The sequence below is a fragment of the Pseudomonas syringae group sp. J309-1 genome (assembly GCF_032582135.1).
Taxonomy (GTDB): domain Bacteria; phylum Pseudomonadota; class Gammaproteobacteria; order Pseudomonadales; family Pseudomonadaceae; genus Aquipseudomonas; species Aquipseudomonas quasicaspiana.
The window spans coordinates 57,672-112,140 of record NZ_JAWHNU010000005.1 but is presented as its reverse complement, the minus strand read 5'-3'; the positions used below and the strand labels follow the sequence as shown (position 1 = coordinate 112,140).

The 54,469-nt window shown below is 55.0% G+C and carries 68 protein-coding genes, 1 tRNA gene and 2 pseudogenes (2 of these 71 only partly in view); 61 read left to right on the top strand and 10 right to left on the bottom strand.

All coding sequences use genetic code 11. From position 1 onward, the window contains the following. The 9 genes in view from RX972_RS04500 to RX972_RS04460 are tightly spaced (at most 3 nt apart) and all read left to right on the top strand, a layout consistent with a single transcriptional unit that may run on beyond the window. On the top strand, positions 1 to 148 hold the 3' portion of the coding sequence (locus RX972_RS04500; protein ID WP_316872777.1) for a replication protein P. It extends 509 nt beyond the left edge of the window; the window shows 148 of its 657 coding nt (coding positions 510–657); its start codon lies beyond the left edge, outside the window; its stop codon occupies positions 146 to 148. After that, positions 141 to 350: a hypothetical protein gene (locus tag RX972_RS04495; protein ID WP_316872776.1), complete on the top strand. Its 210-nt coding sequence runs from the start codon at positions 141 to 143 to the stop codon at positions 348 to 350. Before RX972_RS04500 ends, RX972_RS04495 begins: the two co-directional genes overlap by 8 nt. Beyond that, on the top strand, positions 341 to 643 hold the full coding sequence (locus RX972_RS04490) for a nuclease domain-containing protein (RefSeq protein WP_316872772.1): 303 nt from the start codon (positions 341 to 343) through the stop codon (positions 641 to 643). The genes RX972_RS04495 and RX972_RS04490 overlap by 10 nt, the downstream gene beginning before the upstream one ends. Next, a complete protein-coding gene (locus RX972_RS04485; RefSeq protein ID WP_316872770.1) occupies positions 640 to 1,074 on the top strand; it encodes a VRR-NUC domain-containing protein in 435 nt (144 codons plus the stop codon). The genes RX972_RS04490 and RX972_RS04485 overlap by 4 nt, the downstream gene beginning before the upstream one ends. Continuing rightward, the gene (locus tag RX972_RS04480; RefSeq protein WP_316872768.1) at positions 1,071 to 1,340 is read left to right on the top strand and encodes a hypothetical protein; all 270 of its coding nucleotides are present in this window, start codon (positions 1,071 to 1,073) and stop codon (positions 1,338 to 1,340) included. The genes RX972_RS04485 and RX972_RS04480 overlap by 4 nt, the downstream gene beginning before the upstream one ends. Then, positions 1,337 to 2,614 (top strand): site-specific integrase, encoded by a 1,278-nt coding sequence (locus RX972_RS04475; protein ID WP_316872765.1) that lies wholly within the window; start codon positions 1,337 to 1,339, stop codon positions 2,612 to 2,614. Before RX972_RS04480 ends, RX972_RS04475 begins: the two co-directional genes overlap by 4 nt. 2 nt (positions 2,615 to 2,616) lie before the next feature. After that, positions 2,617 to 2,913 carry a hypothetical protein gene (locus RX972_RS04470; protein ID WP_316872763.1) on the top strand — a complete coding sequence of 99 codons (297 nt, stop codon included), beginning with the start codon at positions 2,617 to 2,619 and terminating at the stop codon, positions 2,911 to 2,913. Further along, on the top strand, positions 2,913 to 3,221 hold the full coding sequence (locus RX972_RS04465) for a hypothetical protein (RefSeq protein WP_316872762.1): 309 nt from the start codon (positions 2,913 to 2,915) through the stop codon (positions 3,219 to 3,221). The genes RX972_RS04470 and RX972_RS04465 overlap by 1 nt, the downstream gene beginning before the upstream one ends. Positions 3,222 to 3,224: 3 nt before the next feature. After that, on the top strand, positions 3,225 to 3,788 hold the full coding sequence (locus tag RX972_RS04460; protein WP_316872760.1) for a hypothetical protein: 564 nt from the start codon (positions 3,225 to 3,227) through the stop codon (positions 3,786 to 3,788). A 268-nt stretch (positions 3,789 to 4,056) separates the two neighbouring features. Here the strand turns inward: RX972_RS04460 and RX972_RS04455 are convergent, their stop codons facing one another. Next, on the bottom strand, positions 4,057 to 4,482 hold the full coding sequence (locus RX972_RS04455; RefSeq protein ID WP_316872758.1) for a type II toxin-antitoxin system HicB family antitoxin: 426 nt from the start codon (positions 4,480 to 4,482) through the stop codon (positions 4,057 to 4,059). A gap of 51 nt (positions 4,483 to 4,533) precedes the next feature. Beyond that, entirely contained in the window at positions 4,534 to 4,713 is a 180-nt protein-coding gene (locus tag RX972_RS04450) for a type II toxin-antitoxin system HicA family toxin (protein WP_038413159.1), read from the bottom strand. A gap of 120 nt (positions 4,714 to 4,833) precedes the next feature. Here RX972_RS04450 and RX972_RS04445 point away from each other — a divergent pair, with 120 nt between their 5' ends. From RX972_RS04445 to RX972_RS04290, 32 genes are all read left to right on the top strand, one after another. Beyond that, a complete protein-coding gene (locus RX972_RS04445; protein ID WP_316872754.1) occupies positions 4,834 to 5,205 on the top strand; it encodes a chemotaxis protein in 372 nt (123 codons plus the stop codon). Beyond that, a complete protein-coding gene (locus RX972_RS04440; RefSeq protein WP_316872752.1) occupies positions 5,205 to 5,543 on the top strand; it encodes a hypothetical protein in 339 nt (112 codons plus the stop codon). Before RX972_RS04445 ends, RX972_RS04440 begins: the two co-directional genes overlap by 1 nt. After that, positions 5,540 to 6,037 carry a DUF2514 family protein gene (locus tag RX972_RS04435; RefSeq protein WP_316872751.1) on the top strand — a complete coding sequence of 166 codons (498 nt, stop codon included), beginning with the start codon at positions 5,540 to 5,542 and terminating at the stop codon, positions 6,035 to 6,037. The genes RX972_RS04440 and RX972_RS04435 overlap by 4 nt, the downstream gene beginning before the upstream one ends. 56 nt (positions 6,038 to 6,093) lie before the next feature. Continuing rightward, positions 6,094 to 6,324: a hypothetical protein gene (locus RX972_RS04430; RefSeq protein ID WP_316872750.1), complete on the top strand. Its 231-nt coding sequence runs from the start codon at positions 6,094 to 6,096 to the stop codon at positions 6,322 to 6,324. Positions 6,325 to 6,353: 29 nt separating this feature from the next. Then, on the top strand, positions 6,354 to 6,488 hold the full coding sequence (locus RX972_RS04425) for a hypothetical protein (protein ID WP_316872748.1): 135 nt from the start codon (positions 6,354 to 6,356) through the stop codon (positions 6,486 to 6,488). A 68-nt stretch (positions 6,489 to 6,556) separates the two neighbouring features. Then, on the top strand, positions 6,557 to 6,877 hold the full coding sequence (locus RX972_RS04420) for an HNH endonuclease (protein WP_316872745.1): 321 nt from the start codon (positions 6,557 to 6,559) through the stop codon (positions 6,875 to 6,877). A gap of 150 nt (positions 6,878 to 7,027) precedes the next feature. Further along, positions 7,028 to 7,588 (top strand): terminase small subunit, encoded by a 561-nt coding sequence (locus RX972_RS04415; protein WP_316872743.1) that lies wholly within the window; start codon positions 7,028 to 7,030, stop codon positions 7,586 to 7,588. Beyond that, positions 7,589 to 7,762, top strand: coding sequence for a hypothetical protein (locus RX972_RS04410; RefSeq protein WP_316872741.1), 174 nt, complete (start codon positions 7,589 to 7,591; stop codon positions 7,760 to 7,762). It begins immediately after the preceding gene. A 25-nt stretch (positions 7,763 to 7,787) separates the two neighbouring features. Next, entirely contained in the window at positions 7,788 to 9,485 is a 1,698-nt protein-coding gene (locus RX972_RS04405; RefSeq protein ID WP_316872740.1) for a terminase large subunit, read from the top strand. Then, a complete protein-coding gene (locus RX972_RS04400; RefSeq protein ID WP_164581524.1) occupies positions 9,482 to 9,643 on the top strand; it encodes a hypothetical protein in 162 nt (53 codons plus the stop codon). Before RX972_RS04405 ends, RX972_RS04400 begins: the two co-directional genes overlap by 4 nt. After that, the gene (locus tag RX972_RS04395) at positions 9,636 to 10,934 is read left to right on the top strand and encodes a phage portal protein (RefSeq protein ID WP_316872737.1); all 1,299 of its coding nucleotides are present in this window, start codon (positions 9,636 to 9,638) and stop codon (positions 10,932 to 10,934) included. Before RX972_RS04400 ends, RX972_RS04395 begins: the two co-directional genes overlap by 8 nt. A gap of 2 nt (positions 10,935 to 10,936) precedes the next feature. Beyond that, complete coding sequence (locus RX972_RS04390) at positions 10,937 to 11,800, top strand: head maturation protease, ClpP-related (protein WP_316872735.1); 864 nt, start codon at positions 10,937 to 10,939, stop codon at positions 11,798 to 11,800. 69 nt (positions 11,801 to 11,869) lie between these two features. Next, the gene (locus tag RX972_RS04385) at positions 11,870 to 13,066 is read left to right on the top strand and encodes a phage major capsid protein (protein ID WP_316872734.1); all 1,197 of its coding nucleotides are present in this window, start codon (positions 11,870 to 11,872) and stop codon (positions 13,064 to 13,066) included. A 52-nt stretch (positions 13,067 to 13,118) separates the two neighbouring features. Further along, complete coding sequence (locus RX972_RS04380) at positions 13,119 to 13,595, top strand: hypothetical protein (protein ID WP_316872732.1); 477 nt, start codon at positions 13,119 to 13,121, stop codon at positions 13,593 to 13,595. 1 nt (position 13,596) lies between these two features. Next, positions 13,597 to 13,938 (top strand): head-tail connector protein, encoded by a 342-nt coding sequence (locus RX972_RS04375; protein ID WP_316872731.1) that lies wholly within the window; start codon positions 13,597 to 13,599, stop codon positions 13,936 to 13,938. After that, complete coding sequence (locus tag RX972_RS04370) at positions 13,938 to 14,345, top strand: head-tail adaptor protein (protein ID WP_316872730.1); 408 nt, start codon at positions 13,938 to 13,940, stop codon at positions 14,343 to 14,345. The genes RX972_RS04375 and RX972_RS04370 overlap by 1 nt, the downstream gene beginning before the upstream one ends. Continuing rightward, a complete protein-coding gene (locus RX972_RS04365) occupies positions 14,338 to 14,859 on the top strand; it encodes a hypothetical protein (protein WP_316872728.1) in 522 nt (173 codons plus the stop codon). The genes RX972_RS04370 and RX972_RS04365 overlap by 8 nt, the downstream gene beginning before the upstream one ends. 23 nt (positions 14,860 to 14,882) lie before the next feature. Next, positions 14,883 to 15,473 carry a hypothetical protein gene (locus RX972_RS04360; RefSeq protein WP_316872726.1) on the top strand — a complete coding sequence of 197 codons (591 nt, stop codon included), beginning with the start codon at positions 14,883 to 14,885 and terminating at the stop codon, positions 15,471 to 15,473. After that, a complete protein-coding gene (locus tag RX972_RS04355; RefSeq protein WP_316872723.1) occupies positions 15,470 to 15,673 on the top strand; it encodes a DUF2635 domain-containing protein in 204 nt (67 codons plus the stop codon). The genes RX972_RS04360 and RX972_RS04355 overlap by 4 nt, the downstream gene beginning before the upstream one ends. Then, positions 15,673 to 17,172 carry a phage tail sheath subtilisin-like domain-containing protein gene (locus RX972_RS04350; protein ID WP_316872721.1) on the top strand — a complete coding sequence of 500 codons (1,500 nt, stop codon included), beginning with the start codon at positions 15,673 to 15,675 and terminating at the stop codon, positions 17,170 to 17,172. The genes RX972_RS04355 and RX972_RS04350 overlap by 1 nt, the downstream gene beginning before the upstream one ends. 57 nt (positions 17,173 to 17,229) lie before the next feature. After that, a complete protein-coding gene (locus RX972_RS04345; RefSeq protein WP_122397255.1) occupies positions 17,230 to 17,577 on the top strand; it encodes a phage tail tube protein in 348 nt (115 codons plus the stop codon). Then, positions 17,574 to 17,870 (top strand): phage tail assembly protein, encoded by a 297-nt coding sequence (locus tag RX972_RS04340; RefSeq protein ID WP_316872717.1) that lies wholly within the window; start codon positions 17,574 to 17,576, stop codon positions 17,868 to 17,870. Before RX972_RS04345 ends, RX972_RS04340 begins: the two co-directional genes overlap by 4 nt. A gap of 130 nt (positions 17,871 to 18,000) precedes the next feature. Beyond that, the gene (locus RX972_RS04335) at positions 18,001 to 19,917 is read left to right on the top strand and encodes a phage tail tape measure protein (RefSeq protein ID WP_316872716.1); all 1,917 of its coding nucleotides are present in this window, start codon (positions 18,001 to 18,003) and stop codon (positions 19,915 to 19,917) included. Between the two features lie 3 nt (positions 19,918 to 19,920). Continuing rightward, on the top strand, positions 19,921 to 21,168 hold the full coding sequence (locus RX972_RS04330) for a DNA circularization N-terminal domain-containing protein (RefSeq protein WP_316872714.1): 1,248 nt from the start codon (positions 19,921 to 19,923) through the stop codon (positions 21,166 to 21,168). A gap of 60 nt (positions 21,169 to 21,228) precedes the next feature. After that, complete coding sequence (locus RX972_RS04325; protein WP_316872712.1) at positions 21,229 to 21,774, top strand: hypothetical protein; 546 nt, start codon at positions 21,229 to 21,231, stop codon at positions 21,772 to 21,774. Positions 21,775 to 21,840: 66 nt separating this feature from the next. Further along, the gene (locus tag RX972_RS04320; RefSeq protein ID WP_316872710.1) at positions 21,841 to 22,950 is read left to right on the top strand and encodes a phage baseplate assembly protein; all 1,110 of its coding nucleotides are present in this window, start codon (positions 21,841 to 21,843) and stop codon (positions 22,948 to 22,950) included. Continuing rightward, positions 22,947 to 23,456: a phage baseplate assembly protein V gene (locus RX972_RS04315; RefSeq protein WP_316872708.1), complete on the top strand. Its 510-nt coding sequence runs from the start codon at positions 22,947 to 22,949 to the stop codon at positions 23,454 to 23,456. The genes RX972_RS04320 and RX972_RS04315 overlap by 4 nt, the downstream gene beginning before the upstream one ends. Further along, on the top strand, positions 23,456 to 23,854 hold the full coding sequence (locus RX972_RS04310; protein ID WP_316872707.1) for a phage GP46 family protein: 399 nt from the start codon (positions 23,456 to 23,458) through the stop codon (positions 23,852 to 23,854). The genes RX972_RS04315 and RX972_RS04310 overlap by 1 nt, the downstream gene beginning before the upstream one ends. Further along, entirely contained in the window at positions 23,844 to 24,884 is a 1,041-nt protein-coding gene (locus tag RX972_RS04305) for a baseplate J/gp47 family protein (RefSeq protein WP_316872705.1), read from the top strand. Before RX972_RS04310 ends, RX972_RS04305 begins: the two co-directional genes overlap by 11 nt. Then, complete coding sequence (locus RX972_RS04300) at positions 24,872 to 25,471, top strand: YmfQ family protein (protein WP_316872703.1); 600 nt, start codon at positions 24,872 to 24,874, stop codon at positions 25,469 to 25,471. The genes RX972_RS04305 and RX972_RS04300 overlap by 13 nt, the downstream gene beginning before the upstream one ends. Positions 25,472 to 25,482: 11 nt before the next feature. Then, positions 25,483 to 26,403, top strand: coding sequence for a hypothetical protein (locus RX972_RS04295; protein WP_316872702.1), 921 nt, complete (start codon positions 25,483 to 25,485; stop codon positions 26,401 to 26,403). Continuing rightward, positions 26,403 to 26,834: a tail fiber assembly protein gene (locus tag RX972_RS04290; RefSeq protein ID WP_316872700.1), complete on the top strand. Its 432-nt coding sequence runs from the start codon at positions 26,403 to 26,405 to the stop codon at positions 26,832 to 26,834. Before RX972_RS04295 ends, RX972_RS04290 begins: the two co-directional genes overlap by 1 nt. On the opposite strand, the gene RX972_RS04285 is transcribed toward RX972_RS04290, so the two are convergent. Next, complete coding sequence (locus RX972_RS04285) at positions 26,835 to 27,038, bottom strand: hypothetical protein (RefSeq protein ID WP_316872698.1); 204 nt, start codon at positions 27,036 to 27,038, stop codon at positions 26,835 to 26,837. Between the two features lie 205 nt (positions 27,039 to 27,243). Between RX972_RS04285 and RX972_RS04280 the strand changes: the two are divergent. From RX972_RS04280 to RX972_RS04260, 5 genes and pseudogenes are all read left to right on the top strand, one after another. Continuing rightward, a pseudogene (locus tag RX972_RS04280) lies at positions 27,244 to 27,701 on the top strand (cell wall hydrolase). A gap of 170 nt (positions 27,702 to 27,871) precedes the next feature. Further along, the gene (locus tag RX972_RS04275; RefSeq protein WP_316873023.1) at positions 27,872 to 29,785 is read left to right on the top strand and encodes an acyltransferase family protein; all 1,914 of its coding nucleotides are present in this window, start codon (positions 27,872 to 27,874) and stop codon (positions 29,783 to 29,785) included. Between the two features lie 212 nt (positions 29,786 to 29,997). Continuing rightward, entirely contained in the window at positions 29,998 to 30,435 is a 438-nt protein-coding gene (locus tag RX972_RS04270) for a cell wall hydrolase (RefSeq protein ID WP_316872697.1), read from the top strand. Between the two features lie 66 nt (positions 30,436 to 30,501). Further along, entirely contained in the window at positions 30,502 to 30,717 is a 216-nt protein-coding gene (locus RX972_RS04265) for a hypothetical protein (RefSeq protein WP_316872696.1), read from the top strand. After that, entirely contained in the window at positions 30,714 to 31,958 is a 1,245-nt protein-coding gene (locus RX972_RS04260) for an SGNH/GDSL hydrolase family protein (protein ID WP_316872694.1), read from the top strand. The genes RX972_RS04265 and RX972_RS04260 overlap by 4 nt, the downstream gene beginning before the upstream one ends. A 203-nt stretch (positions 31,959 to 32,161) precedes the next feature. Here the strand turns inward: RX972_RS04260 and RX972_RS04255 are convergent, their stop codons facing one another. Further along, a complete protein-coding gene (locus tag RX972_RS04255; protein WP_316872691.1) occupies positions 32,162 to 33,787 on the bottom strand; it encodes a methyl-accepting chemotaxis protein in 1,626 nt (541 codons plus the stop codon). Beyond that, complete coding sequence (locus RX972_RS04250) at positions 33,784 to 34,098, bottom strand: hypothetical protein (protein ID WP_316872690.1); 315 nt, start codon at positions 34,096 to 34,098, stop codon at positions 33,784 to 33,786. The genes RX972_RS04255 and RX972_RS04250 overlap by 4 nt, the downstream gene beginning before the upstream one ends. A gap of 107 nt (positions 34,099 to 34,205) precedes the next feature. Between RX972_RS04250 and RX972_RS04245 the strand changes: the two genes are divergently transcribed. The 5 genes from RX972_RS04245 (at position 34,206) to RX972_RS04225 (ending at position 36,567) form a co-directional block, all read left to right on the top strand. Continuing rightward, the gene (locus RX972_RS04245; RefSeq protein WP_316872688.1) at positions 34,206 to 34,442 is read left to right on the top strand and encodes a hypothetical protein; all 237 of its coding nucleotides are present in this window, start codon (positions 34,206 to 34,208) and stop codon (positions 34,440 to 34,442) included. A gap of 255 nt (positions 34,443 to 34,697) precedes the next feature. Then, on the top strand, positions 34,698 to 35,018 hold the full coding sequence (locus tag RX972_RS04240) for a helix-turn-helix transcriptional regulator (protein WP_316872686.1): 321 nt from the start codon (positions 34,698 to 34,700) through the stop codon (positions 35,016 to 35,018). 105 nt (positions 35,019 to 35,123) lie between these two features. After that, entirely contained in the window at positions 35,124 to 35,339 is a 216-nt protein-coding gene (locus RX972_RS04235) for a hypothetical protein (protein ID WP_316872685.1), read from the top strand. 151 nt (positions 35,340 to 35,490) lie between these two features. After that, positions 35,491 to 35,781: a hypothetical protein gene (locus RX972_RS04230; protein ID WP_316872683.1), complete on the top strand. Its 291-nt coding sequence runs from the start codon at positions 35,491 to 35,493 to the stop codon at positions 35,779 to 35,781. Between the two features lie 561 nt (positions 35,782 to 36,342). Then, complete coding sequence (locus tag RX972_RS04225; RefSeq protein ID WP_316872682.1) at positions 36,343 to 36,567, top strand: hypothetical protein; 225 nt, start codon at positions 36,343 to 36,345, stop codon at positions 36,565 to 36,567. 217 nt (positions 36,568 to 36,784) lie between these two features. On the opposite strand, the gene RX972_RS04220 is transcribed toward RX972_RS04225, so the two are convergent. Beyond that, the gene (locus RX972_RS04220) at positions 36,785 to 37,540 is read right to left on the bottom strand and encodes a hypothetical protein (RefSeq protein WP_316872681.1); all 756 of its coding nucleotides are present in this window, start codon (positions 37,538 to 37,540) and stop codon (positions 36,785 to 36,787) included. Positions 37,541 to 37,738: 198 nt separating this feature from the next. On the opposite strand from RX972_RS04220, the gene RX972_RS04215 reads away from it, so the two are divergent. Together RX972_RS04215 and RX972_RS04210 are read left to right on the top strand one after the other, a co-directional pair. Further along, the gene (locus RX972_RS04215; RefSeq protein WP_316872680.1) at positions 37,739 to 37,888 is read left to right on the top strand and encodes a hypothetical protein; all 150 of its coding nucleotides are present in this window, start codon (positions 37,739 to 37,741) and stop codon (positions 37,886 to 37,888) included. Then, positions 37,852 to 37,955, top strand: a tRNA-Pro gene (locus RX972_RS04210). Before RX972_RS04215 ends, RX972_RS04210 begins: the two co-directional genes overlap by 37 nt. A 256-nt stretch (positions 37,956 to 38,211) precedes the next feature. Here RX972_RS04210 and RX972_RS04205 read toward each other — a convergent pair. Then, positions 38,212 to 39,117 carry a hypothetical protein gene (locus tag RX972_RS04205; protein ID WP_316872678.1) on the bottom strand — a complete coding sequence of 302 codons (906 nt, stop codon included), beginning with the start codon at positions 39,115 to 39,117 and terminating at the stop codon, positions 38,212 to 38,214. 215 nt (positions 39,118 to 39,332) lie between these two features. On the opposite strand from RX972_RS04205, the gene RX972_RS04200 reads away from it, so the two are divergent. After that, complete coding sequence (locus RX972_RS04200; RefSeq protein WP_316872676.1) at positions 39,333 to 42,725, top strand: TM0106 family RecB-like putative nuclease; 3,393 nt, start codon at positions 39,333 to 39,335, stop codon at positions 42,723 to 42,725. Between the two features lie 22 nt (positions 42,726 to 42,747). Here the strand turns inward: RX972_RS04200 and RX972_RS04195 are convergent. After that, positions 42,748 to 42,927: pseudogene (locus RX972_RS04195) on the bottom strand (hypothetical protein); the annotation flags it as partial. Between the two features lie 216 nt (positions 42,928 to 43,143). Here RX972_RS04195 and RX972_RS04190 point away from each other — a divergent pair. The 3 genes from RX972_RS04190 to RX972_RS04180 all read left to right on the top strand — a co-directional run bounded on the left by RX972_RS04190 (position 43,144) and on the right by RX972_RS04180 (position 45,693). Further along, positions 43,144 to 44,196 (top strand): hypothetical protein, encoded by a 1,053-nt coding sequence (locus tag RX972_RS04190; protein ID WP_316872674.1) that lies wholly within the window; start codon positions 43,144 to 43,146, stop codon positions 44,194 to 44,196. A gap of 431 nt (positions 44,197 to 44,627) precedes the next feature. Continuing rightward, a complete protein-coding gene (locus RX972_RS04185) occupies positions 44,628 to 45,269 on the top strand; it encodes a DUF6036 family nucleotidyltransferase (RefSeq protein ID WP_316872672.1) in 642 nt (213 codons plus the stop codon). After that, entirely contained in the window at positions 45,250 to 45,693 is a 444-nt protein-coding gene (locus RX972_RS04180) for a hypothetical protein (protein WP_316872671.1), read from the top strand. The genes RX972_RS04185 and RX972_RS04180 overlap by 20 nt, the downstream gene beginning before the upstream one ends. A gap of 350 nt (positions 45,694 to 46,043) precedes the next feature. On the opposite strand, the gene RX972_RS04175 is transcribed toward RX972_RS04180, so the two are convergent. Continuing rightward, positions 46,044 to 50,246, bottom strand: coding sequence for a radical SAM protein (locus RX972_RS04175; RefSeq protein WP_316872670.1), 4,203 nt, complete (start codon positions 50,244 to 50,246; stop codon positions 46,044 to 46,046). Between the two features lie 661 nt (positions 50,247 to 50,907). Here RX972_RS04175 and RX972_RS04170 point away from each other — a divergent pair. Continuing rightward, positions 50,908 to 51,156, top strand: coding sequence for a hypothetical protein (locus tag RX972_RS04170; protein WP_316872668.1), 249 nt, complete (start codon positions 50,908 to 50,910; stop codon positions 51,154 to 51,156). A 120-nt stretch (positions 51,157 to 51,276) separates the two neighbouring features. Here the strand turns inward: RX972_RS04170 and RX972_RS04165 are convergent, their stop codons facing one another. After that, a complete protein-coding gene (locus RX972_RS04165) occupies positions 51,277 to 52,188 on the bottom strand; it encodes a helix-turn-helix transcriptional regulator (RefSeq protein WP_316872667.1) in 912 nt (303 codons plus the stop codon). A gap of 374 nt (positions 52,189 to 52,562) precedes the next feature. Here RX972_RS04165 and RX972_RS04160 point away from each other — a divergent pair, with 374 nt between their 5' ends. The 3 genes from RX972_RS04160 to RX972_RS04150 form a co-directional block, all read left to right on the top strand. Then, a complete protein-coding gene (locus tag RX972_RS04160; protein WP_316872665.1) occupies positions 52,563 to 52,709 on the top strand; it encodes a hypothetical protein in 147 nt (48 codons plus the stop codon). A gap of 75 nt (positions 52,710 to 52,784) precedes the next feature. Beyond that, positions 52,785 to 53,498 (top strand): toll/interleukin-1 receptor domain-containing protein, encoded by a 714-nt coding sequence (locus tag RX972_RS04155; protein WP_316872664.1) that lies wholly within the window; start codon positions 52,785 to 52,787, stop codon positions 53,496 to 53,498. Positions 53,499 to 54,044: 546 nt separating this feature from the next. Beyond that, positions 54,045 to 54,469 carry the start of a hypothetical protein gene (locus RX972_RS04150; RefSeq protein ID WP_316872662.1) on the top strand. It continues 448 nt past the right edge of the window, so the window shows 425 of its 873 coding nt (coding positions 1–425); its start codon is at positions 54,045 to 54,047; its stop codon lies off the right edge, out of view.

Sequence of the window (54,469 nt, the reverse complement as noted above, 5' to 3'; positions counted from 1 at the left end):
CATCACCATTCGCCGCATGATTGCTGGTGAGCCGCTGCAGAAGATGCCGCTTGCCCTGCCTGCTGCGGCACAAGGTCGGATCACCCCGGAAGTAGGCAACAAGGCGCTAGCTGAGTTGCGTGCCCATCGCGGAGGTGCTCGTGGCTGATCGACGCCTTGCTGTTCCAGAGATAGAAACCTACCGGTTCGCAGTGTTCTGCTGCTCTTTCAAGGTAGAGCTGGGTTCCACGCCTGATCACGCTCTAGCGTTGTTCGTTGATGCGGCCATGGCTCAACGTTACGGCGCTTTGATGTGGCCAACCACATACGAAGTGATCGACATTGTCGCGGGAGCCAGGGTATGCGCGTGACCTCAAAGAAACTCCGTGCCTCGGCCAATGGCCAGGACTGCACAGTTCGCGTTCCGGGCGTTTGCAATCACAACCCAGAAACTACCGTCCTCGCGCATTTGCCGTGCGGCCAGAAAGGCATGGGCATGAAGGGCTTCGACACCGTTGCGGTGTACGCCTGCAGCGCGTGTCACGACGTGATCGATGGTCGTGGTGCGGGCGATATCGACTGGCAGGACATGCCTCGCGCAATTGCCGAAACCCACGAAGCCCTGATCAGGGCCGGAATTCTCACCGTGAAGGGTGCCGCATGAAGCCCGCAGTGATGAAACTGTTCAACGTAAAGCCAAAGCGCGCCAAGCCCATCGACCGCGAAGGATTGGAGCAGGCCGCGCTCATGAAGGAAATCAGCCTGCGCTATCCGGCTGCCGCGAAGCTGATCTACCACGTTCCGAATGGTGGTGGGCACCGGCACAAGCTGGTCGCCATCAAGCTGAAAGATCAGGGCGTGAAGGCGGGTGTTCCTGACCTGGTGTTGCCGATGGCGCGCGGCGGTTACTTCGGCTTGTACATCGAGTTCAAGGCCAAGCCGCCTTTTGATGCGGCGGTATCGGCCAGCCAGGACGCATACATCCACGCGCTCACCGAGCAAGGCTATCTGGCCATCGTCTGCCGTGGGCATATCGACGCGTTGGAGGCTATCCGCGCATACCTACTCCAGCCACAGACGAGGGCAGTAGCGTGAACCACCAATTCAACGTCAGCGATCTTGCGCTGACTAGGGTATTTGATACCGAAATTCCAGCTGGTAGTCAGGTAGAGCTTGTTGAGCGCATAGAAAAGGGAGACATGCTTCGCGGTAAGGAGTGGAAAATGAAGGCACCTACGGCGGGGTGGTATGTCGTGCACCCTGGTTCCGGTGGGCGTACCGCTTATGGAGAGCGCGAGCTCATTCCACTGAGCGGTGACTTCGCTCCTACAGAGCAAAAGTCTGAGACGGTGCCAGCATGACTGCCGCCGTGCGCATCACCGACGCCGAAATCAAGCGTCAGTCCTGTGGGAGCGAGCGGGACGTGCGCGACGTGGAGAACCGGGGGCTTTACCTGCGTTTCACGCGGGACCGGGCGCGGGCATCGTGGTACCTGGTCATCAAGGGCGAATGGAATCTCATCGGCTCCTACCCTGATCTGAATTCAAAGCAGGTTATTGCCGCGCTACCCGGTATCCGCCTGCGCCTCGCCGCCGGTGCCGGTACCAACCTGTCGAAGTGGGTGCTGACCGGCGAGCTGCTCGACTGGTACGCCGACCGAATGGCTCGCGACCGAAGCCTGTCCGACAAGCGCAAGAAGACGGGCGCGTCACTGATCAAGTGCCACCTAAAGCCGCGCCTCGGTTCCGTGCCACTGACCGGCATCGACAAGGCCACCCTAGATGATCAGTTCATGTGGCCAGCGCAGGAAACCATTGGCATCGACTACGTGCGTTCGGCATTCCAGTTGCTGGCCTTGGCATTCCGTCAGGCATTCAAGTTGCGTCTGATCGCGGCCAACCCAATGAAGGACATCAAGTTCAGCGACTTCTCGAAAGCCAAGGTCGGCATCAAACCGTCACGGCTGCGCGGTACCCAGTTGCAGGACCTGATCACACGCTTACTCGCCGCCATCGAGGACGCACCGGCTGACGGTCTGCTGGCCCTGATGATGCTCTGCCACGGCACGCGTATCGGCGAAACCCGGCAAGCCCGCTGGTCTCACATCAGCCTGGCTGAGCGCGAGTGGTTCATCCCGGCCGAGAACACGAAGACCGGTGTCGAGCATCACTTGCCGCTCACTGACCAGGTGCGCAGCCTCTTGATGAGCTATCGCGACCTTCAGTGGGCCAGTGGGTACAAGGGCCAGTTCCTGTTCCCATCGCGCAGTGGCAAGGCGCTCAGTGAAGGGCAGGCCAGCGCTGTATTCAAGCGGCTGGGGCAGGGTGAGTGGACCAGTCACGACCTGCGCAAGGTTGCCCGCACCGGCTGGGCAGACATCGGTATCGACCACCTGATCGGTGAGCTGCTGATCAACCACGCCATGGGCCATAACGTGAAGGTGTACATCCAGTCTGACGTGATGAGCCGCAAGCGTGACGCCCTTGAGAAGTGGCACGCGCACCTAGATTCAAAGGGCTTTGACCGCATTCAGACATTGACCGGCTTTAGATCGGGAGATTCTGGTAATGCGCTGCAAGCCACGCAGCACATGGCCTGCGACCCCATCCAAGAATCAACCATAGGCGAGGTTTAAAAGTGAAGAAAATCGACGAAGCCCGCGCCCAGTTCGAGGAGCGCTACCCCGTTCCGAGCGGTGCGCACTGGAATCCTAAGGTTGGCCCTGTAGGCGACTACACCTTTTCTTGCAAATCCTGTTGCTCCGGGGATCGACTGGCCCGGTATATCGCTCGCTGGGAAGCCTGGCAGGCCTCCCGCGAAACTCTGCGCGTCACCAACCCGTTCCCTGCCCAGATGGGTGACCCGGATGCATTGTGGGCTCGGGAAGTGGCGGAGAAGTCGCTGCGCAGCCAAGGCTTGAAGGTGGTCGGATAATGAAAAAGCACGGCCCAGACTTCCGCAAGGCATTAAAGCCGGTCAGGGATTGCCTCGACTGTCGCGGGACCGGCTTGGTCACCGGCGTGTTCCATCAGATGGATTGCGCCACCTGCAATGCGTCGGGCTGGGTTTGTGAGGCGACCGGAGAGGCGCTGCCGCTGGCCGAACTGGTTCTGCAACTGAATATGAAGCTGCGTGCCATGGCTCGCGATCTGGCGTTGGCCGGTCAGCCCTCAGGCGCTCAGCAGCAATACGAACAGAACAACCGCCGTGGGCCAGGTGGCTCGCACTACACAGGGGATTGAGCGATGGGCATGTATAAAGACGTGATGGGCACCCTGGTACGCGTGCTGGCCGCCGACAATATCGACAACAGCACCAAGCAGTCATGGCAAAAGCTGATTGATGCCGATCTGCGCCAAGGCGGGAATGGCAGCACGCTCTCCCCGCGAGATAAGTTCGATTACGACTGCTGCCTCTATGCACTGCTGCATCGCCAGCTTGATCCGGCGCAGTGGGACGTCTTGGTCGCGAAGTACTCCACGCACAAGGCCAATAAGGTGGCAGCTATCGGTCGATTGGTGGCTCGCATGGTCTCGCCTGCGCCTCATCTGTTCATCTATAAGGCGCTGACCGCCTGGGCTATCCCGAAGCTGAAGGGCATGCAGAGCGGGAAGCGTTCGACCGACATGATCGTGCTGCCCGCTGAGTTCTACGACATGAACAGCTGGGATGTTGAGGGTAAGCCTGAATCCACCCGACGCCGCTGGAGGACAGGTATAGCCAAGCGACTGGAGTCGCTGGAAGAGGCGGCAGTTATCCACGCGACGGAGATATTCGACCGCGAGCAGATCTTTATTGATGCCGCTTGACGTAGTGGCGAAATGATCATAAATTAGCCCCATCATGTCTATCTTGCGCGTTATGAGAGACGACACATAAAGCCCAGCCATCCGCTGGGCTTTTTGCTTTCCGCGATTCTTTCGAGCCTCGGCATTTGCCGGGGCTTTTTTCGTTCTCGGCTCCACCACACCCATTGCTCCGAGCTGGGAGGGCTGTCGGAGCTGACTTATACAAATCCCTCCACGCCTCTTGCCTCGGCAATGCACAAATTTGTGAGGGCCTCTTTCGCCCCTGTGTTCAAGCGGCCTCGACTGAAACGGTCAGGCGTTTGCCCAGGGCTGCAAGAGCAGTTTCCACCTGTTCCATCTTGGATGTGTGCAAGAAATCGACAAGCCGGTCGCCTTGCACCTGGTGAACACCGAGAAGGCGGCGCAGATCGGCTTTGCGCATATCGCGCTCCATCATTGTGTTCCAGAGAACGATTTTTGCCACGGTCACGGCTGGCAGGTACACAACGTGTTCGCCTTCCTGTGGTGGTGTCGCCTCTGGAATCGCCTTGCGGTCATCAACGTAGAGAGACAACGTCGATTCGATAGCGTCGAGCGCCTCTCGCTTCGCATGCTTGATGTCATCGCCATAGCTGTTTAGCTCTGGGAGATCACGACAGAACACGGCCATACCCGGCGCTGTATCGGTCTCAACACGAATTGCATAGTTGTACATGGTCACTCCTTGGAGGTGATCGCTCAGCATTCAGATGTGGTGAAGGGGCTCTCAGAGCCCCAGTTGTTTAATGATCGCCTTGCGGGTCGGTTCTGGCATTTCCTTACTGCCGTGATCCGCGAAGGTTGTCCTGTTGCCGTTTGGGGCGGTGACTTTGAAGTGGCTTCCTTTGCCTGCTTCGAAGGTCACCCCTTGGGCCTTCAACCATCGTCTGAACTCGCTGAACTTCATCACCTCGCCTCGTTGTTTGGATGGGTCCATTCTACAACATATCTGTTTTAATACAACAGATATGTTTTATTTATTTGCTCCTTTGACCGTTTCCCACGGTCCTTTTATTCAGAGGTAATGATGGACCCAACCGACCTCGGCTCAGGCACAGTCACCTGGCTGGGCGGTACTGGCACCGTATTGCTGGCTGGCTTCCTGTGGCTGCGAAAATTCCTCTCTCGGGACGCAGCTGATCGGGCAATGGACAACGCCGATATCGGCACCGTCCGCCGCCTGAATGAGTTGCTCGACTCCGAGCGTGTTGCCCGCAAAGAAGCTGAGGCCCGCGCTGACCAATTCGCCAAAGAGCGTAACGAGCTAGCCGCAGCAGTCGGCCGAATGGAAGGGAAGATTGAAGCCCTCACCAGCCAGGTCGCTCAGCTCACTGACAAGGTAACGACGCAGAGCGAAGAAATCGCGCGGTTGCGAACCAAGTTGGGAGGAATCAACTGATGGACAGATGCTCAATGGAATTCATCGCCCGCCGCTGGTGGCGTCGGATCGAGATGTGGGTCATTGCGATCCTGCTCGCTGCTGGCTCGTTCTCGCTTGGCTTTGGCGCTTCGCAATGGTCGCTTGCAAGTTGGTACAGCGGCCAAGTCGCTGAAGTGCGTCGAGGTTATGACGAGGCCACTTATCAGCGTGATATGAGGCTCAACAAGCTGGCTAAGTCAGCGACAGAGGCCGCTGCAAAGGTTGAAGGCGCTGCAGGTAAGGCAACTGAAGCTGCCGATACCGCGAGCAAGGCCGCCGACAAGGTCAACGAAGTATTGGAGCGGCAGACCCCGTGAGCGCGTTCATTAAGCTGGTCCCGATCTGGGTGTGGCTCGTCCTGTCCCTCGTTGTGTCTACCGGCTATCTGGGTTGGCGACTGGATGGCCTGAAGTCAGACAACGCTTTGCTGAACAGCGAACGTGACAAAGCTCAAGCCAAGGCCGCGTCGCTGACCGAAACACTCAGGTTGCAGCGCCAACTAACGAAAGACGTTGATCAGGTTGCCGATGATGCGAAGGCCAAGACAGACAAGGTTGCTGCTGCCGTTGTTGTTGCTGATGACCGTGCTGACAGCCTGCAGCAACAAGTCACTCGACTGCTCTCCACCCGAAAGTCCTGTGAAGCCACGGTTGCCGCTGGAAGCAAGGCAAGAGCCGATCTCACCATTGTGCTTGCCGACCTGCGTAGAAGCGCTGACGAAACGGCGGGAAGCTTGGCAGCAGCGCTTGACCGAAGTCGAATAGCTGGGCTGGCCTGTGAGGCTGCGTACACAGCGGCGCTCAAGAACTAACCGTCCCGACGTCTCAGATCTCGCCTTTCCGTGGCGCGACAATCGAGGAAATACCCATGGACAATCAGCACAAGAAAATCACCGGCTATCGCGACCTTTCGCAGTCCGAGATTGACGGCATGAACTCCATCAAGGCGCTCGAACTAGATACCGGCGAGCTTTTCAAGCAGATCAGCCAGATTGAAGGCGTCGATCCTCGCCTGCTCGCCCTGGCGAAGACAAACCTGCAGCAGGGCTTCATGTGGTTTGTACGCTCCATTGCGAAACCCGCTGATCCTTTCAGCTAGTTACCACAAACTGAATCGAGGTAGTCACTGTGACCAAACGCAACTGGTATGTGACAACTCCAGGGCACGAAACCTTCCCCCTGATTCAGCTCAGCCAAGCCATGGATCATGCATCGGCATTGGCCTTTGCCCGTTCCATCTGGCCGCAGTGCACGGTGGAATGAGTGCGACATGAATCGTGCTGATCCGGGCGGTTTGGATTACTTGCAGTTTTACTAGGCTGGGCCGCGCTATGGGTAGATTGACGACACTGAAGCCAAGAATCTCGGAACCAGAGGGCAGGAAGTTCGCAGCGCCCGTCGCTGAGAACGGTAATGAAGGTTGGGGTTCGGGCCGCGGTGGTCGGCCATGGCGTCGCAAGCGTGCCGCCATTCTGATCCGCGATGAGTACACCTGCCAGAAATGTCAGCTCGTTACCCTGGACCTCGAAGTCGACCACATCGTTAACGTCGCGCAGGGCGGGACGGACGACGAGGACAACCTGCAGGCGCTGTGTGTGCCCTGTCACAAGGCCAAGACGGCGGTTGAGGCGGCACAGGGTGGCGGTTGGTAGTTCGGCCAGCGCCCACAGAAAGCGCACTGTTATGGTGCGGAACGTCAGTGCCCCAGGGTGGGGCGGGTCGAAACCGCTGGGCTTTTAGCGCCGGACACCACTCGCCCCCGCACGCAGAGATTTTTTCACCCTATCAGGATTTTGTTAAAGATGGCTCTCACCTCGAAAAAGCGCGCTTTCATCGTCGCTGTGAGGGAAGGTGCGTCCAATAAAGAAGCGGCGATCGCCGCAGGTTGTTCAGCGAAAACCGCGTCGGCCGCAGGTTCCAGGTTGGCCAAGGACGCGGATGTGGTGCGGGAGCTCCACAAACTGAATGCGCTTTTCCCGCTCTCAGGCCATGTTAAAGCTGATGTTAATCCGGCTGTTAAACAGCCCCGTACGAAGTCTGGACCGAGCGAGCCGAAACCTGCTGGGGAGTACGTTCCACAAGCGCTACGTCGCCCCCCGGAAACGCCTGATCAGCATGAGCCCGAAGAAGGCATCGCCCGGGTGTACACCGATCCAAAAGACTACCTCCTCGACGATATGAACGATACGACTCTGGATCGCAAAGATCGCCGCGATGCTGCGAAAGCGCTGATGCCGTTCTTGCATGCTCGCAAAGGAGAGGGCGGCAAAAAGGAAGAGCGTCAGGATGCTGCGAAAAAGGCGGGCGCGGGCAAGTTCGGGGCAGCGCCACCGCCGCCTACTCATCTGCGATCGGTGAACTGAATGAGCGAGCACAGTACTGATCAGATCTCAACTTCCGGGCCATTTGCGGACCCGAAAGACTTCCTGCTCGCGGTGATGAATGACCGGCGATCGCCAACGGATATTCGAATAGAGGCCGCACAGGCCTTGATGCCCTACTACCACGCGGAGTTAGGGCAGGAAAAAGACGATTAGCTGAATCCACTATTGATCATATGCGGTGAACACATTGAGCGAACCAGTCTGGGACACATCGTGCCGGGACTGGGAGTCGCGCATCGTCAACCGCCAGTCATTGGTGCCGTTCCCGCCGCTGTTTCCGGACGAAGCCGAAGCCTGCCTGCAGGTTCTGAACGACCTGCGAATCGTAGATGCACCAGGCAGTCCACTAATTGGTGACTCGTGCGCTCCGTGGATTAACGACCTGGCTGGCGCCATCTTCGGCGCTTACAACGCTGGCACAGGCGAGCGACTGATTCAGGAATTTTTCCTGCTCATCAGTAAGAAGAATGCAAAGAGCACCATTGCTGCGGCGATCATGCTCACGGTGCTCATCCGGAACTGGCGACAGTCTGCTGAGTTCATCATCCTGGCTCCGACGATTGAGGTCGCAAATAACGCATATGCTCCGGCCCGCGACATGGTTAAGCATGACGAAGAACTGTCCGCGCTGCTTCATGTACAGGACCACCTCCGCACAATTACGCATCGCGGATCAGGTGCAACGCTCAAGGTCGTGGCGGCCGATCAGAACACGGTTGGCGGCAAGAAGGCGGCGGTGGTTCTGGTCGATGAGCTCCACTTGTTCGGTAAAAACCCACATGCCGCCAACATGCTGCGGGAAGCCACGGGAGGCTTGGCATCTCGACCTGAAGGGTTTGTCATCTACCTGACCACTCAATCGGACCAGCCGCCCGCAGGCGTCTTTCGAGAGAAGTTGCTGTACGCCCGGGGCGTGCGCGACGGCAAGATCATCGATCCGAACTTTCTACCGGTTATCTACGAATTTCCTGAGCGGATACTCAAGGCGGATGAGCACCGAAACCCGCAAAACTTCTACATCACTAACCCGAACATGGGGTATTCGGTCAGCGAAAAGTTTCTGATCCGGGAAATGAAGAAGGCAGAGGAAGCCGGCGAGGCAGAAGTGCTCGGCTTCATGTCGAAGCACCTGAACGTTGAGATTGGCCTTGCGCTTCGCTCCGACAGATGGGCAGGAGCAGACTTCTGGTCCGCAGCGGCAGTGCCAGTACTCACTCTGGAAATGCTCATCGCTATGTCAGAGGTGATCGACGTAGGGATCGACGGCGGTGGCCTCGACGACCTTTTAGGTTTTGCGGCAGTCGGCCGGGACAAACGCACCCGTGACTGGCTCGTCTGGACGCATGCCTGGGCTCACCCTTCGGTGCTGGAAAGACGAAAGACTGAGGCGCCCCGATTTCATGACTTTCAGAAGCAGGGCAATTTGACGTTGTCGGTGCGCATCGGTGATGACGTCAGTGATGTCGCCGACCTTGTAGAGCAGATTGAGGATTCCGGCCTACTCGACAAGGTTGGCGTCGACCCGGTTGGGATCGGTGCGATTTACGACGCGATGATCGAGCGCGAGATACCGCCTGAAAAGATCGTTGCGATCAGCCAGGGCTGGAAGCTCGGAGGCGCGATCAAGACAGCAGAACGAAAACTGGCTGAGGGCGGCATGAAGCACGGCGGGCAGCCGATGATGTCCTGGTGCGTCGGTAACGCCAAAGTTGAGCCGCGGGCCAATTCGATCCTCATTACCAAACAGGCCAGTGGGTCGGCAAAGATTGACCCCCTGATGGCTCTATTTAACGCGGTGACTTTGATTTCCTTGAACCCTGAAGGCCGGGGGAATGACGACTTCATGGCCGCCATTCGGAACCCAATCATCACATGAACCCATTGCTCGTATTCATTTTCACCGCCCTGACCGGTTTCGCTTTGGGTGTCGCTGGCGTTTTCGTTCTTCATGGCCTGGGCTGGGCGCTTATCGCTGGCGCGGTGTCGCTTCTTCTAATCGCTGGTTTTGTGCGCAAGGGGCTGACGAGTGACTAAATCCTTATCAGCCGTGCTGGGGCGCGCGGCCAGCAAGCCCAGCGCTTCGGTGGGAGAGTGGTTCGGAAAAACCATCAAATTAAGTGATGGAGGTTTTTGGGGGCAGTTTTTCGGGGGGCAGTCGAGCTCTGGCAAGACAGTCAATGTCGACAACGCGATGCAGCTGTCGGCAGTCTGGGCTTGCGTCAGGATCATTTCAACATCCGTGGCAGGACTGCCGCTCGGCGTCTATCGACGTGAGGCTGACGGCGGGCGAAAAGACGCTCGTGATTTCGGTCTATATGACGTTATTCATAACAGCCCCAACGAGGACATGACCGCCTTTCAGTTCTGGCAAGCCATGGTGGCTGCCATGCTGCTGAGGGGTAACGCTTTCGCGGAGATCCTGCGGATTGGCCCGCGCATTGTGGCTCTGGACTTCCTTCTGCCATCGCGCGTGGACATCGATGTCGACGACGATGGCCGCATTATTTATTGGTACAGGCCCAAGAAGGGCCCACGTAGAAAAATTGAGCGGCAGGACATGCTGCACATCCCTGCATTCAGTCTTGATGGGCGCGTTGGCCTTTCCGCCATTCGGTACGGTGCAGATGTCTTCGGCGCTGCCATGTCGGCCGATGATGCCGCCAACGGGACATTCAAAAACGGCCTCTTGCCAGCGGTGGCCTTTAAAGTTGACCGGATACTGAAGCCAGAGCAACGTGAAGAATTTCGCGATTATGTGAAGCAGGTTTCAGGCGCACTGAACGCTGGCCGCTCGCCGGTTCTGGAGCAGGGCATAACGCCAGAGTCGATCGGGATTAACCCGGTGGACGCCCAATTGCTGGAGTCCAGAGCTTATAGCATCGAAGAGGTGTGTCGGTGGTTCGGCGTGCCGCCTTGGATGGTAGGCAAAACGGACTCCGGCAGTAACTGGGGTACCGGGCTCGAGCAGCAAATGATCGCATTCCTGACCTTTAGCATCAGCTCGATCACCAACCAGATTCAGCAGTGCGTCAACAAGCGGCTACTGACTCCGGTTGAGCGCCAAACTTACTACGCCGAGTACGCTCTTGAGGCCTTCCTAAAGGCAGACAGCGCGGGTCGATCAGCCTGGTACAGCCAGATGACCCAAAACGGGATCATGACTCGGGATGAATGCCGGGTTAAAGAAAATCTACCGCGTCACGGCGGAAACGCTGACGTGCTCACTGTTCAAACAAACTTGACCCCTATCGACAAACTGGGCGAGTCCACCGATGGCCAGGCTGCACAGGCCGCCTTGAAAAGCTGGCTCGGCCAGCAGGAGTAACCATGCAATTGAACGTCAAGGCGCGCAGCTTCAACTGCGAGTTGAGTCCGCGTGCGCTCGATCTCTGGAATCCAGACCTGCGGGCGGCACTGGAAGCCGGAACCGATACGATCACAATGTACGGGATCATTGGTGAGGACTGGTACAGCGAAGGGGTTACGCTCAAGCATGTGGATGCTGCCTTGCGGGCTATCGGTGATAAGCCGGTAACCGTTTACATCAACTCGCCTGGCGGGGATATGTTCGAGGGGATCGCGATCTACAACCGATTGCTCGAGCACTCTCAGGAAATCACCATCAAGGTTCTTGGCCTGGCAGCTTCAGCAGCTTCGGTGATTGCCATGGCTGGCACCAAGCGCGAAGTAGCCAAAACGGCGTTCTTGATGATCCACAACTGCTGGACTTACTTTGCAGGGAATCGTCACGCCATTCGCGAACTGGCAGACACCATGGAAGAGTTCGACCGAGCGATGATCAGCTTGTACGCCGACACCAGCGGCCAGGATGAAAAATCCGTCGAAAAAATGCTCGATGCCGAGACGTACATGAACGGCGTGAATGCGGTGGAAAAAGGCTTTGCTACGGGGCTTATTTCTGCCGCCGAGGTTACATCGGCCCCGGACAATGATCAGGCTCAAGCCCATGCCGCACGCAAGCTCGACGCAGCACTGGCTAAGTCCGGCATGCCCCGCAGCGAGCGGCGCAAACTCATTTCAGAAATCAAGACCGGCACGCCTAGCGCTGCTGGCGGCGACAAGCCTCGCGCTGTCGTGCCGGGTATGCCTAGCGCTGCCCTTGATGCATCCGCGTTTGAAGAAACCGCAAACCAGTCGTCAGCGCTTTTGGGACTGATTCCTTCCCGCTGATTGGCTGACATCTCCATTGAATACCAACCGCCCAAGAGGCGGTTTTTTCATTTCTGAAAGGGCCAAAAAATGCCAGCTGATCTGTCCCAAATCGAAGCTTCCCAGAAGCAAACTCAAGCCGACCTTAAAGCCGTCGGTGATCAAATCAGGACTTACGCCGAGCGAACCGAAAAGGAAATCAAAGCCTCCGGTGAAATGCAGGCCGAAACTCGTACCAAGGTTGACGAACTGCTGATGAAGCAGGGCGAACTCCAGGCGCGAATGCAGGATGCCGAGCAGAAGCTCGTCAACGCGAGCAAGCCGCGTGATCAGCAGATCCAGCAATCGGCCGGCGACCTGGTAGCGATCAAGATGGCCGAAGAGGGAGTTACCAGCTCGTTTCGGGGCTCTCGTCGCGTTGAGGTGCCGCGTGCAGCGATCACCTCTGTTCCAACTTCCGGCGGTGCCCTGGTCCAGGCTGACCGAGTTGGCGTCATCCTGGCTCCGCAGAGCCGATTGACCATTCGTGATCTGGTTGCACCGGGAACTACTGACAGCAACGCCGTCGAGTACGTTCGTGAAACCGGTTTCACCAACAACGCCGCAATCGTGGGTGAAGGGCTGGCCAAGCCTTACAGCGAACTGAAGTTTGCCTTGGAAAATGCAAACGTGCGCACCATTGCACACCTGTTCAAAGGTAGTCGCCAGATTCTGGACGATGCTTCGGCGCTGCAGAGCTATATCGACGCCCGGGCGCGCTACGGTCTGTTGTTGGCAGAAGAAGCTCAACTGCTGTACGGCAACGGGACAGGTAATAACCTGAAGGGCATCATCCCTCAAGCGCAAATCTATGCGCCGCCAGCGGGCGTTGAGGTGCAGGCTATTCAGCGGATCGACCGTATTCGCTTGGCATTGCTGCAAGCCATGCTGGCCGAGTTCCCATCCACTGGCATCGTGCTGAACCCGATCGACTGGGCTGCGATCGAGCTGCTCAAGGATGGCGAAGGGCGTTACATCATCGGCAAGCCGCAGGAGGGCACCGCCCCCCGCCTGTGGAACCTGCCAGTAGTGGAAACCCAGGCGATTGTGCAAAACCAGTTCCTGACTGGCGCATTCAGCCTGGCCGCCCAAATCTATGACCGCATGGGTATCGAGGTTCTGGTCTCTACCGAGAACGACAAAGACTTCGAAAACAACATGGTCAGCATCCGTGCTGAAGAGCGACTGGCGTTTGCTGTGTACCGCCCCGAAGCCTTCGTAACTGGCGAGCTGACTCCGGCTAACTGATCGCCATAAGAGTGCCGCCTGCGGGCGGCCTCCCTCATTCTGGAGATAAGAAATGGCACGTTCAAATTCTAATCAAGGCGCCAACAAAACAGCAGATGCTCAGCAAAGCGACGGTTTGCAAGCCAACGAGGCGGGCGCTGTGGCTTCGGGCGCGGTCGGTCAAGTTGATACGCTGCAGACAGGTGCTCAGCCGGGGCCAGATTCGCCCACAACCTCGGGCACGTCGACCGATGCCGCCTCTGATGTAGAAAGCCAGGCTAGTGCCACCGCAGGCGATCAGCAGGGCGTCACCGTTCTAGGCTCAGAAAGCCAAACGGATGGTTCATCTGATTCTGGCGAATCCGACGTCGCTGCAGTTGTTGCGGTCGGTGATGATGAAGGCAACCTGATCACCATCTACCCGTTGCGCAGCTATCTGGACGGCAAGGAAATTCGCCGCGCAGGCGGTGAAGGTTACAAATCTGCGAAGCATGATGCTGTGTCGCTGATTGCTGCAGGCCTTGCCACTGACCAAAAACCAAAGTCCTGATATGGGCGCCATCCCCATTGATGTAGCCATGCAGCATTTGCGCGCGGAGGACGATGATCGTTCGCACGTGGAGCTGTTGCTTGAGGCTGCCGAGGACAGCGCCTCACACTTTATGAATCGGCGTTTCTTCGCTGATGCGGAATCGTTGGCTACTGCGGTCTTGGATGGAAGTTCGGGAGAGTCCCCGGTTGTGATTACACCATCCATCAGGGCGGCGTGTTTGCTGATATTGGGTTCTCTTTACAGCAATCGTGAGGACGTCGTCACCGGCACTTCGTTCAGCGAACTCCCGATGGGTTCGAAATCGCTATTGACGCCATTCCGCGTTGGTAGGGGGGTGTGATGGCTTACAAAGAACCTGGTGCTGGCGACCTGAATCGGAGGCTGGCCATTCGTGAGCGGACAGACATACCAGCGGCCGATATGGGCCTTGATTCCACGTTCTCGGAACTCAAGGCTCGCTGGGCGAAGATCGAACCTGTTGGTACGGCGATCTATTCGGCTGGCGTGCAAACCGACAACAAAATCACTCATCGAATCACCCTGCGACTGATCGCCGGTGTTACTGACAGGCACGAGCTGGTTCACGTAACACAGGCATCAGGTGAGCTACCCGGCTTCGTAGTCGTGCCCAACACCCCGCTTTACCGGGTAAAACGTAACGCTGATATGAATGGGCGTCGCCGCTTCACTTTGATCGAGGTGGAGGAGGTCACACCCTCCCAGTCCGGAGGCGGCATTTATGGCTAACTCCGCATCCCTTGATGGTTACCTGCACGTCGAAGGCTTTGACCAATTCCAGCGTGACGCCTTCGACAAGCGCGAAATTCGTAAGGGGATGCGCAAAGCAGGGAAGCTGGTGACTCAGCGCGCCCAAATGAATTTGGCGTTGGGCAAGGGGCAGGATGGCTATCCCGTCAACCGCACTGGTGCCACGTTGGAATCGATTCGCTTCAAAGTGTCGCGCTCGGGCTTTCTGGTAAAGATCGCTCCCCACAAATCCGGGGCGATGAAGGATTTCTACCCAGCTTATCTGCACTACGGCGTGAAGAAGGGCCGCCGTGTTGGCAAGCTTGCGCCCGGTAAGGGTAAAGGCAAGTCCAACCGCCGTGCCGCTGGAACCCGCGCTGCTGCAATTGCTGAGCGTGCCGCCGGGGAATGGCGTATCACGCCGCGTGACAACTACGTGGCTGACGGCCTGCAAGATTCATCATCCGATGTTCAGTCGATACTTTCGGCCGCGTTCGCTGCCGCGCTGGGCTGATTCGCACTACACCAGGTAAACCCATGCTGATTAATCCTATCGTTGCTCATCTGCGAGCGACTTGCCCCGTCTTTGCCGATCGCGTGGCGGGAGGCATTGATTGGGACGCTGTGGCTGAAAGCGCAAAGCTTTCGCACCCATCGGCCTATGTCATAACCACTGCTGACGCCGCCACAGATAACGATCTTCAGAACGGCGTGCGTCAGGTGATCACCGACAAGATCGACGTAGTCATTGTGATAGACGCCGCTGATGAGCGCGGTCAGCAGGCCAATGATGCATTGCACCTCATCCGCGCGGAGTTATGGCGGGCGTTGGTGGGTTGGAGGCCCGGCGCAGAATACGACCCGATGGTGTACGCCGGTGGCGCGCTTCTGCATATCAGCCGCGCACGGGTTATCTACCGCTTCAGCTTCATGGCGGAGTTCCAGCTGGGCCGCAACGCCTCAAGTGATCCTGCCGAGACGTGGCACGAGTGGGAGCTGGATGGCCTGCCGGGATTCACCGGCGTCACCATCAACATGGACTGCATCGATCCCGCAGACCGCAATCTCAAATCACCCGGCCCGGATGGGCGTATCGAAGTCAAATTTTCAGGAGACGTTAACCCATGACCCAGCGCATCACAGTGGTGCCCGTCGCGGGCCGATCCGTGCCCGATCCAGAAGCTTACGACTTGCTGCCCAAGGAGGGCCGGGAAGTGACCGATAGCGTCTGGTGGCGTCGTCGTCAGGCTGATGGCGATGTCACCATCAAGGCTGACAAGTCCAAATCCACCAAGGCCGAAGTGGCGACACCCGAGGTATCCAAGTAATGAGCATCGGATTTAACAACATCCCGGCCGATATCCGCGTGCCGCTGTTCTACGCGGAAATGGATAACTCGGCGGCCAACAGTGCGTCATCGACGCTTCGTCGTTTGATTGTCGGCCAGGTCAATGATGATTCGGTCGCGCCTGAAATCGGCTCGCTCGTTCTGGTCTCCAGCCTTGCAGTGGCAAAAACCATTGGCGGTCAGGGTTCGATGCTGGCGGCAATGTATGACACCTGGCGCAAATCCGATTCCATTGGCGAAATCTGGTGCCTGCCTTTGAAGGGCACCGAAGGAACGGCGGCCACAGGCACTGTCACGCTGACCGGCGCTGCGACTGAGGTCGGTCTGCTCAGCCTGTATGTAGGCGGCGTCCGCGTGCAATCCACCGTAGTAAGCGGTTCGACGGCTGATCAGGTGGCTGCAGCACTGGCGGTCAAGATCAATGCAACTTCAGACCTGCCTGTGAAGGCGACAGCCGTTGCTGGTGTCTTGACGCTGACGTGCAAGTGGTCTGGCGAAAGCGGCAACGATATCAAGCTCGAAATGAACCGGCTCGGCAAGTCGAGCGGCGAGATGACCCCGACCGGGCTGACGGCCGTTGCGGTCGCGATGTCCGGCGGCGTAGGCACGCCGGATCAATTGGCGGCTCTGGCCGCGCTGGGCGACGAACCCTTCGAATTCATCTGTCAGCCGTGGACTGATACGACCTCCCTTGATGCCTGGAAGGCAGCGATGGATGACAATGTCGGCCGCTGGAGCTGGGCGAAACAGTTGTTCGGGCACGTCTACAGCGCCAAGCGTGGCACCATCGGCACGCTTGTGGCTGCCGGGCAGGCGCGTAACGACCAGCACATGACTATTCAAGGCGTCGAGGTTGGTGTTCCTCAGCCGGTGTGGGTTCAGGCCGCTGCGTTGGCTTCACGTACCGCTGTGTTCATATCAACTGATGCCAGCCGTATCACTCAAAGCGGCGCGATGCCCGGTGTTGATCCGGCATCGGCCAGCGAGCGCTTCACCCTGACAGAGCGTCAGTCTCTGCTCAGCTATGGCATTGCTACTGCTTACTTCGAAGGCGGCTACGTGCGTATCCAGCGTTCGGTCACCACTTACCAGAAGAACGCTTACGGCCAGCCTGACAACTCGTACCTTGACAGCGAGACCATGCACCAGTCGGCTTTCATCGTTCGCCGACTGAAGGGCATCATCACGAGCAAGTACGGTCGCCACAAGCTCGCCAACGACGGCACACGTTTTGGCGCGGGCGCTGCGATCATTACGCCCAATGTCATTCGCAGCGAGCTGGTTGCTCAGTACTCGAAGCTCGAGGAAGAGGGTCACGTGGAGAACGCTGAGTTGTTCCAGGCGCATCTGATCGTCGAGCGTGATGCGAACGACCCAAGCCGCCTGAACGTGCTGTTCCCGCCTGACTACATCAACGGGTTGCGCATCTTCGCGATGCTTAACCAGTTCCGCCTGCAGTACGACGCCACCGCCGAGTAAAGCTGGCCCAACCCTTCAAGCCCGCCGCGTGCGGGCTTTTTTCTGGAGTCAAAGACCATGGGTCAAAAAGTTGCGGGCACCTGCTACATCAAGGTGGACGGTGTGCAATTGGTGCTTACAGGCGGTGGCGAGGCACCGCTTTCGGATAAGAAGCGGGAAACGGTTGTGACCGGCTACTTCAAAGAAGAGGACCTGCCGCCGTATTTGAAGTTTACGGCGGTCTTAACGCCTGACTTCCCGCGTAAGCAGTTGGTCGATGGCACCGACATGACGGTGACATGCGAATTCAAAAACGGCACGGTCTACGTGCTTTCGGGTGGTTACCTGGTGGATGAGCCAAGTGCCAATGGCGATGACGGCACCATCGAGCTGCAATTCGACGGCAACAAAGGAGTTTGGCAATGACAAAGCCCACTACGTTGGCAGTGCCCATCACGGCCCACGATCAGGAAGTAACAGAAATCACTCTCCGTCGGCCGACCACCAAAGAGGTGCGGGCTATCAAGGCGCTGCCCTACAAGATCGACAAGGACGAGGCTGTCACCCTCGATATGGACGTCGCCGCCAAATACATCGCTGTCTGCGCGTCTATTCCTGCATCCAGTGTTGATCAGCTCGACATTTCTGACTTCAACACCCTGTGCTGGGAGATCGCTGGTTTTTTCATGAGCGCGGAGTCGAGCAAGTCGACCGCCTGATTACGGTGGTCTACGACCTCGCCTATTTCTGGAAAGCCGACCCCGCCGGGATGATGGACATGCCTTTGGACGTCATCTTCGAATCGCTCGAACAGGCTCAACGGATTAACCAAACCCTGAAGGGGGCGTGATGGCAGACAAGTTTCAGCTCAAGGCGTTGATCACCGGCGTCGACAAGCTGTCGCCAAAACTCGCCGGGATCCGCAAAAACGTTGCGGGCTTCAAGAAAGGTCTCGATAAAACCGGATTGGGCAAGATCGGTTTCAGTGATCTGGTCACAGGCGGTGCGTTGGCCGCGCCATTTGTGGCCGGTGCCCGCGCTGCCATCGACTTTGAGTCGCAGATGGCGGACGTCAAGAAGGTTGTGGACTTCAAGACGCCCGATCAATTTAAGCAGATGGGTGACGACATCGGGCGCATGTCTGAGCGTCTGCCCATGGCCGCTGGGGATATCGCCAAGATCGTTGCTGCGGGCGGTCAGTCCGGCATAGCTCGTGAAGAGCTGCTGGGCTTTGCCGAAGCCGCGGTAAAAATGGGCATCGCCTTTGACCAGACCGCCGAGGAAAGCGGCGACATGATGGCCAAGTGGCGGACGTCGTTCAAAATGACCCAGGTCGATGTAGAGGGCCTGGCCGACAAGATCAACTACCTGGGCAACACCGGCCCGGCGAACACCAAACAGATTTCCGATATCGTCACGCGCATTGGCCCGCTGGGTGCGATCGCGGGCTTGGCGTCCGGCCAGATCGCCGCCTTGGGCGCTACGATGGCAGGTGTCGGCATTGAGCAGGAAGTCGCCGCTACTGGCATCAAAAACTTCATGCTGGCCATGACGAAAGGTTCTGCCGCTACCAAAGGGCAGCAGCAGGCGTTCAAAGCGCTACGGCTGAATTCTAAGGCTGTAGCGAAGGGCATGCAGAATGATGCTCAAGGCACCTTGCTTGATGTCCTCAAGCGCGTGAAAGACATCGCGCCCGAAAAACAGGCTGGGCTGCTGACTACCTTGTTTGGCAGCGAATCGGTTGGCGCGATAGCTCCACTGCTGACCAATTTGGATCTTCTGGAAAGCAACCTGAAAAAGGTGACCGATCAAAAACAATACAGTGGATCGATGGACAAGGAATACGCAGCCAGAGCGGCAACCACTGCGAACAATCTGCAGTTAATGCGTAACGCGGCTGCAGGCGTGGCACGCGCTATCGGTAATGCAATGCTGCCGGGAATCAACGCCGTAACTAATGGATTGCGTCCGCTCATCTCGACTGTTGGCGAGATGATCGCGGCCAACCCGAATCTGGTGCGGGGTCTTGGGATTGCTGGCGCTGCCTTCATGGCGATCCGTGCGGCGGCTTTCGCTGCAACTATCGCAGTTCGAATCATGGGGGTTGCCTTCACTGCTACTCCGATCGGGATAATCGCTGTAGCGATCGCTGCGGCAGCAGGGCTAATCGTGGCGAACTGGGAGACAGTGGGGCCGTTCTTCACGGCTCTGTGGGAACTGATCAAGGCCATGGCCACGCCGTTCATGGACTTTATGAAACAGATTTTTGAGTGGTCGCCATTGGGCGTGATCATCAGAAACTGGAACCCCATTGTTGTCTGGTTCAAAGGGATGTTCGACAAGATCAAGCCATACATTGAACCGATCATGAAACTAATGGGGCTTGAAGATGGTGGGCCGGGGCTGACCGCCAAAGTTCAGCAGGCCGCTGACGCGCAGCGTCTCCGCAATGCTGGACCAGGCGGTGGCGACGGAAAGTATTTGGCACCCAACGCATCGCAGAACGCGCTCGCTAATCAGGCTGCGAATAACAATGCCATGGGCATCCCAAGCACCAGTGCCTTGCTCAGCAAGCCATCTTTACCCGCACCTGGCAGCCTGCTTATGCAGTCGGCGGCCAACAACGGCACAAAGCTACAAGGTGAGCTCAACATCAACCTGACCGGCGCGCCGCCTGGCACCCGGGTTGATCAACCCAAAACCAATCAGCCCGGCCTGACCGTGACTCCCAAGGTCGGTTACCGGACAGTCAGCGCGGGAGGCTAGTCAATGGCACCAACTTGGCGGGACAGTCTCTTGCCTGCGTCTTTTCGTGGGATTCGTTTCGTCGTCGACTCGTCCGCTGTGCCTGTGGGCCGTAAAGGCCAACTGCACGAATACCCCCAGAGAGACGAACCGTTTTTTGAAACGCTGGGCAAACAGGCTCAGGTCCATAAGCTGGCAGCCTTTGTCATCGGTGAAGATTGTTTCGAACGTCGAGACAAGTTGCTCGAGGCATTGGAGAAGGAAGGGCCGGGCGAGCTGGTTCACCCTTGGCTGGGGCGTATACAGGTCGAGGTCGGCGAGTGCGAGCTGCAGCACGACCGCCGCGAAGGGGGGATGGCGCGGTTTGATCTGACGTTCTATCCGGAGAAGCCTCGCAAGTACCCGACGGCCACGGCCAACACCAAGCGACAGGTTACCCAGGCTTCCGAAGTCGTTTTGGATTCATCACTAGGCCGATACAAGGCGGCGATGGCCAAGGTTGATTCGGCGCGCATCAACGTGATGGCCTTGCGGAACAACCTGTCAGGCGTCTACGGCGTTATCCAATCGCAGTTCTCGCCGTTTCTCGGGGTGTATTCAAACGCGACCGCTTTTGCAAATTCCCTGGTTAATTCGCCGTCAGGACTGAGCTCAATGTTCAGCAGCTTCTTTGCTGGGTTTGGTGGCGATGGCGGCAGCGGTAGTACCGGATATCGAGCGCAGGTGGCTGATGCGACACGGCAGGCAGAAGCGGTATCGAGCATCAATCTCGTCAGCCAGAACAGCGGAGCAGATACAGGTGGCGCGGCTCAGGCCACTGCGAACCTGGTGCAGGATGCGACGCTCGTTAAGGTCGCTCAAGTTGTGGCTGACATGCCTGCTGCAAACGCGGGCGTACCCGTCAATTCAACCCCGTCCGTTGGTCAGCAGTTGATTCAGCCGGTTGAAAGGGCCGAAGTGCCGGTGGCTGATGACGTGATTGATCTGCGTGACACGCTGAACGCGGCCATCTGGGAGGCATCGCTTAAGGCGGATCCTGATCACTACCAAAAACTGAACGCGCTGCGCGGAGCACTGGTGAGCCACCTCACCGCGGTAGCGGCTTCGGGTGTGCGTTTGGTCGATATCAAACCCGCTGAATCTCTGCCTGCGCTGGTTCTGGCTTACCGCCGATTCGGCGATGCCACACGCTCGGCTGAAGTCGTACAGCGCAATCGCATCACACACCCAGGCTTTGTGCCCCCAGTGAGTTTAAAGATCGCTGAGCTGTGATGTGTTGCCTTTAGGTTTATTGTAGTCTCGATGGACAGGAAACTTTGGAGGGGTTATGTAGTGATTCTTATGATACTTACTGTGGTTGTCTGGGTTTTAGTCTGGGTCTTTATCGTTAAAGTTCAAGGGAAGCGCGGCTTGCACGTTGGTAATGTTTTAGGGTGTGCGCTTGGTGGATTCGCAACGTTTTTCTTCGTCTCCTTGATAGTTCCAGAACCTACGCAAGATCAGAACTTTGTAGCTGAGAGCGATACGTATGATCTAGAAACTTCTTATGCCATCATGAATCCAGACAGTCAGACGGTTCCATCTCGCGACCTAAATAAGCTATTAAGACTATATATTGATCAAAAGATATTTGCAGGCGGTGGAGTAAGCTGCGTCCCTAAGCGTTACGGCAAGCGCGTCATGGTTGGATGCTCTGTGCCAGGTGGGAGTGTGCAAATCTGGAAATATGAAGAAGGAAGCTTTTACTCGATCAACGAAACAGCGAGAGTTATTGCTGAGGCTAAGTTCTCAAATGAACCGATTATAAAAGTTTCTCCTCTACCTCTTCCTGACGACATTGATGTCGATGAGGTTCTAGGTCTCTACAAGAATACCTAACAGATTTACGGAAAAATAAAACCTCGCTTCGGCGAGGTTTTTTTGTACACATTTTTGGGGTATCGCATGCTCGATCTAGCTAACGCTGTCACCTTAACTGTGGATGGTCTGGATTATGGCGGCTGGAAAACGGTGGAGGTATCGGCCGGCATCGAGCGACAGGCCCGTGATTTCAGGCTGGGCATCACATGGAAGTGGCCGGGGCAGAAAGTGTCGGTGCCTATCAGAAATGGTGCGAAGTGCGAAGTCAGCATTGGCCGCGACCTAGTACTGACCGGTTACGTGTTTTCCACACCGATCAGCTTCGACGACAAGCAGGTCACCACTTCGGTGGCAGGGCGGTCTCTGACGGCTGATCTGGTTGATTGTGCTGCCATCAACAAGCCGGGCCAATGGAAAAAACAAGGTGTGCTCAGCATCGTCCGGGCGCTGGCTTCGCCATACGGAGTCACTGTTCGAAGTGAAATACCAGAGACCGGACAGGTTTCGGATCACACGATTGAGCCAGGCGAAACGGTTTTTGAATCCATTGACCGTTTGCTTACGTTGTTCCGCGTGTTCTCCACCGATGACGCCAAGGGCCGGGCCGTTCTAGCAATGCCTGGCAGCGAGGGGCGGGCAGTGGATCGGCTGGAGGTTGGCAGGAACGTGCTGGGCGGAGATGCAGGGCTCGACTTCGCCGATGTTTTTTCGGAGTACCGCGTGATCGGCCAGCGAACCGGCACTGATGAGGACTTCGGCAAGACCGTTTCCGAAGTCTCCGCGTCAGTGACTGACGACCGGACCAGGCGCAAAAGAGTGAAGCTCATTCACGAGTCTGGTCAGTTGACCAACGAGCTGGCGCAGGCGCGGGCCAACTGGGAGCGTGGCCACCGGATGGGCAAGGCTCTGAGCGCTACCTACAAGGTTCAGGGATGGCGGCAATCCAACGGCGCGCTCTGGAGGCACAACATGCTGGTCCGCGTTGTGGATCCGATCATTGGGTTTGATCGAGACATGCTCATCTCCGAAATCACTTACTCGCTGAGCGATGAAGGAACCATCACCACCATGGTGGTGGGGCCGCCGGACGGCTTCGAGCCCGAACCGTTCGACCCGCACAAAAAACGGAAGCTGAAGAAGGGTGACGACGAATTCGAGTACCTGCTTCCTGCCGACTGGGACAAGAAAAAATGAATCTATTGAACAGCATGCTGGTGCGCGGAACCGTCGTGCTCGCGAATGCCGTCTCTAAGATGCAGGCGTTACAGATGCGTTTGACCGCCGGGGAAGTGAAGGACGACCTAGAGCATTTTGAGCCATACGGCTTCACCAGCAATCCGCTGGCGGGTGCCGAAGCGATTACGGCCTTTATGGGCGGCGACCGATCCCACGGAATTGTTCTTGTCGTCGCTGACCGCCGTTACCGCATCAAGGAACTGAAGCCAGGCGAGGTCGCAATCTTTACGGATGAGGGCGACAAGGTCCACTTCAAGCGCGGCCGGATCATAGATATCGAAACGGAAACGCTGAACATCAAAGCCTCCACAGGTGTGAATTTCGATACACCCCAGATCACCCAGACCGGGACCATAGTTTCTCAGGGCGATCAGGTTGCGGCCGGTATCAGTCAGATAGAGCACGAGCATATTGCCGTACAAGTTGGCGATGGCCAAAGCGGCCCACCGGCAGGAGGTGCCTGATGCTGATCGCCGGTAGTTTTGAGGCGTCCCTTCTGCGTTCTGTGGTGATCAGTCTGTTCACATGGCGGCGGGCAGGGCCTGACGACCCTGTTGACGATGATGAGCTTTACGGGTGGTGGGGTGACACCTATCCAACAGTGGCCGATGACCGTATCGGTTCTCGCCTCTGGTTGCTGCGGCGGGTCAGGCTCAACGCGGACACTCGACGCGATGCAGTGTTCTACGCCCAAGAGGCCCTTCAGTGGCTCATTGATGACGAGCACATCCGTCAAATCGATATCACCACCGAACAGGTGGGTATTAACCGACTCAATCTCGGCGTGGTCCTGACCCTTACAACCGGTCAGACCGTACGCCTCAATGCTTCCGATCAGTGGCAGGTGATCTATGCCGTTTGAAACACCCACGCTACCCCAATTGGTCAGCAGAACGCAGATTGATCTGACGGGCGACTCGCTTCGCCAATCGGACGCACAAGTGTTGTCCCGTGCCCACAGCGGCGCAGCGTATGGGCTTTACGGTTACATGGGCTGGATTGCCGAGCAGATCCTGCCGGACACCGCTGAAGAAGAAACCCTTGTGCGGCTGGCTGCTCTGCGATTGAAGCAGCCCCGAAAAGCAGCTCAGCCAGCATCTGGCATGGCCAGCTTCACTGCCGCTGCTGGCGCGCCGCTGGATGTTGACACCGTCCTGCAGGCCAGCGATGGTCGCGCATATAGGGTCAGTGCTTCGCTCGTCACCAGCGCAGGCAACAATTTTGCTGAAGTTGAGGCGGTGGATGCAGGCGTGCTGGGCAACGCTCAGGCAGGTCTGGTGCTGACTGCAGTGCAGCCGATTGAAGGCATCAATAGCAGCTTCACGGTCTTGGCTGATGGGCTGACCGGTGGCATCGCGCAGGAAAGCGTTGAGTCTTTGCGGGCTCGGGTGATCAGGTCATATCGTGTCATCCCCCACGGCGGCAATCAGGACGATTACGTGACTTGGGCGCTTGAAGTGCCGGGCGTGACGCGGGCCTGGTGCGTGCGCAGATATTTGGGACCGGGAACCGTAGCTGTCTTCTTCATGCGTGACGATGATGCGAACCCTGTGCCGAATGCCGCGCAGCTGGCCGAAGTCTATGCGCACATCGAGATAGAGCGGCCGGTAACAGCCGAGGTTTACGTCCTCGCGCCAGTGCAAAAAAACATCGTCTATCAGATCAGGCTGAGCCCTGACACCTCAGTGGTGCGCAGTGCTGTCGAACTGCAGCTTATGGACCTTCATAACCGAGAGGCCGGTCTCGGTGAGACTCTATTACTGACCCACATTGCAGAAGCCATAAGCGGTGCGGCAGGCGAGACCGATCACCGGCTGGTTTTCCCTGCCGCCGATCAGGTGGCCGCGCCCAACCAGCTTTTGACCTATGGGGGTGTGCAATGGCTTCCCTGAGGACCGCCGGTCAGTACGCGGAACAGTTGCGAGCATTACTTCCGGCGGGCCCGGCTTGGGATCCTGAGCAGGTCCCGGAAGTTGATCAGGTCATCACGGGGCTTTCACTGGAGTTCGCGCGGATTGATTTGCGGGCTTTCGACTTGCTCAACGAGATGGATCCCAATGGCGTCAGCGAACTGGTGCCCGATTGGGAGCGGGTAATGGGCTTGCCGGATCCATGCCTTGGCTTGAATCCGTCGTTCGAAGATCGTCGTCTGTCAGTGCGGCAAAGGCTGGTGGCGGTTGGCGGTCAAACACCGGCGTTCTATGTCGAGATCGCGATCAGCCAAGGCTACCCAGGCGCAACAGTCACAGAGTACCGCACGCCGCGAATGGGGCGCTCTCGTTTTGGGGTAGCGCACTTCGGAACCTGGAGCGTTCAGTTCATGTGGAAGTTGAACACAGGCGGGCGAAAGCGACAGGGTCGGCGATTTGGGGCGAGCTACTGGGGAGAGCGTTTCGGCGTAAACCCTGGCACTGCTATCGAATGTTTGATTCGTCGGGCTGCACCCGTTCACACCGTCGAGCACATCAATTATGAATAAGGAGTAGATCCGTGGATTATCCAAAGAGCGTGCCGAGCGTAGGCTTGGTGGGCGGTAAGTTCGTGGACGAGGACACCGCTACTGGGGTTCAAGGGTCACTGATTCCGTCTGCTTGGGGCAATGGCGTAACTGATGAGTTATTGAACGTCATCAAAGCGGCAGGTCTGGTTCCGGACGAGGAGAACAATACACAGCTTCTGGACGCCATCAAAGCTGTTGCCAATGGACGTCTGGTCCGTCAGACCATTTATGCGATTGTCGATGGGGTCCAGAAGGTTTCAGTAGATGGCGCGCCTTTCACCGCAGTGGGTGCGCTGAGTTTCACTCCCCACCCGCTTGCCCTCTCGTTCACAGACCTGGAAGGCCCGGGCGGTGGTGGCTCAGGCGGCGGGTGCGGAGCCACCGGTGCCTCTCAGGCATCAGATAGCGTTGGTGGTGCGGCAGGTGGATACGTACGACGCAGAGTGATCGGCCGCTTGACCTCTCATCCGGTGACCGTCGGTAGAGGTGGCGCCGCACCAGCGCCAGGGCCGAACAATGGGAACAATGGCGGTACCACCAGCTTCGGCTCTTATTGTTCAGCAACAGGCGGGTCTGGCGGTCTTGGATTTTCCGCGACATCCTCTTTTCCTGCGTATGCCGCACCTATCGCGTCAATGCCGCCAGGCACGGGTGTGAACGGCGATGTCAACGGTGTCGGTGGCATTCCAACGGTTGCGTTATTAGGGTCGCCTTCCATTGGGCAAATTGTATCAAGCGCTGGGGGGGCATCGTTTTATGGCTCTGGCGGTGTGAACGCGGTCAACACGATCGGCGCGCCAGGTGTTGCGCCTGGTAGCGGTGGCAGTGGTGTAGCAAGCGCCGCTAACTCTGGTGCGAACAGCGGCGGCAAAGGGGCCGACGGATTTGCAATTTACAGGGAATATGCCTGATGAATATATATGCGCGAGTTGAAAGCGGTGTTGTCCGCGAAATAATCAATCCAGTTATGGATGAATCGGGGGCGGAGACACCCATAGTTGAGCGCTTCCCCTCTGAGCTAGTGGCTCAGATGATTGAAATACAGGACATGTCACCAAAGCCAGATCAGGGATGGCTATACCAAGAAGGGCAGTTTTCAGCACCGCCGTCCAACCAAGAAAGCGCGGCTCAAATTATGGCCAGCAATGAAGCCAAGAAGGCGCAGTTGATGGCTTATGCCTCACAGGTCATGACGCCTCTTCTTGTCTCGCTTCAGCTAGGGAACGCGACCGATGCGGAAGTGCTGAGCGCCAAGGAGTGGCAGGGTTACTATCGAAAACTAAAGGAAGTTGAAGTAACGCCTGAGCTCCTGAGCTGGCCATCTGCGCCGGAGAACCTGTGACTACCACTGGTTAGCCATTTGCTTTTGAGCGCTATACCACTCCTGCCATTGAGCCTCCAGAGCTTGATCTATGTAACGGCCCTCAACCGACTTTGATAGGTCCACGGCGGGATTCGTCAACATTATTTCGCTTTCAAATTCGGCCCGAAATTCGTCAGGAATATCCGATTTAAACAGTTTCTTTAAATGTTTAATTGCTTTCACTTTCATGGGTTCCTGTAGGTAGTTTGGTTTTCGCAGCGCGGAAAACTCGATTATCAGACCATTGGCTCTGCCACGCAACGGCACAAATAAGGACGCCGTGCTTATAGCGATTCAGATTCTCTCCTGAATCTCTATGGCTAAGGCAGTTGATGTTTTACGAAAAACGCCCGCCGTTGAGCGGGTTTTTTTATTGCCGGAGAAAAGAATGACCACAACTGAAAACGACCGCGACGTATTGGCCCGCACACTTTGGGGCGAGGCGCGAGGCGCGAGGCGCGAGGCGCGAGGCGCGCGGCGAAGGGCTGGCCGGGCAGATCGCTGTGGCCTGGTCCATCCGAAACCTCGTTGATTTGGATCTGCACGCCGATTGCAAGCCAGACTGGTGGGGAGAAGGCTATGTCGGTGTGTGCAAAAGGGATTGGCAGTTAAGCTGCTGGAACAAGAACGATCCTAATTATGCGTACCTGAGTGGCGCGAAGAAGATCCCGTTCCCCGAACTGGCTCAAGCGCGCCTCGCTGCTGACCGACGGCAAACAGCCTGATCCAACTGGCGGCGCGACTCACTACTACGCGACCTCGATGCCGAAACCACCTGCTTGGGCTGCCAAGGCCAAGATGGCGCTGAAGCTAGGGAACCATTTATTCTTCAAGGACGTCCCATAAATCCGGTTGCATTTCTGCGCGTCCATCAAGAGAATAACTGCCTTTGCCAAAAAGGCAGTCATTTGTGCCCTTCATCAACAGTATGGAAATTGGTGCTGATATTTCATCGCTGTTTTTGTGGGGTATAGGGGGAAAATGTTTTGGGTGGTTCAGTTAGTGCAAAGGATAGCGTGGGTCTAATCCATCCGAAATATCGACCTGACATAGATGGGCTACGAGCGTTAGCCGTGATTTTTGTGGTTGCCTATCATGCATTTCCGTCTATAGTTCGTGGCGGATTTATAGGTGTAGATATATTCTTTGTTATATCTGGGTTTCTGATATCAATCATAATTTTTGAAAGTGTTAAGTCAGGCTCGTTTAGCACCTTGGGCTTTTATGCTAGAAGGGTAAATAGAATATTTCCTGCCTTGGCTTTAGTGTTGTTCTCAAGTCTGGTTTATGGCTGGTTTGTTTTGCTTCCCGGTGAATACGCCGCTCTTGGTAAGCATGCTGCTGGTGGTGCTGGCTTCATATCTAATATTTTGCTGTGGATGGAGGCAGGGTACTTTGATGCGGCCTCTGATACTAAGCCGCTTCTCCATTTATGGAGTCTTGGTGTTGAAGAACAATTTTATTTCGTGTGGCCGCTGTTGATTGTTTTGGCTTGGAAGCTAAGATTCAGTTGGCTAGCATTGATAATTATCACTGGCGGCCTGTCATTTTGGGCAAATATAGAAGGTATTGACGGTAATTCAGTCGCGCTATTCTATTCCCCTTACACGAGATTTTGGGAGTTGATTGTAGGGGGAGCACTCGCATATTTTTTTATAAGCGCCAAGGGAGTAGAGGTGTCGAGTGCTTCGCTGTCAGAATGTCTTTCAGTTGTCGGAGTGCTATTACTGACGGCAGGATTGATCAAGGTGTCTAGCGATCTTCGTTATCCTGGAGTATGGGCATTGATTCCAACAATCGGTGCTGCGTGCATTATCTCGGCGGGCCCTAATGCTTGGGTTAACCGTATCGTCCTATCGAACAAACTTCTCGTCGGAGTTGGTCTAATCAGCTTCCCGCTGTATCTTTGGCATTGGCCTGTCTTGGTTTTCCTTAGACTGCATGAAGGTGAAGTCCCATCTACTGCTTTAAGATGCGGCGCAGTGGGATTTTCGTTTGCTCTCGCATGGTTGACATACAGGTTCATTGAGCGGCCAGTCCGTTCTGCTTCGTCTGTTTTCAAGAAAGCAATAGCACTCGTACTCACGATGTTTATAGTCAGCATGCTGGGGATTTTCCTGTTTATATCGGGGGGCGCACCGTTTAGGTTTCCGATTTTGATTCAAGATTTGAACGCCTTCACATACGACTATAATAAAGTCTATAGAACGGGTTCCTGTTTTCTTGATCCTGATCAAGATGAGCATCAGTTCTCGAGCTGCCATGACGATATTAAAGCTGATCGAAAAACGTTATTTTTGTGGGGTGATTCGCACGCCGCGCATCTGTTTCCAGGCTACGAAAAGAATTTTGGAGGGCGATTTAATATCATTCAGCGTACAGCTTCAGGCTGTCCTCCTATTCTTGGGATGGATATGGATGAAAAAACGTACTTTCTGAGGCCTCACTGCTTGACTATTAACAACTCTATTCTTGATGAGATTAAGAGAGTCAAACCTGAGAAGGTGGTTCTCTCAGCAAGCTGGAATTATTACGACTGGGCTAGAATAAACGTTACGATTGAGGCACTTCGTGCTTCAGGTTTTACAGATGTAGAACTTGTTGGCCCTGTGCCTAAATGGAAAGATCCGTTGCCAAAAGAGCTGTACAAATACTTTGCCAAAGATCCTCTCCACCGCGTGCCTGAACGAATGACTTTTGGTTTGGATGACCGTTTTGCTGAAATCGATAAAGATATGGCGGCCATGGCAAAGAAAATTGGAGTTAAATACATTTCTCCTAGAGAAATTTTGTGCAACCCAGAAGGCTGCCTTACGCGTCTGGGAGACACGGCTGAGACGTTGACCGCATGGGATGATGGGCATCTGACAAGCATTGGCTCCCAGTATCTACTTTCGAAATTTCCCAAAAGTGGATCCCCTCATCAGTGATAGCTCGGGCACTCCGGTTCCGCTATTAGGTCGCTGCTTGATCTCATAGCGGTCACTCGCGAGCACTGGCTCAAATACCGGGGCTAGGTCAGCAGTTGGAAGGATGGAGCAGATATGTTCCCGGATATTGCGCAGCGCCCCGTCCGTCCTGCGTAAGCCATACATACACGCAACCCGCCATTGAGCGGGTTTTTTTTCGCCTGGAGAAAAGCATGACAGTATCCGAGAAAGACCGCGACATCCTCGCGCGAACCCTTTGGGGAGAGGCTCGCGGTGAAGGCCTAAACGGCCAGATCGCCGTGGCATGGACCATCCGCAATCGCGTCGACATGGACGTTAACAATGACGGCAAGCCGGATTGGTGGGGGGAAGGGTACAGCGGTGTGTGTTTGAAGGCTTACCAGTTCAGTTGCTGGAACAAGAACGATCCGAACTACCCGTTCTTGTCCGGGGCCAAGAAGATTCCATTCCGCGAGCTGGCTCAAGCGCGTATCGCTGCTGACCTGGTGATTGACGGTAAGCAGCCTGACCCTACTGACGGCGCCACTCACTACTACGCGACTACGATGCCAAAAGCACCGACGTGGGCGGCGAAGGCCAAGCAGACGCTGAAGCTGGGTCATCACGTCTTCTTTCGTGACGTTCCATAGCCGACTGAGCAGGTCAAGCTCGCTTTGCCGCGCGAGGCTTTTGCTTAAAACATCTTGGAGATCAAAATGCGTACCGAACAATTCGTGCTGAAGTACAGCTACGGCGTACACACGGTGGCTGTGCAAGCTAATGGCGGCAGCCTCAAGGTAGAGAAGGCCGTGGGGAGCATCTGGGTTCAAACGGACTTGTTCAGTACAGACGGCGCATGGCGTCTGGATTTGGGGAATTCGCCTACACGCTTTACACCGATTGGCTCAGCTGCATATCAGGTGGAAAAATGAGCCTTCTCGTTAATCCTTTGCCGCGCCGCCAGCCAATCCGCCGGGGGCTGGGCCTGCTCGGCGATAGTTTTTCCGGTAACTGCCACACCATTGCGGCAACTGCATACGGCACCGAGGCTTACGGCTTCGCCGCCATGATTGCGGCTCGCACCGGATTGTTCCCGAGCTACCTCGATAACCAGGGCAAAGTCGGCGACCACACCGGCCAGTTCATGGCCCGGCTACCGGCCTGCATCGCTTCGTCCACTGCCGATCTGTGGCTTCTGGTGTCGCGCACCAACGACAGCACCACTGCCGGTATGACCCTGGCTGACACCAAGGCCAACGTGATGAAGATCGTGACGGCCTTCCTTAATACGCCCGGCAAGCATTTGATCGTGGGCACCGGCACGCCACGATTCGGCGCACGGGCGCTGGCAGGGCAGGCGCTGGCCAACGCCATTGCCTACAAAGACTGGGTGCTCAGCTACGTGAGCCAGTTCGTGCCCGTGGTGAATATCTGGGATGGCTTCACAGAGGAAATGACTGTTGAGGGCCTGCACCCGCATATCGTAGGCGCGGATTTCATCAGCTCGCGTGTAGTGCCGATAATCACCGCCAACTTTGAATTTCCAGGCATCCCGCTGCCAACGGATGCTGGCGATATCTACTCGGCTATCCGCCCGTTCGGCTGTCTCAATGCCAATCCGCTTCTGGCCGGTACTGGCGGTACTCTCCCGGCCGGTGTGAATGCTGTGGCTGGGTCGGTGCTGGCGGATGGGTATAAGGCCATCGGCTCTGGCCTGGCCGGTATCACCACGCGGTGGTTCAAGGAGCCTGCCGCTTATGGCGAGGCTCAGTGCATTGAGCTGGGCGGCACAATGGCGGCAGCAGGTGGCTACGTCTACATGCAACCGACGGCCAACCTCATCACTACCAGCCTCGCGGCTGGTGACGTTATCGAAATGGTGTCGGCGGTGGAAATTGTCGGATCTTCACGCGGCATACTGGCATGGGAAGCGGAGTTGATCATCACCAAGCCGGTCAACGGTACCTCGACAACCTTCTACTACCGGTCAATGGACAAGTACCAGGAGCCGTTCACTATGCCTGCCAAGTTTTCAGGGGAGCTGGAAACACAGCGTGGGGTAGTTGACATCAGTGAGACGGTGATCACGTCGCGCATGGGCCTTTACCTGGCCGCAGGCGTGGCCCAGAACTCCACGGTAAAGGCTGCTCAGTTCGGCATTCGCAAAGAGTGATAGCTAAGCTACTTCACTTCCTCAATCAGCTCGCGGCCTTGATTTCTCACATTGCCCACTGCCTTGCTCACCGGCACCACTCGAAATCACCAAACGGGGCGCAGTACCCACCGCAATTTCCGCTTCCCGTTTGGGGGATAGGTGGTTCATTCCTTTGAATAGAGGCGTAAGGCTTGCTTCAACTAACCGGGCCCCAACATTACTCACGTACGAAAACGTGCAACCATTCGGTTTAAATTAATTGCTAGCTGCGACAGCTCGCCGCTGGCGGTCAACGTCTGTCGTGTACCCTCACTGCTTTGCAGGGCTAGGTCGCGGATGCTGACCAAGGCACGATCTACCTCGCGGGCGACGTAAGCTTGCTCCTCCGAAGCCGTGGCGATTTGTTGGTTGCGGTCATCAATCATTTGTGCGGCATCGGTGATCGTTTGCAACGACCGGCCGGCCTCTTCGGCAGTATTCTGGGTGCTATTAACTTCTCGCGTACTGTCCGCCATTGAATCCACGACTTCTGAACTGCGTACTTTCATTGAAGAAATCATGACTTCGATCTCCTCCGTTGAGGCCTGCGTCCGATGTGCAAGGGCGCGTACTTCATCGGCTACTACGGCAAACCCACGCCCCTGTTCGCCAGCGCGTGCAGCTTCAATTGCAGCATTCAAAGCCAGAAGGTTGGTCTGATCGGCGATCGAGCCTATCACGCTTAACACCTTGCTGATTTCTTGGGTTTGTCCAGCCAACTGCTGAACTTGCTCTGAAGTCACGTTCACGCGATCTTTCAGCGTACGCATGGCCTCAAGGGTTTCTCCGACTTTAGCGTTACCCGCTTCAGCGGCATGGGTCGACTCTTTAGCGGCCTGCGAAGTAGACGTTGCATTTCGAGCAACTTCTTCGACCGCCGCGCTCATCTGATTGACTGCGGTAGCTGCCTGGTCGATTTCACTGTTCTGCTGCTGTAGGGTCTGATTAGCGCTTTCGGTTATTGCGGTCATTTCCACTGCGGCCGAGCTTAATTGCGCCGAGGCCTCAGAAATATCAGCGATCGTGCTGCGCAGGTTTGCCTGCATCGTATTGAGTGCAGTCATGAGGCGGGCTGCTTCGTCCGAGCCTGTCACGTTAAGGGATTGGCGCAAATCTCCATTGGCGATCTCTTCTGCCATCTTCAGCGAAGTATTGATAGGCAATACGATGCTGCGGGTGAGTAGGACGGCTAACAGAATAGTCAGCACTAGCGCAATACCAACCATAGAAGCTATGACATGGTTACTATGGTCATACACGTCTGTTGCTCGAGTTCCGGCAATTGTCGCCCCATCGGCATTATGCTTCCGCAACAATGTAAGCGCGTTTTGGTAAGCTTCTGACCGAGCTTTCTGCTCGGTATTGGCATAATCAACAGCCGAATCATGCTGTGTGCTATCTAGTTCGACGATTCGCGCCAGTCCTTCTAGAAATTTTCCCATCAGCTCAGCAGCGTGTTCGAAGGTCTGGCGTTCCGTTTCATCCGAAATCAAATTCTGCCGATAGAAATCGGTCCGTTCATTAAGTAAATCACGAGCCTTCGCCAATTGAGCGATTGCCATGGCGCGTGCTTCCGGGGTAGTGGCGGCAAGCAGCCGAATGCTTTCCACGCGAGCTTCCAGTACCGCTATTTGAATGTCGTCGGTCGTCTGAATGCTGGCCAACCAGTTTTTTTCGATGTCTTGCTCAGAGTCTCGCAATTTACCTAATTGCAGGTAAGCGAACCCGCCGAGCCCGATAACTAATAGGGTGATCAAGCCGAAACAAAGTGAAGCTCTGGAAGCGATGGTGAGCGAGCGCAGATTCATAGGTTGTCCAGAGTAGCCATTGTGGATAGAGAGGTTGCTTTTGGTATATCTGCTGACTCCGATGAAACTATAGTCGTCAGGGCGAAAAAAAGCTCATTCCAAGCCTCTTTCAGCTCTATAAGCTGAATGGATTCATCACGGCTATTTCCAAGCATCATGAGTCGAATGCCTAGAGCAACTACTAGGAATTTTTTTATTAATTTATGAATCAATGGGTTGCAGATTTTCTTACCACGTAGTGATCGCAGAATTGCTCTGCCTGCTCGGGGGCTGAACTTGTTTTTGCGTACCAGCATCAACGGTTTCATCACGCTCAAACCTCGTTTGAGGGGCTCGATCCGGGAGTTCATATCCTCTTGAGCGTTTCCTACGCTGTCCTAGCACGCTTATGATGGGGCAGCTCAGGAAGGAGGCCCCCGTGACCATCGCAAAACGTTTAAAAGACGAGCGCAAAGCTCAAGGGATTTGCATCAGGGAATTTGCGATGCAGGCGGGGGTTCGTGCTAAGACTCAAAGTGATTATGAGAGCGGGGCCCGTCTCCCCCGAGCGGATTATTTCTATGTGCTACATCACCTGGGTATGGATGTGTCATACATTCTGCTGGGGCTCCGCACTAAGCCTGTACCAACATCTCGCCGAAAACTGATTCATTAAACCCCATCGCGCCAATAGAGATCGGTATTGCATGACCGCTGGAGAGATGTTCGAGAATCAGCCGACATTCCAGTTGCGCGTGCCATTCATCTTCTCAACCAAGCTCACCTCGGCATTTCTGTGAACTGCTTTCAGCGTCTTTGTGTCGGACGTAAACATTCAAAAGCTCTCGGATTAAATGAGTCAGTTGCATGGATCGTGCTGAGTTCACACAGTGAACGCGAGCTTTACGATCCTTTTTAACGGAGATCTTCGATGCTTGGAAATCGTCTCAAAGCTGAACGAAAGGCCAAAGGCTTGACTCAAGCGCAACTTGCCGAACTATGCGGCGTCAAGGTAAATGCCCAAAGTAATTATGAGCTGGGTAGTCGCTCACCCCGAGCCGATTATTTAGAACGTCTGTCGAGCCTGGGGTTCGACATTTTTTTCATCGTTTCGGGCAAGCGAATGCCCATCTATGTGTCAGAGCTGTCTGACGACGAGCATGCCGTTATTGCGAGCCTGCGCTCGTTCCGAGAGGATGATAGGCAGACCCTGCAGACCTTAATCGCAGCGATGACTCGCGCTATCACCTAGATGGCCGAAGCGCTCAATGTGCTATCGTACCCGAGCACTTATCACCTAACACTGCTCCATGGCTCCTACCCGCTGTTCTGCGCCGCCATCATCAAGGAGCCATCGATGAAGACATGCGTTATTACTGGTGACCTGTCGACCGGTAACTCTATTGTGCACAACCTGACTGTAAACCTGTGTGACAACTGTGTTACTGATGATGGTCAGCGATATGGCCAACTGGTTATTCGGCTGGAAGAAGAGTACGAGCCTGGCTACGGCGAAACCTGCGTGTGGTGTGGGATTACCGCTGAAGAGGAGGCTCAAGCTTGGGCTGAGTAACCCTGCTTCGCATAATGGGACGTTCATTAAATGTTGTACCCATGAAAACTACTCCGGTGTTTTTTGCAGGCGTCTGGATGCCAAAGTACCGGGGGTGGATTACCATGAATGATGCCTGTGGCTGGGGCATCAACCGGCGATAGGAGGTGCCGTGCCGTTACCGATTACACCCACGCAGCGGGCTACTCTGCGAATGCTAAGGCGTAGCCATCCAGAGCTGGCAAAGTTGGCGATAGCCGTCGCCAATGTCTTTAATACCTCAATGATCCAGAACCCAGAGTTGGCCCGACTGATTCTGGAGAAGACCTGCCGCCGCATCGCGGGCGGTGAGCCAGGGAGTCACGAAGCCATGATCCTGCACCTGGAGCGTTTCGGTCAGTTGAACTGCCTGTCGCCCGAGCAGGTCACTGAGTTTACGGTTCGGATCAGAAAGCTGGGTTAATCATGCCCTAAGGGATTCACTAAGATTCCAGGGAGCCATGCTCAAAAGCGGCGTATTGCGCGGCTGGACCAGCCTGACGAAGTTGGGGTGTTTTCTGAGTCGAGGATTTATATATTTCCACTGGAGGTGTGGATCGCTGGGCGTATTAGTTTCAGTGGCTGTATATGCCACTGCAGCTTGAATATGGGAAATGCTGGGCGATAGAAAGGAGAGATTTTCTAGTTGGCAGGACGCCAGAGGATGAGTGAAAAATAGGAATTGCGGACCAATAACGACAAGGGCCCACATCAGATAAACCGACGTAAGCCCTTGTTTTATAATTGGTGCCCCGAGCCGGGGTCGAACCGGCACGTCCAAAGGACGAGGGATTTTAAGTCCTCTGTGGGGGCACGGGTGGCGGATTACCTGCCAGGCCGCGCAGGTCGGAAATCGATTCCAATTCTTCAAGAGCTGTGGGCCACTCAATTCCGTTTCGCGATTACCACCATTAATTCAATTTCGAATCGGTCATTCTCCCTCGCGATATACCGCTATGGTTAAAGAAAGCAAGGAGACGCCGCCATGTATGACCGACAGGCTAACGAAATTAGAGAAGCTTTGCTCGCGGTGCTGAGTACGGCGGCATCCATGGGGATAGATGTCGAGCTTTTGGGTCATCTAGCTGCTGCGGAGCTGTTGGACGAGCAGGCTCCGGGTAGAAACAAAATTTTTGCGGCCGGTGCGGTGTACGAGTTGGGCGTGTGTATGGGATATGTTACAGATCCTGATGATTCGAGCGTGCTTTAGAGTTCCGACTCAGTAAGAGTGAGAGATGCGCTAAGCGCCTGAAGGACCTAACGTCAAGGACTTGATTAGGGCAAAAATAGGGCATATTCAGGGCCGTTATAGACCGGTAGGAACCATCGGTGCGACTTAAGATCCTTGTTTTTCATGGCCCTGAGCGGTCTGTATTATGGTTGGAACGGGTTCAAATCCCTATCTCGCCGACACTGAAGCTGGGGCGTCATTTCTTCGAAGATGCACCCTGAGCAGGATGGCCTGCGGGCAGCCTGCTCGGACAGAGCTGATCCTCTATGAAGCCCATGCCTTTGCAGGAATGGCAATCCTCGCGGAGTTCGAAGCGGTCGCAGCAACTCGAACACTGCCTAAAAATTGAGAATTGCTCCCGCTCCCATAGCGCGACGTAACGGACCATGTCGCCTTCCTCCAGCGCGATGAGCCCTGCATCAATGATCGATCTGTAGGTGTCAGGATCATCTAGGCGCGTGATCATCTTCCCGTCAACCAACTTCCCAGTCTCTACAAGGGTGAGCTTTTGGCCAGTCTCGGTGTAAATGTACCGATCCCTGAAGACGCCATATTGAGCATAGGTTCTGGTGATGACGGGCCTGTCTCCGTCTGCCTCGTGGATCTGGGCGAAGAACTCCATAGGGCCTGGCTTCACGCCTGGCCCATGAAGAAATACCCGGTTTCCGCTGACGCTGCCTGTCTGAACCCCGGCTTCGTTGTAGATATGATAGTCCGCTGCTGGATTTCTCCAGGCGAGCGGAGCCTCCTCGATGTGGTGACAGAACGCGCCAGTGGCCAGCTCAAGCATTTCGAATCGCTCCATTTCGTCGACGCTCCCCATCTTTAATAAGTTGTCAGCAAACCTCATCAGGTACCGGTAGTTGGCACTGGGGTTGGTCCAGGCGCTGGCATCCCAGCATGATCGATACCACTCCTCAGTGTGGCTTGGGGGTTTGACAGGTTGCATCATTACTGCTCGTTACACTGTTTTTATATACAGTAATCGAGTGGCGCGATTCCGGACAGGTCCGGGTGACGAGTAGCACGCTGTGGGGGTGGTTGCTCAATCGGCAGGACGCCGGGAGGGGGATGTAGCTCGTACCACTTTTCGTACCATTCAATGGGAAAAGTAGGGGGCTATGGGGTGATCCATGGGCACTGGAGGCCCATGGAAGGCGCAGATGTCACACACCTGCTAATCCGCACAGCAACAATCAAAACCATTCGCCAAGGCCTTGATTTGCAAGGTTTGCAAAACGCCAAAATGACCTATAGTTTGCACGGTAATTTAGTTGGTTATTCTAACGTTATCAGTTAGTTAGCTACCTTAGCGGCGCTGCATGGGGTGCAAGGGGTCGAGTGTTCGAATCACTCCGTCCCGACCATATAAATCAAAGGGTTGCGAGATTTTATCTCGCGACCCTTTTTTATTTTTGGCCGTTTTTACCCCCACAAAACCACCGGCTCTGGGTGGAATCCTCCCGGCTTCCGCGTGGGCGGGCGTAGGCTTTGACGCTCACGCGTGGTCTCTTTACCAATGCTGTTTGGTCTTTCTCTTCAGGTCCTAACGTTTCTGAGTGTTTAAGGCTATTTTCTTGCGTATTGAGAACTACATACAGGTCAACCATCAGCTTGTTTATCTCAGGTCGCTCGGGTCATCCTACGTACCCGGTAGTTAGGATTGGGCGGCACTGGGATCGTATAGCCGTCGGGGACTAGACTGCGTAGGTCATAGCCCATCATGAACAATCCAGCTTCAAAGGCGTGGCAGCGGTCTACCAGCTGAGGCTGCTTGGAAAATAGTTCGGACCCTTCTAGTACCGCGCGGATGATCCAACCTAATTGGAGCTGGCGCCGTGCCCAAAGGTGGCGACTGGTGGTGGAGAGTTGCGGTGTACCGTTGTAGCCAAGCTTTAAGTGTTTTGGGTTTCGAATCTGGTCGCCGATCCCTGGCCCCCAAGCGAAGTCCAGTGCCTGCGGCGCAGTGGTGCTGGTACCTTGGCGGTACAGGTGGTAGAGCAGCGCGATGGCGGCACCGACCCGGCCGTCATAGATGGGAGAGCCAGTGGTGTCGAGCAGGGCATGGATCTTAGTCATGCCCGAGTCGAATCTTAGGATGTTCTGCTTGGTGAGGTGGTTGAGCTGCTGCTTGCGGTCCAGCGCGAGAAGCGCCTGGCACCGCTTTAGGTAATTCACCAAGTTCTTGTCGTGCATTTGCTCTTTGAGGAATCCGACGGCGCCATCGACATTTCCCCACGCTAGGATCGCTTCGCAGGCCTCATGTGTGGCGAACTCATCGTGGGCTCGAACCGCAAGGCGCAAGCGGATGCGCAGCCGGCGCAGCTCCGCCTTGACCGTCTCCCAGTTCCCGCCCCACTGGTATTCCGCCTGAACCGCTTCGATAACTTGAACCTTGCAGTCGATCGCTTTGCGCACGAACCTGCTGCGTGCGACCTTCAGATGCACTGGCAGAGTGGGGAGGTTTTCGATTAGCCACTCGATGAGGCCGAGCACGTCCGGTTGCTCGAGAAACTGCTTGCGATTCATTCCATGGTTCCTAGCCGCGTCGTGATGAGGATGAAGCTCTAAGGTAGCGCACGACGGGGTATGTTTGAGTGGCTGTTTTTCGATCCGCAGTGGATCTTTCACTATTGACTACACTCGACGAGCGGGGCATGCGCTTTGGCTAATCCTAAAAGTCACTAGAGCTGGCATTTGGACGACAGGGCATCTGAATAGACTTTTGATGAGGTCGGAATCAAATGCAAAGGCTAGGCGATTCGATTTTTCTTAGTGCTTCTGACTTAGTTGGACATCTTAACTGCCGGCACTTAACGAGCCTTGACTTAGCGGTGGCGAATGGCGAGCTAGAACGCCCCGCTATCTGGGACCCATTGCTGCAGATTCTTTGGGAGCGTGGCGCGCGACATGAACAAGGCTTTGTCGAGCACCTACGATCTCAAGGTCTATCCGTCACAATAATTGACGGTGTCGGAGTTGATGACGAGTCGGTCAAGCGCACAAGGAGTGCCATGGTCGCTGGGGACGAGATCATAGTACAAGGCGCGTTTCGCGCGAATGGTTGGGTGGGTCGCACGGATGTCCTCAGGCGAGTAGAGGCCGAGAGCAATCTTGGAACATGGTCTTATGAGGTGATCGATACCAAGCTTGCTCGTGAGACGAAAGGTGGAACTGTCTTGCAGCTTTGCTTGTACGCCGATCTAGTCGGCACCATCCAAGGGGGTTGCCCGACACATAGCTATGTAGTTGCTCCATGGTCCCGGTATGAGCCACAGATGTATCGAATGGACGATTACGCAGCGTACTTCCGACGAGTCAAAAGCAGCCTTGTAGCTGCTATCGAGCACGCAGGGGAGGTGATCTATCCTGAACCGAAGGAGCATTGCGACATCTGTCGTTGGCAGAGTCGTTGCGACCGGAAACGTCGAGAGGATGACCATCTCTCGCTTGTGGCCGGGATTACCAAAGTCCATATCGATGAGTTAAGACGGCACGGCATAGAAACTATGACGGATCTAGCAGCAATGCCGGTTCCGCTTCCATGGAGACCCTCGCGCGGGGCAGTACATTCGTACGAGCGGGTACGAGAGCAGGCGCGCATTCAGGTCGAGGGACGCGAAGCAGGGAGTGTGCTTCACGAACTTTTACCTGTTACGGAGGGATTCGGTTTAGCGAGCTTACCCGAACCTTCAGTCGGGGATATCTTCTTCGATTTGGAGGGCGACCCATTTGCTGGGGAAGGCGGCCTTGAGTACTTGTTTGGTTATACTTTTATTGATGGTAACAATGGCATCGCTTATACGGCTGACTGGGCGTTATCTCGTGAGGAGGAAAAACAGAATTTCGAGCGTTTCATCGATTTCGTCGTCGCTCGACAGGAGCAATATCCGGATCTGCACATTTACCATTTCGCACCCTATGAGCCGGCTGCTCTAAAACGGTTAATGGGGCGTCATGCAAGTCGTGAAGAAGAGATTGATGCTCTTCTGCGCTCTAAACGTTTTGTTGACCTTTACAGCGTGATACGAAATGGTCTGCGAGCGAGTGTGGAAAGTTACTCGATCAAAAAGCTTGAGCCTTTATACGATTTCAGCCGGGATACAGAACTTTCAGAAGCAAACAAGGCGCTTGCTAAGGTTCAAGCATGTCTTGAGCTGGGAGATTTAGCGTTCATCAATGATGTTGATCGTTCTGTTGTGACTGGATACAACCGAGATGATTGCGTATCTACATGGCGCCTTCGGGACTGGCTAGAAATACAGCGCACCAATTTGATCAACGTTGGCAATATCATTCTTCGACCGGAAGTCCCTGGGAGCTTGCCAAGCGAGGCCCTTGGTGAATGGCAAGAGAAGATCAATGGGCTCATCGAACGGTTGACGGACAGGGTTCCTACTGATGCGGCGGAGCGCACGGCCGAGGAGCATGCTCGATGGATTCTCGCGCATTCGCTCGACTGGCACCGGCGAGAACAGAAGGCGCTTTGGTGGGAGTATTTCCGCCTTTCCGACCTTGCGGCAGAAGATTTGCTCGACGAGCGAGCTGGACTTTCAGGTCTAACATTTGTGGGTGTGAATGGGGGAACCACTAAGGCACCCATTCATCGCTACAGCTTCCCTCCTCAAGAAACGGAGATGCGCGGCAGTGAGGATCTGCACACTTTGGGAGGCAGGAAGCTAGGCAGCGTCGACGCAATTTCTCTGGATGAACGTTGGGTCGATATTAAGAAAAGAGGGGACAGTGCAAATATTCATCCTGAGGCAGTTTTTTCCCACACAGTTATTAATACTACTGTCCTCGCCAATGCGCTTGTTCGCATCGGCGAACATGTCGTTGCTCATGGGATGGAGGGAGGCGGACCCTTTCAGGCCGCTCGTGATCTTCTGATGCGTCTGCCCCCTCGTATAGGCAATCAACCGATCCAGCATGAAGGTGAGCTTGCCCTCGATGCCGCACTCCGCGTTGCGGCACATATCGAAAGTGGATTGCTTCCAATTCAAGGGCCACCGGGTGCCGGCAAGACGCACACAGGTTCACGCATGATCTGTTCTCTCGTACAAGCCGGGAAGACTGTCGGAGTGACTGCCAATAGCCACAAGGTCATCCGCAACCTTCTCGATGGAGTTGTGAAGGCTTCTGAAGAAATGGGAATTGATGTTTGCTGCTTTCAAAAACCTTCAGAGATGGAACCAGATCAGCAGCGATTGCGATTTGTAAAAAGTAATGCTGATTTGCTAAGCGCCATCGGCAGCAGAGCAAATGTGGCAGGAGGGACTGCTTGGCTGTGGGCGTTGCCTGATGCAGCGCACTCCGTAGATGTGCTGTTTATTGATGAAGCGGCGCAGATGGCGCTTGCGAATGTAATTGCGGTATCACAAGCGGCGAATAGCGTTGTGTTGCTAGGCGATCCGCAACAACTCGATCAGCCGATGCAGGGTAGTCATCCAGAAGGCACTGATGTTTCAGCTCTGCATCATATTCTTGGTGAAGAGCAGACGATTGCGCCTGACCGAGGTCTTTTTCTTGCGGAGACATGGCGTCTTCATCCGGATATTTGCTCCTATACGTCCGAACTATTCTACGAGGGGCGTCTTCATCCTCGCCCAGGATTGGAGGTTCAAGCAATTCGCTCACCCGGGCGCCTCAATGGTTCAGGCCTCCGCTATGTTGCAGTCGTTTCTGAAGGCAATCAGAGTTCATCGCCGGAAGAGGCTGATTGCGTTCGAGCGCTCGTGGAGGAAATCCTTGCCTCGGGCACTACCTGGATCGACAGGCATGGTGTTGAGCGACTGATATCGCTTCAAGATATATTAATCATTGCTCCCTATAATGCGCAGGTGTTCGAGCTGCAGGACCGCATTTCGGGCGCTCGGATCGGAACTGTCGACAAATTCCAAGGACAGGAAGCGCCGATCGTTATTTACTCGATGACAACATCAAGTTACGTCGACGCACCGCGTGGAATGGAGTTTCTCTACAGCCTAAACCGACTGAATGTCGCTACATCACGTGCAAAATGTGTTTGTGTACTCGTTGCGTCGCCTACTTTGTTTGAGGCTCAATGCCGAACACCCCGCCAGATGCAACTTGCCAATGCTTTCTGCCGTTACGATGAACTTGCGACGAAAATATAGAAAAAGGAGTTAGTAATCCTGACGGCCTCTGCATTTTCTGCTGCATCACCATGGCGCGTGATGATACGTACTCGCCTGGAGCGACATCGCGCACGCGGAGCTTGGGCTTCATTAAGTCGCAGGCTCGAAGCTTGCTGTCGATGGCCAGATCGAAGAGAGCCAGATCTCTGCGTCGATGCCTGCCCCTGCGGTCCAGGACCAGGCGGCGAAATCAGACTTCGTCATGAGCGTTTATCCGAAAGGCGACAGTGGGGCAGAATCCCCTCCGGTGCAGGGCGGATAAATACGCCGGCTGGATACAGTTGTAAGACGCAATCATCAATAAGCGGATGCGTTTGAACGATGCCATGCAAGGGTAGCCTGTCACCTATAAGATTTAGGGCTTCAAAAACAGTAATGCGATGAGGTTCGTGTTCCAATGCAGCAACTTAATATCGCTGTGCCTTATGACGAACGATGCGTGCTCACACCAAGTGGTTGCGCAGTGGTGTGGCCGTTTCTGAATGCAAAGAAAGGCGATGGCCCCTATGAGCTATTTCTGGACACCAATGCCCTGAGTAAAGTGGATTGGGCGCGCCAGCTGCCGCAGCACGTCCGAGACCAGTCCATTCTGAATCCGTTGCCGGCGCTGATGGAACAGTGGTTTTCCAATCCAGAGTTTCGCGCTGACCCGATTACCCGAATAGACGCGATGACTCAAACCTTGTGCGATTTGGGCTTTAACTTTCGAGCGAATTTCGCCGAGCAACAAGTGGCCCTTTTACGCAGGAATGAAGCGGCACTGAAGACGCAGTTCAGCCTCATTTTTCCCTATGTGGTGATCATGAAATCATTGCTGTCGAGGAAGATGCCGGTTGATACGGCGCTGGCTGAGCTTGATCGAATTGGCCAGGCTGATATTCCGCGCTTCACTTCCAGCCTTATGTTGACTGCCTTAGGGGTTGTGCTGAAAAGTCAGCAGGCGCTCAAACTCGACGGGGATACGAAGCCTGCCTACTCGTATCTGGATTCTTTCCTGGCTTTCCAGTCGGGACAAAAGGTTGAGGGCAGCCACATCACAGTGCCGTACCTGCGCAACCGGGCGGGGGATTTGAACCTATGGTTGATACTGCCGACGCTACGCCAGCAGGGTTATTCATTTATTGGCACACCTGCAGTGGTCACGGGCGATAAAGTACTGCACCGATTGATCCTGCGCGTACTACCACCGCTGCTGCATGTCAGTCAGAAAACGTGCTTTTCCATCTTTCCGGAGGGATTGGATGAGGCCCAATGCACGAAAATTCTCCAGACTGTACAGACCGTTGGGATCAGAGGCGAGATGACCACGGAGCAGCGCCGGCAGCGAGTGGCGGCGTTGTTTGAGTTGGCCAAGGATTTTTGTGCCAACGCTGAAGAGCGTGCGGCCGTAGACGAAGGTTGGCAGGAATGGTGCCTGCCGGGGCTTGGGTTGGATATCCGATTGGACTGAACTTCCAGTGCCGGTCCTGATTGCTCAGGACCGGAATTAGTTTGGTGAACTACGCGTCGGCCGATATCACGGCAGTGCCATCGACGACTTCATCAGAGAGTCACGACTCGATCAACTCCCACACCCGCGCCATCAAGGTGCTGAGTTGTGGAAGTGGGGATGGACACGAGATTTCCGTGTGCCAATTTCATTTCTTTGGTTGGTGAGTGGAGTTTTTTCAACTGCTTATTATTTGCTGGTTCGTGTGCTCCCTCACTTAGAGCATCGAGTAACGCATTATGTGTCGATATCTGATACGATTTTGCTCAGCAATAAGTGCTTGGCTTTTAATAAATCAGTTAATGTCTTGTGGGAACGCTGCTTGAATTGCTGGTTTAGTGGTGTCAATTTTCGTTCTAAATTTCAACTGGTACCCTCAGGGAGGGAATTCTGTGACTGTAGAGGCTCCAGATGTGCTTCCTGCCATCGTTGATACCAGCAAGCCGCTGGGGCAAGCAGTTGTGGCGATGTTTAAAGGCGTTGAAGAGGAGCTTGAGGAATATCCTCCAGGGGCTGTGAAAATCATCATTTTTGGTGGAGTCGCGGTACACCTGTATACCAATCACCGTGTTTCGGTAGATATTGACGGCGAAATTTTTCACTGTGATCGATCTTTGAGCAAGGATGAGCTCATTGAAAGCCTAGGGGCTACGCCTGAGTCGTTCGTCGATCCTGCAGGGCGAACCCTTGCCCTGAACTACGATCTCACGTTCAATACTACGCTTGGGCCACTTCATGAGGACTATCTCGATCGTGCGATTCGCCTTGAAGATTTTGGTGACGCTTCTCCAATTCATATTTTCATTGCGGCCCCATTGGATCTAGCTATCTCGAAGCTCGGACGTGCTACTGAGCAAGACATCGAAGATATTGAAAAGCTCTTACGGATGGGGCTAATCTTGACCACAGATCTGAATCGACTGGCTTTACAGGCGATTGACGTGTACGTTGGTAACAAGGAACCACCACACTCGATCCTTAAGCGGATTATTGCGGATTATCTGGAGACTCACGATGATGACGAAGAGCCATAGCGCCACCGTCCTCTCGACTGAATTGGAACGGCTGGCGAAGCAACCTCTGGATCAAGCGGATGACGCTGCCTTGGTGAGAGCTGCTCGTGCGTTTTGGTACTCGAATGATAACCTTGAAACTGCACTGAACTCATTTTTGCGTAAGGGCAGAAGCGCTGTTGAGGTTAGGCGTGCTGGCTATCTGTTTGAACGACTGACTCAATTTACATGTGCTACGGATTCTCGCGTGTCCGAGGCCAATCGTGCTTTGAATCTTGTCGTATCTCACAAGCAGAGTCATGCCGTTGCAACAAAAGGCCGCGTTGATCGATTAGCATTGTCTTGGGGGCTAGATAAGGGGTTGGGCTTGAAAGTTCAAGCGCTGATGCCCTTTCAGACAAGGCATTTCGAGGCTACCCAGCGACAAATGCAAGCGTCGTGCTGAGTGAGTGCTGTAAAAAAACCGGCCGTTTGTTGCCGGTTTTTTTATATGTGTATTTTGTTGAATTGACAAAAGCGTAGATCGGGGTACCCTACAGGCAGGCCTGAGCCGCTTAGCGGCTCAGGCCTGCCTGTAGGGTACCCCGAGCATACGAAATCACTCTCTTCAAACTAATACTTGAGAGAGTGATCTATCATGAGCACCAACTGTTGATTTGAGGCGGTTCTACTTAAGTCACGATACCTTCTCAGATTTGATTGTCGACGGCTTCTTTAAAAGTGCCGAAAGCGTATGTCGGATTCTGTCTGCTAAAATATTTTATTGAGCCGTAAATACAAAACTCAAGGTTAAAGTCAGTAACCGTGCGCCAGTAATATACCGTAGTCTTCAACAAATTTCTGTCGTAAGTAAAACTTCCGGTAGGCTTGTTGTACAGTATTGAAGTATTCCGACGGTGAGCCCCATGTCATGCTGCGTAGGAGATTGCCGCCATCGGAGTCCTCATTGTGAAAGTCGTTGTACTTGACCAAGTCCGTAAATTGGAAACCCAGTGCTGAAAGCTGCCGGTAGCACTCCAGCTCCTCCGGAGTTATAGGGCCGCTAGTCATTGCGCAATGCCCACTCATTTCGTCAGGGAATGCTTGTGCGTGAGCGAATGCTTGGTCCCAATCTAGCGCCAGTCGATCGTAATAAATATAGCCTTTAGCTTTTGGATCTCCTACTTGCTGCTCTTTGCTCAGAACACTAGTAGCCTTAGCGAAATCTTTATATAGCGCGAAATATGCCAGCGTCACGCCGCTCTGAACGGCAAAATCAATGGTCTGCAGTGCAGTTTCCTGCGTCTCCCATGGGCCGCCAAGCATGAAATAGGCTTTTGTGAGAATGTCCTTTGAGTGAAGTCGAAGGAACAGTTCTGAAATTTTGGCATTGGTAACGAGTTCACTCGCTGCCTTATTTTTTCTCCGTTGATCCTCGCTCCCATGCTCAACGCCAAATGCGAGCATGCGACATCCTGAGCGTTGCAATCGGTCTATGAAGTCGTCGAGTTCCAGATCGTAGGAAAAAAAGTCCTCAAGGCGGAAGATTCCACGCCAGCCAAAAGAATCACCAGTCGTTTCCTTGATTTTTTCTAGGCCATCTAGAAACTCGCTAGCCCATGCGAGCCCAGAGTATCTGGCATTGTTGTCGCCCTTTTTCGCATCCGAAGCTATCTGCGGTAGCAAGTTGTCATCAATGAACTGAATCCGAATATCTTGGTGCTGCAGAGATAGATTGCGAATTTCGGCGAGTACATGTCCGACTTTGCGGCGTTGCTCACCTCCGCTCTTATCCCTGCGTTCAGTACAGAAGGCGCAGTTCCAGTCGCACCCCTGCGACATGACCAGATGAGCCTCATGGAACGTCTGCGACTTCGACCTTGTTCGGGCCGGCTCATATTGGCTATCGCCGACGCGATAGATCCGGCGATCAAGCAAAACATCCGACCATGCAGTCCCCGGCGATTCCAGCGACGGTTGCTGCGGCGTGTTGCATCGTTGGATGCCGCGACCTATGACGTTCCAGCTCTTGAGGTTGGCAGTAATGCCTTTCGCTGCAGGCCACTGTCCTGAAGTTTTCAAACTCGCCACTAGTGTAGACAGATTCTCTACTGCATTGGTCGCAACGGCAAAGTCCCAGCTTGCCTGGGCGTCCTCCGTGTGCACCATAGAGAACTGCCAGGCATTGAGCTTGGCTGCCGGACCACCAATTACCAGCGTCGTACTATGTGTCCGGTTGCGAATATCGACGAGCATATTCATTGTTGATCTTATGGTGGAAAACACAGTGTTGAATCCAATCAGATCGAAAGTTCGCGCCAGGCTCAACACTTCAGCGCGCAGCTTCGGGAACCTGTGGCAGTCAGCGATCTGCACGTCGTGGCCTTGCGCTGCGAGATGAGACGCCAGCAGGCCCAGGCCTAGCGCAGGAGTGCTAGTTCGTGATGCGCCCGACTCATCATCGTCGATGGGGGGCAGCACGAGCAGTATGCGTTTCACAACCTGTAGGGTGTCGGTACGTGTATCAGCCACTTCCGGATGGGTCCGGCCGCGGAGTTGAGGCGCTGTCCCACCCACGACGGGACCAATCAACCATCTGGCCACGGGAAAATCCAAGACGCTCAAAAGAGTTGGATTACCGGCCTCTGAAGCCGATGCGCGCTCCTCCAAATAATGAGTCAGGAATTCCCGATGTAGCCATGGATGGCCCTTGTCGGCTCCGACAGCCATGTCCACAATTTTACCTAGCTCCTCGTTAAGGGAGCTTTCGATGCAGAGGCTCCCTGCAGCAATGGCAGCGTCCAGCCGTCGCCGCAAGGTGTGTGAGAACGCGAGATGCAATGCAGCCCAACGAATACTCTCATCTTCATCAAGGGCCATGCTATGCAGGACCTTCAGAAGCACCTGCGTCGGGAGGCTTGCTGTAGCAAGCGCTGCAAAGACGCGCTTGTCACCACGCCAATGACCCTTGACCTTGCCCGCATCCGGATAATAGTTCTTGAAAAAAGTGACAGTCTGATCGGCCACCTGTCGGGCCGGTTCTAAGCCCAACGCCATTAATGCTAGTGCTGTCGATGCAAGTCCAGGGTCGCCTACGATGGCTAGAGCAATGTCATGCGCCTCTCGTGTTACTTTCACGCAGCGCGCGTGTTCGAGCGCGAATGCTGGGTCACTTTCAATGTTTGTAAAGAGCTGCTTGAGTTCTGGATATTTGCTGGCAAGGCGTGCAAGCCGAGTGGGAAATGAGGTCGCCGCACCGGGTAACTGTGTAGGCTTGAAGAACTTTGGTGCAATCTCGCTCGCCTGGTGCGAGAACTCTTCGGCAAAGTCTGAGGCGTAGTAAAACAATTCCTTTATTAAAAATTCATCCTTCCAGATCACCTGCAGCATGGCCTCTGGAAAGGACTCCGAAAACTCCCTAAAGCTTAAGCATATGTTGGAGCATGCCGCCATGAAGCGCCAACACACGTCCATACGTCCAGACTCTCTCGCAGCTTCTTCGGTTGGACTCGTGGCGGCCATGCGATTGCCAATAGTGCTGCCGATAGCGCGCAGCTTCATAAGCAGCTCGGCTTTATTCTCTTCATTGACGCTTTTGCCGGCATCACTAAGGTTGTTGAACGCAGTCGTTAAATCGCCCCAATCCTCTTCGAGATCCAGATGGTGTAGATCACTGAGAATACGCTCCAACACAAGACGAGACTCCTCCTGCTTTTGCCCCACGGCCTGTCGGGATGCCCAATGAACGGATCCAGGTAAGTACCAGCCAGTGCCCTCAAGTAAGTCGGAAGCGCAGCGCTTCCAGCTGAATTCACGTTTGATTAGTTTTGCCAGCTCAATAGCAGCCTTCTTACGCTCTTCGAGGTCAGTCATGATCTCGAGCAACACGTCGGCAAAACTCTCGATGTCCGCTGGATTGGGGGTGCCTGAGGTCGTGCTGCCCCCGATATTGACGAATTCGACACTGCTAAATGTCATCTCTGGGAATTGCTGCTTCAGATCTTCGAGCAGCATAGCGAGCCCCGACTGAGCCGAACACACGAGCGGGACGCCTGCACAAAGGGCTTCCCAACCGCTCAGTCCAAACCCCTCATGCCACGACGGCATCAGTGCAACATGGCAACGGGCTAATCGACGACGCAGAGCTACCTGATCGTCAGAGAACGGTTCAGCGTGTAACGCAAATGCTGCGCCCCTACTGCCTATCTCCTTTAACTCGTCTAGCGCGGTTTGATCAGAATCGGGGTCAACTCCCCAGGCGAATAATTGACCGCGCGCGCGCCACACTTCAGCATTGATTGCACGTCCACGCTCGTATGCCTTTGCCAACGCATGAACAGCTAATACCGAGTTTTTTATTGGGTCATCGTCACGGTTAAGACGTCCCGAGATAAAAATGTGCAGGTCAACGCGGGAGTCGTGTGTCTGAAAATCAACTTTGTCTACGCCCGGTATTAATGGCCTAACTGGCGATCTTGGGCGCTGCGTAGCGCTTCGTGCTGATGCGAAGTTGCGCTGTAATAGTGGGCCCACCGCAAAAGCACAATCTGCGGTCGCGATGATGTCTCGCTGTATTGTGGAGCGATTGACCACATCCTGCATGCTCTGACTTTTCATGAAGGCGTACGCCGAGTAGTCCATGTGACCAATCACGGCGGATTTGACGTTAAATCCACTTCCAAGGTGCTCACTAAGCTCCTTGGCGCAGTCGATGGCCACCCGACCTGTTATGGAATCGTGTCCAACCACTAGTACTCCCAGTAACGTTTCTGGCTCGAACTCTTTGCAGCGTTTGGCAATGTCCTCCATGAGCATGGAAGCGTTGAACGTCGTATGTTCGATAAGTTCGATGGCGACTGAACTGCTGCCCACAATTGGCTGCTGATTTACAAAGCAGATCGTCTTGCTGCCTTTCGGCAGGGCCTGAGTCATACCTTCCGCTAAGCCTTTGTTGAAGACGTTTAATCCACCCAGCTCGCTTCCCCAGCGGGTTGCAAGCATAGCCACCACGTACGCCATTTTGGCTCCTAGAATTTGTGATGTATTGGCGGTTAACCGCGGCGCTTAGCGCGTAAGGGACCATAGAGTAGGGCTGCTGTTGATTCAGTTAGGTTATTCATCGGCGCAAGGCCTGATTCCGGAATCATTGTCCGGAACGGAATGTTCTTTAAGTCGTGGCACCTCATCACCTGTGATGGCTACGGCAGTCGCTCCCTGAACGCGTTGCTCAGGATTGAGTAAGTTGAATCCGGTGTAGCCACTTTCGTCGATGTGGAAGCATTCCATGCGTATTCATCCTGGCGTCAAAGCTCGAACAACACGATTGCAGTTCTGAACGGATCATGCCCGAAGGCTCGCGTGCTGGCGAGGCACACTTCGCTTGATGAAACGACTAGTGATACGACGGAACGGCGACTTTCTAGAGCACTACATGTTCGTGCGTCGCCGATTTGATCCAGTTGCCGAAATGCCACTGATCCAATCTGACTCCTCTCGAACCTTCGCCTACGCTGGATTTGTACCAATTTGGAGGTGGGGGCAGTCTTGCGTCGGCACGTAGGTCAATTCGGTGTCTGCGTGAATAGCCTCTGGTTTGAAAGCAGCTGTAGCAGAGATTAGCCAACGCTTGGAGCACCAACACAAGGCCACTCTTGCTGTGCATCAAGTCCTGTTCAATAGCATGAAGGACGCTTCACTACAGTCACAAGCGCAGTCAGGCCAGAAACTGCAGGCCAGTAAGGTGCTGGTTGAGACACTGTCCGACGGGCAGGCCAGAATCATCGGGGCGCTGAATCAGCATACTGGCGCTCTGACCGCTCGCCTTGATCAGAGCCAGGCCAAGCTACGTCAGCTTACGATCACTTTGGCCGTGTTTTTCGGATCGATGATGGCCTACGTGGGGTATGAGCTGCTGAGTCGGTTTAGCTGATGCCGTGAGGGGGAGCCATAAAATCTATGGTCGCCCCAGCACAATGAGCCCCAAGAACCCCTCTGTTTCTGAGGTCTAGGTCGAATGTGTTCTAGCTCAAGCATTCAAAGCGCAGCTCGTTCAACTGGCTCCAACTTTATCGCTCCCGCCCAAGTCTCCATTTGGGCTTCTGTATCCCGGCGCGAACATTGAGCTTTCTACCCCATAGAGAGCCAAGGGATCACTGAGCCATAGGCGGTATGCATTGTCTTCAATGCTGTGGTCAGGTGAGCAGTCCACGTGGTATTGCTGCAGGACGTACCCAGCCATCGCTGCGCGCACTCGAAGTCTAAGCACGCCGCCAGGCATTTCGTAGTCGAGCATCACAATCTGCGCATAATTCTTATTAGGGTGCGGCACGAGGGGGAGATCCAGCATTCGATTCCACTGATCATCGTGCTTTTGGTTTTCGTCGTTCTTGGGTTTAGTCCCCCACTGAGTCTGAGCCGTACCGATTCGAGCCAAAACGAAGTCCACAAATTTCTGGCGTTTCCGATCGTACGCTCGGACGTGCCAGCGCAAGCCATCGCAGCTGACCGCGAACGGCACGATTTCCCGCTCAGACTCGCCCGACCCCGAGGTATAGCTGATTTTTACCACCTGGTTGAGGCTGATCGCGCGCGAGATCGGCGCCAAAACCGCTACCTTTGGCTTGCTGAGCAGCGAAATGGATTCGTTCAGGATGAGCGGCTTCTCTCCATCTAGACCGTATCCGTACCCTTGGGAAAGCGCCGTGAGCACGCGCTCAGGCGAGTGCACGATTAGAGGCGAGAACGTCTCGCGTATCACATAATGCTTGGTCACAGTGTCCAGCTCAGTGTTTTCAGGAGCAATCTCCCGATACTGCGCGAAGTCTCGGGTGGCAGCTGCCGCGCCCACCCCGAAACGATCCATGAGATCAGTCCGTGAAACGGCCCCCGTGAAGTACAGGCGGAAATCTATGTACACCAGGCGCTCCCGTTGCGCTTGGCTGTATTCGCTCAAATCAATCATTTGCTCTCCGTCTTGCCTTCTTACCTGTCCTGCTGAATATCCAATATCTGATCGGGCGCATCTAGCAACAATGATAACACATGAGCGCTTGACGTAATCAAAATGGTGATGATAGAGTTTGTTTGTGGTTGTGATACATATCTATCCATAGCACCTTAGGCAATTCAAAAAGGGGGCTGGGATGGGATGTCAGAACGCCAGAAACAGAAAGGCCGGTCAAGGTACGAACTTGACCGGCCTTTGGGAAAAGACGTCTGAATTGGCTCCAGATGTCTCTCGCGCTTTGTGGAAAAAGCTTGTGGATGGTAGCCCTTATGGGCTCCCTCCGCAAGGGAGCGAGTTCTGTGTTCGAGCCACCTCATAGGAGGCATTTTATGTCCCAGCTTGAGATGTTCGAAAAGCCCGAGGCGGAAGGCGAGGTCATTTACCGTATGACGATCACCACCAAATCGGGAAAGGTGGTTCGACGTGCTAACGGCCAACCGTTTCGCATCGTCATTCGCCCAAAAGCGAGCAATTGATTTAGTCGCTAAACAGAGCTCAGGGCGCGTTTTGTGCCCTGGGGCTAGTTGCTCCCCATATAAAAGGATTACGACATGTCTAGATGTACAGCACCAGTACGTGGACATAACTCAGCTGCCGCCGCCGCGGCCTGTCCTGCATGCCGCTATCGCAACAGTTCCCGCAGTAGCTCTCGCTATGACGGTTATGGCTCGTCCTATTCCCCCTCGGTCGGCAATGGAGGTAGCCATGCTAAAAGTAGCGGTGGTGGTGGCGGGTCCAGCAGCAGTTCAAAGCCGCGCTGGTCGAGAGCAGGTTCATCCGTATCGTACTCACCGACCCAGGTGCAGTCCCTCACTCCAATTCGCGAAACCGTTGAGACGCGAGCAGCGGAGCAACCTGACCTTCGTGACGTCTTCCTGTGCCACGCATGGGACGATCGGTACGGACCTGCCAAAGAGCTGCACGAGTTGCTCGTGGCGGCTGGTGTGAAAGTTTGGTTTAGCGAGAGGGACCTAGGTCTCGGTGTTCCAATGATGCGCACAATCGACAAGGGCCTAGCGAATTCGCGAATCGGGCTTGTGCTGGTCACTCCCGCGTTGCTGACGCGCCTTCCCAAAGAGAGTGTTGCTGACAAAGAGCTTTCGGCACTCCTGGCGGGTAACCAGCTCGTTCCCATTGTGCACAACACCACCTATGAAGCTCTCCGCAATGTAAGTCCCTTGCTCGCCTCCCGAAGCGGCTTGGACACCGCAGAAGATTCAATGGCGGTGGTTGCGGCAAAAATCGCCGAGCTGGTAGCGCTCTAGCTCTTTTGCTCACACAGTTTCGGCACTCAGATGCGGATGCTCGTACCTTTTATCCTCTACGGTTTAACAGACCAGCCTTCGGCAGGGCTGTTAGCTCCGACTAAGAGACCGATTTGGGCCGATTGCTGCCTGTGGTCAACAGCTGAAGGCAGTCTGAGGATGCCGTCAACGGTCCAGTTGCAGCAGCAATTTCTAGGCAGTCACCCAACGGTATTGTTTGGATACTTTTACCCGCGAAGGCGTTAAACGAGACGGCTATCCATGGTGGAAAAGTAGTGCAGGCGATTTTCCATGGAGGGGGAGTGATTTCAATATGCCTTTATGGTGGTGGTCCGAATGGAATTTCTAAGGAGGAGTGGGTTGATGGTAAAGGAATACGCTGAGTATGAAGTCCAACGGGCATTGCATCAGGTGTGTTCTGCGAATACCCCAAAGGATGCGTTGGAATGCTTTCAGAGAGATCGAGCTGCTCGGTGACTAGCGCATCATGTATGCGGCAGCTCAATCGGGTGGGCCGTTTAGCTCGGTAACCGCGACGAGCAGTATATGCTTCAGCCAAGAAACCTTATGGTTTCACTTGTTTCGCAGAGCGCAAGGGATGCAATGTCGAGGATCTACACCTATCTGAACTCAATCAGCTCTGGTCAGCCGATCAACTTTGAGGCTTTTGCTAAGGAGTTGAAGAAGCATGGCAAGGGTGCTGGCTATCTGTTCGATACGTTTTCAACGTCGAAAATTGGAAAGAGCAGCTATCAGGTGGCTGTCTTACGTGAGGATCGCTTTGCGGAGCTGATTCGTGAACACGCTCCATCAGAAATTACGGGCCGTATTGGTGCTGCTTTCGACGGAAGTAGCCACGCAGCAGCAGTAAGCGGCTCGCTTTTGATAACACGAAGCGTGGTCCATCCTCATCCAAGCGTGGTTCTTCTGAGCAAGCATGGATGGGAAGCACCTAACACTCTCCGACCAGC

Bases quoted from the DNA above. Each gene is read 5' to 3' on its own strand.
- RX972_RS04190 (WP_316872674.1), top strand. From the start codon at position 43,144: ATGCAGCAACTTAATATCGCTGTGCCTTATGACGAACGATGCGTGCTC.
- RX972_RS04310 (WP_316872707.1), top strand. From the start codon at position 23,456: ATGCTGATCGCCGGTAGTTTTGAGGCGTCCCTTCTGCGTTCTGTGGTG.
- RX972_RS04215 (WP_316872680.1), top strand. From the start codon at position 37,739: ATGGAAGGCGCAGATGTCACACACCTGCTAATCCGCACAGCAACAATC.
- RX972_RS04415 (WP_316872743.1), top strand. From the start codon at position 7,028: ATGGCTCTCACCTCGAAAAAGCGCGCTTTCATCGTCGCTGTGAGGGAA.
- RX972_RS04365 (WP_316872728.1), top strand. From the start codon at position 14,338: ATGGCTAACTCCGCATCCCTTGATGGTTACCTGCACGTCGAAGGCTTT.
- RX972_RS04305 (WP_316872705.1), top strand. From the start codon at position 23,844: ATGCCGTTTGAAACACCCACGCTACCCCAATTGGTCAGCAGAACGCAG.
- RX972_RS04220 (WP_316872681.1), bottom strand. From the start codon at position 37,540: ATGATGCAACCTGTCAAACCCCCAAGCCACACTGAGGAGTGGTATCGA.
- RX972_RS04290 (WP_316872700.1), top strand. From the start codon at position 26,403: ATGAATATATATGCGCGAGTTGAAAGCGGTGTTGTCCGCGAAATAATC.
- RX972_RS04200 (WP_316872676.1), top strand. From the start codon at position 39,333: ATGCAAAGGCTAGGCGATTCGATTTTTCTTAGTGCTTCTGACTTAGTT.
- RX972_RS04270 (WP_316872697.1), top strand. From the start codon at position 29,998: ATGACAGTATCCGAGAAAGACCGCGACATCCTCGCGCGAACCCTTTGG.
- RX972_RS04350 (WP_316872721.1), top strand. From the start codon at position 15,673: ATGAGCATCGGATTTAACAACATCCCGGCCGATATCCGCGTGCCGCTG.
- RX972_RS04160 (WP_316872665.1), top strand. From the start codon at position 52,563: ATGTCCCAGCTTGAGATGTTCGAAAAGCCCGAGGCGGAAGGCGAGGTC.
- RX972_RS04175 (WP_316872670.1), bottom strand. From the start codon at position 50,246: ATGGCGTACGTGGTGGCTATGCTTGCAACCCGCTGGGGAAGCGAGCTG.
- RX972_RS04205 (WP_316872678.1), bottom strand. From the start codon at position 39,117: ATGAATCGCAAGCAGTTTCTCGAGCAACCGGACGTGCTCGGCCTCATC.
- RX972_RS04490 (WP_316872772.1), top strand. From the start codon at position 341: ATGCGCGTGACCTCAAAGAAACTCCGTGCCTCGGCCAATGGCCAGGAC.
- RX972_RS04475 (WP_316872765.1), top strand. From the start codon at position 1,337: ATGACTGCCGCCGTGCGCATCACCGACGCCGAAATCAAGCGTCAGTCC.
- RX972_RS04440 (WP_316872752.1), top strand. From the start codon at position 5,205: ATGGACAGATGCTCAATGGAATTCATCGCCCGCCGCTGGTGGCGTCGG.
- RX972_RS04315 (WP_316872708.1), top strand. From the start codon at position 22,947: ATGAATCTATTGAACAGCATGCTGGTGCGCGGAACCGTCGTGCTCGCG.
- RX972_RS04400 (WP_164581524.1), top strand. From the start codon at position 9,482: ATGAACCCATTGCTCGTATTCATTTTCACCGCCCTGACCGGTTTCGCT.
- RX972_RS04340 (WP_316872717.1), top strand. From the start codon at position 17,574: ATGACAAAGCCCACTACGTTGGCAGTGCCCATCACGGCCCACGATCAG.
- RX972_RS04225 (WP_316872682.1), top strand. From the start codon at position 36,343: ATGTATGACCGACAGGCTAACGAAATTAGAGAAGCTTTGCTCGCGGTG.
- RX972_RS04170 (WP_316872668.1), top strand. From the start codon at position 50,908: ATGAAGGACGCTTCACTACAGTCACAAGCGCAGTCAGGCCAGAAACTG.
- RX972_RS04255 (WP_316872691.1), bottom strand. From the start codon at position 33,787: ATGAATCTGCGCTCGCTCACCATCGCTTCCAGAGCTTCACTTTGTTTC.
- RX972_RS04455 (WP_316872758.1), bottom strand. From the start codon at position 4,482: ATGTACAACTATGCAATTCGTGTTGAGACCGATACAGCGCCGGGTATG.
- RX972_RS04420 (WP_316872745.1), top strand. From the start codon at position 6,557: ATGGGTAGATTGACGACACTGAAGCCAAGAATCTCGGAACCAGAGGGC.
- RX972_RS04330 (WP_316872714.1), top strand. From the start codon at position 19,921: ATGGCACCAACTTGGCGGGACAGTCTCTTGCCTGCGTCTTTTCGTGGG.
- RX972_RS04320 (WP_316872710.1), top strand. From the start codon at position 21,841: ATGCTCGATCTAGCTAACGCTGTCACCTTAACTGTGGATGGTCTGGAT.
- RX972_RS04485 (WP_316872770.1), top strand. From the start codon at position 640: ATGAAGCCCGCAGTGATGAAACTGTTCAACGTAAAGCCAAAGCGCGCC.
- RX972_RS04265 (WP_316872696.1), top strand. From the start codon at position 30,502: ATGCGTACCGAACAATTCGTGCTGAAGTACAGCTACGGCGTACACACG.
- RX972_RS04360 (WP_316872726.1), top strand. From the start codon at position 14,883: ATGCTGATTAATCCTATCGTTGCTCATCTGCGAGCGACTTGCCCCGTC.
- RX972_RS04370 (WP_316872730.1), top strand. From the start codon at position 13,938: ATGGCTTACAAAGAACCTGGTGCTGGCGACCTGAATCGGAGGCTGGCC.
- RX972_RS04345 (WP_122397255.1), top strand. From the start codon at position 17,230: ATGGGTCAAAAAGTTGCGGGCACCTGCTACATCAAGGTGGACGGTGTG.
- RX972_RS04300 (WP_316872703.1), top strand. From the start codon at position 24,872: ATGGCTTCCCTGAGGACCGCCGGTCAGTACGCGGAACAGTTGCGAGCA.
- RX972_RS04355 (WP_316872723.1), top strand. From the start codon at position 15,470: ATGACCCAGCGCATCACAGTGGTGCCCGTCGCGGGCCGATCCGTGCCC.
- RX972_RS04155 (WP_316872664.1), top strand. From the start codon at position 52,785: ATGTCTAGATGTACAGCACCAGTACGTGGACATAACTCAGCTGCCGCC.
- RX972_RS04410 (WP_316872741.1), top strand. From the start codon at position 7,589: ATGAGCGAGCACAGTACTGATCAGATCTCAACTTCCGGGCCATTTGCG.
- RX972_RS04235 (WP_316872685.1), top strand. From the start codon at position 35,124: ATGAAGACATGCGTTATTACTGGTGACCTGTCGACCGGTAACTCTATT.
- RX972_RS04380 (WP_316872732.1), top strand. From the start codon at position 13,119: ATGGCACGTTCAAATTCTAATCAAGGCGCCAACAAAACAGCAGATGCT.
- RX972_RS04450 (WP_038413159.1), bottom strand. From the start codon at position 4,713: ATGAAGTTCAGCGAGTTCAGACGATGGTTGAAGGCCCAAGGGGTGACC.
- RX972_RS04385 (WP_316872734.1), top strand. From the start codon at position 11,870: ATGCCAGCTGATCTGTCCCAAATCGAAGCTTCCCAGAAGCAAACTCAA.
- RX972_RS04390 (WP_316872735.1), top strand. From the start codon at position 10,937: ATGCAATTGAACGTCAAGGCGCGCAGCTTCAACTGCGAGTTGAGTCCG.
- RX972_RS04430 (WP_316872750.1), top strand. From the start codon at position 6,094: ATGGACAATCAGCACAAGAAAATCACCGGCTATCGCGACCTTTCGCAG.
- RX972_RS04465 (WP_316872762.1), top strand. From the start codon at position 2,913: ATGAAAAAGCACGGCCCAGACTTCCGCAAGGCATTAAAGCCGGTCAGG.
- RX972_RS04180 (WP_316872671.1), top strand. From the start codon at position 45,250: ATGATGACGAAGAGCCATAGCGCCACCGTCCTCTCGACTGAATTGGAA.
- RX972_RS04260 (WP_316872694.1), top strand. From the start codon at position 30,714: ATGAGCCTTCTCGTTAATCCTTTGCCGCGCCGCCAGCCAATCCGCCGG.
- RX972_RS04375 (WP_316872731.1), top strand. From the start codon at position 13,597: ATGGGCGCCATCCCCATTGATGTAGCCATGCAGCATTTGCGCGCGGAG.
- RX972_RS04335 (WP_316872716.1), top strand. From the start codon at position 18,001: ATGGCAGACAAGTTTCAGCTCAAGGCGTTGATCACCGGCGTCGACAAG.
- RX972_RS04460 (WP_316872760.1), top strand. From the start codon at position 3,225: ATGGGCATGTATAAAGACGTGATGGGCACCCTGGTACGCGTGCTGGCC.
- RX972_RS04240 (WP_316872686.1), top strand. From the start codon at position 34,698: ATGCTTGGAAATCGTCTCAAAGCTGAACGAAAGGCCAAAGGCTTGACT.
- RX972_RS04165 (WP_316872667.1), bottom strand. From the start codon at position 52,188: ATGATTGATTTGAGCGAATACAGCCAAGCGCAACGGGAGCGCCTGGTG.
- RX972_RS04445 (WP_316872754.1), top strand. From the start codon at position 4,834: ATGGACCCAACCGACCTCGGCTCAGGCACAGTCACCTGGCTGGGCGGT.